Source organism: Siphonobacter sp. SORGH_AS_0500, assembly GCF_002838835.1.
GTDB lineage: Bacteria > Bacteroidota > Bacteroidia > Cytophagales > Spirosomataceae > Siphonobacter.
Genome location: NZ_NHPP01000006.1, coordinates 57,672 through 115,342, shown reverse-complemented (window position 1 = coordinate 115,342; position 57,671 = coordinate 57,672). Strand labels below are relative to the sequence as shown.

The 57,671-nt window shown below is 45.5% G+C and carries 48 protein-coding genes and 2 pseudogenes (1 of these 50 only partly in view); 28 read left to right on the top strand and 22 right to left on the bottom strand.

Annotated features, from left to right (window positions below):
- Positions 1 to 33 precede the first annotated feature (33 nt).
- The 3 genes from BWI96_RS08575 (at position 34) to BWI96_RS08565 (ending at position 4,472) form a co-directional block, all read left to right on the top strand.
- Positions 34 to 420, top strand: a complete 387-nt coding sequence (locus BWI96_RS08575; protein WP_106636242.1) for an FtsL-like putative cell division protein — start codon at positions 34 to 36, stop codon at positions 418 to 420.
- Positions 421 to 446: 26 nt separating this feature from the next.
- On the top strand, positions 447 to 2,711 hold the full coding sequence (locus tag BWI96_RS08570; RefSeq protein WP_106636241.1) for a penicillin-binding protein: 2,265 nt from the start codon (positions 447 to 449) through the stop codon (positions 2,709 to 2,711).
- A gap of 267 nt (positions 2,712 to 2,978) precedes the next feature.
- Positions 2,979 to 4,472, top strand: a complete 1,494-nt coding sequence (locus tag BWI96_RS08565; RefSeq protein ID WP_106636240.1) for a capsule assembly Wzi family protein — start codon at positions 2,979 to 2,981, stop codon at positions 4,470 to 4,472.
- Positions 4,473 to 4,530: 58 nt separating this feature from the next.
- Here BWI96_RS08565 and BWI96_RS08560 read toward each other — a convergent pair.
- From BWI96_RS08560 to BWI96_RS08550, 3 genes and pseudogenes are all read right to left on the bottom strand, one after another.
- Positions 4,531 to 6,403, bottom strand: a pseudogene (locus BWI96_RS08560) (ABC-F family ATP-binding cassette domain-containing protein).
- Positions 6,403 to 7,485, bottom strand: coding sequence for a chorismate synthase (gene aroC, locus BWI96_RS08555; protein ID WP_106636239.1), 1,083 nt, complete (start codon positions 7,483 to 7,485; stop codon positions 6,403 to 6,405). Before aroC ends, BWI96_RS08560 begins: the two are co-directional and overlap by 1 nt.
- Positions 7,486 to 7,575: 90 nt before the next feature.
- Positions 7,576 to 8,874, bottom strand: coding sequence for a BatD family protein (locus BWI96_RS08550; protein WP_232793648.1), 1,299 nt, complete (start codon positions 8,872 to 8,874; stop codon positions 7,576 to 7,578).
- Positions 8,875 to 9,054: 180 nt separating this feature from the next.
- Between BWI96_RS08550 and BWI96_RS08545 the strand changes: the two genes are divergently transcribed.
- A complete protein-coding gene (locus BWI96_RS08545) occupies positions 9,055 to 9,282 on the top strand; it encodes a hypothetical protein (protein WP_106636237.1) in 228 nt (75 codons plus the stop codon).
- A gap of 126 nt (positions 9,283 to 9,408) precedes the next feature.
- Here the strand turns inward: BWI96_RS08545 and BWI96_RS08540 are convergent, their stop codons facing one another.
- From BWI96_RS08540 to BWI96_RS08505, 8 genes are all read right to left on the bottom strand, one after another.
- Entirely contained in the window at positions 9,409 to 10,779 is a 1,371-nt protein-coding gene (locus BWI96_RS08540; RefSeq protein WP_106636236.1) for a dihydroorotase, read from the bottom strand.
- 27 nt (positions 10,780 to 10,806) lie between these two features.
- Positions 10,807 to 13,293, bottom strand: coding sequence for a DUF3857 domain-containing protein (locus BWI96_RS08535; protein WP_198555199.1), 2,487 nt, complete (start codon positions 13,291 to 13,293; stop codon positions 10,807 to 10,809).
- A gap of 305 nt (positions 13,294 to 13,598) precedes the next feature.
- A complete protein-coding gene (hemB, locus tag BWI96_RS08530) occupies positions 13,599 to 14,573 on the bottom strand; it encodes a porphobilinogen synthase (RefSeq protein WP_106636383.1) in 975 nt (324 codons plus the stop codon).
- A gap of 94 nt (positions 14,574 to 14,667) precedes the next feature.
- Positions 14,668 to 15,144, bottom strand: coding sequence for a DUF456 domain-containing protein (locus tag BWI96_RS08525; protein ID WP_106636234.1), 477 nt, complete (start codon positions 15,142 to 15,144; stop codon positions 14,668 to 14,670).
- A gap of 75 nt (positions 15,145 to 15,219) precedes the next feature.
- A complete protein-coding gene (gene rnc / locus BWI96_RS08520) occupies positions 15,220 to 15,999 on the bottom strand; it encodes a ribonuclease III (RefSeq protein WP_232793647.1) in 780 nt (259 codons plus the stop codon).
- A 53-nt stretch (positions 16,000 to 16,052) separates the two neighbouring features.
- Positions 16,053 to 17,300 carry a beta-ketoacyl-ACP synthase II gene (fabF, locus tag BWI96_RS08515; RefSeq protein WP_106636233.1) on the bottom strand — a complete coding sequence of 416 codons (1,248 nt, stop codon included), beginning with the start codon at positions 17,298 to 17,300 and terminating at the stop codon, positions 16,053 to 16,055.
- 171 nt (positions 17,301 to 17,471) lie between these two features.
- Entirely contained in the window at positions 17,472 to 17,708 is a 237-nt protein-coding gene (locus BWI96_RS08510; RefSeq protein WP_106636232.1) for an acyl carrier protein, read from the bottom strand.
- A 232-nt stretch (positions 17,709 to 17,940) separates the two neighbouring features.
- Positions 17,941 to 18,618, bottom strand: coding sequence for a head GIN domain-containing protein (locus BWI96_RS08505; RefSeq protein ID WP_106636231.1), 678 nt, complete (start codon positions 18,616 to 18,618; stop codon positions 17,941 to 17,943).
- A 214-nt stretch (positions 18,619 to 18,832) separates the two neighbouring features.
- On the opposite strand from BWI96_RS08505, the gene rplS reads away from it, so the two are divergent.
- The 8 genes and pseudogenes from rplS to BWI96_RS08465 all read left to right on the top strand — a co-directional run bounded on the left by rplS (position 18,833) and on the right by BWI96_RS08465 (position 26,806).
- Positions 18,833 to 19,189 carry a 50S ribosomal protein L19 gene (gene rplS / locus BWI96_RS08500; RefSeq protein WP_106636230.1) on the top strand — a complete coding sequence of 119 codons (357 nt, stop codon included), beginning with the start codon at positions 18,833 to 18,835 and terminating at the stop codon, positions 19,187 to 19,189.
- Between the two features lie 134 nt (positions 19,190 to 19,323).
- A complete protein-coding gene (locus tag BWI96_RS08495; protein WP_106636229.1) occupies positions 19,324 to 20,151 on the top strand; it encodes an amidohydrolase in 828 nt (275 codons plus the stop codon).
- Between the two features lie 108 nt (positions 20,152 to 20,259).
- The gene (locus tag BWI96_RS08490; RefSeq protein ID WP_106636228.1) at positions 20,260 to 21,048 is read left to right on the top strand and encodes an SDR family oxidoreductase; all 789 of its coding nucleotides are present in this window, start codon (positions 20,260 to 20,262) and stop codon (positions 21,046 to 21,048) included.
- 181 nt (positions 21,049 to 21,229) lie between these two features.
- Positions 21,230 to 22,483, top strand: a pseudogene (gene fucP / locus BWI96_RS08485) (L-fucose:H+ symporter permease); the annotation flags it as partial.
- 265 nt (positions 22,484 to 22,748) lie between these two features.
- Positions 22,749 to 24,143 carry an RIP metalloprotease RseP gene (gene rseP / locus BWI96_RS08480; RefSeq protein WP_106636226.1) on the top strand — a complete coding sequence of 465 codons (1,395 nt, stop codon included), beginning with the start codon at positions 22,749 to 22,751 and terminating at the stop codon, positions 24,141 to 24,143.
- A 3-nt stretch (positions 24,144 to 24,146) separates the two neighbouring features.
- On the top strand, positions 24,147 to 24,665 hold the full coding sequence (locus BWI96_RS08475) for a DUF6702 family protein (RefSeq protein WP_106636225.1): 519 nt from the start codon (positions 24,147 to 24,149) through the stop codon (positions 24,663 to 24,665).
- A 130-nt stretch (positions 24,666 to 24,795) separates the two neighbouring features.
- Positions 24,796 to 25,710 (top strand): SGNH/GDSL hydrolase family protein, encoded by a 915-nt coding sequence (locus BWI96_RS08470; protein ID WP_106636224.1) that lies wholly within the window; start codon positions 24,796 to 24,798, stop codon positions 25,708 to 25,710.
- Positions 25,711 to 25,714: 4 nt separating this feature from the next.
- Complete coding sequence (locus BWI96_RS08465; RefSeq protein WP_106636223.1) at positions 25,715 to 26,806, top strand: acyltransferase; 1,092 nt, start codon at positions 25,715 to 25,717, stop codon at positions 26,804 to 26,806.
- Here BWI96_RS08465 and BWI96_RS08460 read toward each other — a convergent pair.
- On the bottom strand, positions 26,787 to 28,283 hold the full coding sequence (locus tag BWI96_RS08460) for a S41 family peptidase (protein ID WP_106636222.1): 1,497 nt from the start codon (positions 28,281 to 28,283) through the stop codon (positions 26,787 to 26,789). The two genes, BWI96_RS08465 and BWI96_RS08460, sit on opposite strands and share 20 nt — an antisense overlap.
- 204 nt (positions 28,284 to 28,487) lie before the next feature.
- Here BWI96_RS08460 and BWI96_RS08455 point away from each other — a divergent pair, with 204 nt between their 5' ends.
- The gene (locus BWI96_RS08455; RefSeq protein WP_106636221.1) at positions 28,488 to 28,955 is read left to right on the top strand and encodes a hypothetical protein; all 468 of its coding nucleotides are present in this window, start codon (positions 28,488 to 28,490) and stop codon (positions 28,953 to 28,955) included.
- Positions 28,956 to 29,504: 549 nt separating this feature from the next.
- Here BWI96_RS08455 and BWI96_RS08450 read toward each other — a convergent pair.
- On the bottom strand, positions 29,505 to 30,734 hold the full coding sequence (locus tag BWI96_RS08450) for a DUF4876 domain-containing protein (protein WP_106636220.1): 1,230 nt from the start codon (positions 30,732 to 30,734) through the stop codon (positions 29,505 to 29,507).
- A 222-nt stretch (positions 30,735 to 30,956) separates the two neighbouring features.
- On the opposite strand from BWI96_RS08450, the gene BWI96_RS08445 reads away from it, so the two are divergent.
- Positions 30,957 to 31,385, top strand: a complete 429-nt coding sequence (locus BWI96_RS08445; protein ID WP_106636219.1) for a peptidylprolyl isomerase — start codon at positions 30,957 to 30,959, stop codon at positions 31,383 to 31,385.
- A 132-nt stretch (positions 31,386 to 31,517) separates the two neighbouring features.
- On the top strand, positions 31,518 to 31,904 hold the full coding sequence (locus BWI96_RS08440; RefSeq protein ID WP_106636218.1) for a response regulator: 387 nt from the start codon (positions 31,518 to 31,520) through the stop codon (positions 31,902 to 31,904).
- A 16-nt stretch (positions 31,905 to 31,920) separates the two neighbouring features.
- Here BWI96_RS08440 and BWI96_RS08435 read toward each other — a convergent pair whose 3' ends face one another.
- Together BWI96_RS08435 and BWI96_RS08430 are read right to left on the bottom strand one after the other, a co-directional pair.
- Positions 31,921 to 32,628 (bottom strand): ABC transporter ATP-binding protein, encoded by a 708-nt coding sequence (locus BWI96_RS08435; protein ID WP_106636217.1) that lies wholly within the window; start codon positions 32,626 to 32,628, stop codon positions 31,921 to 31,923.
- A gap of 48 nt (positions 32,629 to 32,676) precedes the next feature.
- On the bottom strand, positions 32,677 to 35,118 hold the full coding sequence (locus BWI96_RS08430; protein WP_106636216.1) for a lipopolysaccharide assembly protein LapB: 2,442 nt from the start codon (positions 35,116 to 35,118) through the stop codon (positions 32,677 to 32,679).
- A 129-nt stretch (positions 35,119 to 35,247) separates the two neighbouring features.
- Between BWI96_RS08430 and BWI96_RS08425 the strand changes: the two genes are divergently transcribed.
- From BWI96_RS08425 to BWI96_RS08415, 4 genes are read left to right on the top strand one after another with little or no spacing between them, the layout of a single operon-like run.
- Positions 35,248 to 35,826, top strand: coding sequence for a hypothetical protein (locus BWI96_RS08425; protein WP_106636215.1), 579 nt, complete (start codon positions 35,248 to 35,250; stop codon positions 35,824 to 35,826).
- A gap of 57 nt (positions 35,827 to 35,883) precedes the next feature.
- Positions 35,884 to 36,435 carry a DUF1599 domain-containing protein gene (locus BWI96_RS08420; protein ID WP_106636214.1) on the top strand — a complete coding sequence of 184 codons (552 nt, stop codon included), beginning with the start codon at positions 35,884 to 35,886 and terminating at the stop codon, positions 36,433 to 36,435.
- A gap of 18 nt (positions 36,436 to 36,453) precedes the next feature.
- A complete protein-coding gene (locus BWI96_RS21545) occupies positions 36,454 to 36,591 on the top strand; it encodes a hypothetical protein (RefSeq protein ID WP_157830276.1) in 138 nt (45 codons plus the stop codon).
- The gene (locus BWI96_RS08415) at positions 36,585 to 37,163 is read left to right on the top strand and encodes a phosphatase PAP2 family protein (RefSeq protein ID WP_106636213.1); all 579 of its coding nucleotides are present in this window, start codon (positions 36,585 to 36,587) and stop codon (positions 37,161 to 37,163) included. The genes BWI96_RS21545 and BWI96_RS08415 overlap by 7 nt, the downstream gene beginning before the upstream one ends.
- Positions 37,164 to 37,331: 168 nt before the next feature.
- Here the strand turns inward: BWI96_RS08415 and BWI96_RS08410 are convergent, their stop codons facing one another.
- From BWI96_RS08410 to BWI96_RS08400, 3 genes are read right to left on the bottom strand one after another with little or no spacing between them, the layout of a single operon-like run.
- Complete coding sequence (locus BWI96_RS08410) at positions 37,332 to 39,665, bottom strand: BamA/TamA family outer membrane protein (RefSeq protein ID WP_106636212.1); 2,334 nt, start codon at positions 39,663 to 39,665, stop codon at positions 37,332 to 37,334.
- A gap of 36 nt (positions 39,666 to 39,701) precedes the next feature.
- Positions 39,702 to 41,594, bottom strand: coding sequence for a translocation/assembly module TamB domain-containing protein (locus BWI96_RS08405; RefSeq protein WP_106636211.1), 1,893 nt, complete (start codon positions 41,592 to 41,594; stop codon positions 39,702 to 39,704).
- 38 nt (positions 41,595 to 41,632) lie between these two features.
- Entirely contained in the window at positions 41,633 to 44,794 is a 3,162-nt protein-coding gene (locus tag BWI96_RS08400; RefSeq protein WP_106636210.1) for an AsmA family protein, read from the bottom strand.
- Positions 44,795 to 45,146: 352 nt separating this feature from the next.
- Here BWI96_RS08400 and BWI96_RS22315 point away from each other — a divergent pair, with 352 nt between their 5' ends.
- The 5 genes from BWI96_RS22315 to BWI96_RS08380 are packed head-to-tail and all read left to right on the top strand — an operon-like array spanning position 45,147 to position 48,399.
- Positions 45,147 to 45,503 (top strand): MauE/DoxX family redox-associated membrane protein, encoded by a 357-nt coding sequence (locus BWI96_RS22315; protein WP_232793646.1) that lies wholly within the window; start codon positions 45,147 to 45,149, stop codon positions 45,501 to 45,503.
- A complete protein-coding gene (locus BWI96_RS08395) occupies positions 45,500 to 46,243 on the top strand; it encodes a hypothetical protein (protein WP_232793645.1) in 744 nt (247 codons plus the stop codon). The genes BWI96_RS22315 and BWI96_RS08395 overlap by 4 nt, the downstream gene beginning before the upstream one ends.
- Complete coding sequence (locus BWI96_RS08390; protein ID WP_106636209.1) at positions 46,240 to 47,595, top strand: hypothetical protein; 1,356 nt, start codon at positions 46,240 to 46,242, stop codon at positions 47,593 to 47,595. The genes BWI96_RS08395 and BWI96_RS08390 overlap by 4 nt, the downstream gene beginning before the upstream one ends.
- A complete protein-coding gene (locus BWI96_RS08385; protein WP_106636208.1) occupies positions 47,555 to 47,839 on the top strand; it encodes a hypothetical protein in 285 nt (94 codons plus the stop codon). Before BWI96_RS08390 ends, BWI96_RS08385 begins: the two co-directional genes overlap by 41 nt.
- A 38-nt stretch (positions 47,840 to 47,877) precedes the next feature.
- Positions 47,878 to 48,399 carry a shikimate kinase gene (locus BWI96_RS08380; RefSeq protein WP_106636207.1) on the top strand — a complete coding sequence of 174 codons (522 nt, stop codon included), beginning with the start codon at positions 47,878 to 47,880 and terminating at the stop codon, positions 48,397 to 48,399.
- 624 nt (positions 48,400 to 49,023) lie between these two features.
- On the opposite strand, the gene BWI96_RS08375 is transcribed toward BWI96_RS08380, so the two are convergent.
- The 4 genes from BWI96_RS08375 to BWI96_RS08360 form a co-directional block, all read right to left on the bottom strand.
- Entirely contained in the window at positions 49,024 to 49,932 is a 909-nt protein-coding gene (locus tag BWI96_RS08375; protein ID WP_106636206.1) for a hypothetical protein, read from the bottom strand.
- 41 nt (positions 49,933 to 49,973) lie between these two features.
- Positions 49,974 to 50,234 carry a hypothetical protein gene (locus BWI96_RS08370; protein ID WP_106636205.1) on the bottom strand — a complete coding sequence of 87 codons (261 nt, stop codon included), beginning with the start codon at positions 50,232 to 50,234 and terminating at the stop codon, positions 49,974 to 49,976.
- Positions 50,231 to 50,737, bottom strand: a complete 507-nt coding sequence (locus BWI96_RS08365; protein ID WP_106636204.1) for a hypothetical protein — start codon at positions 50,735 to 50,737, stop codon at positions 50,231 to 50,233. The genes BWI96_RS08370 and BWI96_RS08365 overlap by 4 nt, the downstream gene beginning before the upstream one ends.
- A 153-nt stretch (positions 50,738 to 50,890) precedes the next feature.
- Positions 50,891 to 51,994 (bottom strand): hypothetical protein, encoded by a 1,104-nt coding sequence (locus BWI96_RS08360; RefSeq protein WP_106636203.1) that lies wholly within the window; start codon positions 51,992 to 51,994, stop codon positions 50,891 to 50,893.
- Positions 51,995 to 52,223: 229 nt separating this feature from the next.
- On the opposite strand from BWI96_RS08360, the gene proS reads away from it, so the two are divergent.
- The 4 genes from proS to BWI96_RS23220 all read left to right on the top strand — a co-directional run.
- On the top strand, positions 52,224 to 53,696 hold the full coding sequence (gene proS, locus BWI96_RS08355; protein ID WP_106636202.1) for a proline--tRNA ligase: 1,473 nt from the start codon (positions 52,224 to 52,226) through the stop codon (positions 53,694 to 53,696).
- 108 nt (positions 53,697 to 53,804) lie between these two features.
- Complete coding sequence (locus BWI96_RS21875) at positions 53,805 to 55,310, top strand: sialate O-acetylesterase (RefSeq protein WP_198555198.1); 1,506 nt, start codon at positions 53,805 to 53,807, stop codon at positions 55,308 to 55,310.
- A 124-nt stretch (positions 55,311 to 55,434) separates the two neighbouring features.
- The gene (locus tag BWI96_RS08345; RefSeq protein ID WP_369804114.1) at positions 55,435 to 57,171 is read left to right on the top strand and encodes a glycoside hydrolase N-terminal domain-containing protein; all 1,737 of its coding nucleotides are present in this window, start codon (positions 55,435 to 55,437) and stop codon (positions 57,169 to 57,171) included.
- Between the two features lie 50 nt (positions 57,172 to 57,221).
- A protein-coding gene (locus BWI96_RS23220; protein WP_369804113.1) for a glycoside hydrolase family 95-like protein crosses the window boundary here: on the top strand, positions 57,222 to 57,671 show its 5' portion. Its footprint extends 222 nt past the window's final position; the window shows 450 of its 672 coding nt (coding positions 1–450); it begins with the start codon at positions 57,222 to 57,224; its stop codon lies beyond the right edge, outside the window.

Below are 57,671 nucleotides of genomic sequence, written 5' to 3'. Positions count from 1 at the left end.
TCTGAAAGACGACTCCAAAACAACCTTCAATAGATGTCATCCAACTCCGAAAAAAAGAAGCCCATTCAATGGCTTGAACCGCTCTTTAAGCTTCTGCGGGTCAGTCAGTGGAAAGGTCAGTCCAATCCCAATCAGAAGTTATTCAACGCCTTATTGGTGGTGGTTCTGATGATTAGTTACGTTGCCTGGGTCTTACACGGAGAATCATTGATTCGGGAGACCGATACGAACCGTCGTAAAATCAGTGAATTGAATGCGGAGTTAACCTATGAAAAATCGAAGTTAATGCAGGAGTCCCGTCAGTCCCGGATCATCCAGAAAGTGGCTCCGTTGGGTTTGCGTGATTACCGTAACGAGCAACCTCCCATTAAAGTAGTAATGCCTACCCACAAGGCTGACCAGCAAGCTGTCAACCCCTAGAACCAACCTATTTTTGATTTATTTCTATGCCTGAAGCTCTGAATCTTAAACGTCGGATTTTTCTTCGCAGCATCCTGGTATCGGCTGGTTTGCTGGTCTTTAGCATCGCCATTGCTACCCGTATTGCCTACGTGCAGCAGGTGGAAGGTCCTGAATGGAAAAGTAGAGCCGAAAACACCCGATACCGAATCATTCCGGCCACCCGAGGAAATATTTTCTCGGACGATGGAAGCCTGCTGGTGACTTCGGTACCCGAGTATCGCGTCGGGATTGATCTCAGTGTTACGGTTCGCCATTCTGCTGATTCAGCCCATTTTTTCAAAAACCTAGATTCACTAACGATTCATCTGGGTTATATGCTTAATGAATCGCCCAAGGCCATTGAAAAACGCATTTTATCCGCTCGTCGGAAACTGCTGAATGTCATGGCTTACAACGAAGCCCAGACCGATACTTCGCTCTGGAAACAGGAACCTCGTTACCTGTCGATCAGCCCTAAACCCATTACTTACGAAAAGAAAAAGTGGCTTTTTGAAAACACCAAGTGGGCGGCTATCCGCAAGGCTACGAAGCAGGAAAAACTAGAGGACCAGGCTCTGAATCGCAAAAAATTCAGATTCAAATGGATGCCGCTGGATAGCGTGAAGTTATTCTCCACCGGGCTCAATTTCGAACTGGTTCCAAACCGGGATAAACCCTTCAGAAATACAGCTTCCCGTTTGCTAGGCAAGACGGATGACATCATTATTAAAGATCCCAACGGTCAGGGAATGGAGGTAATGCGAGGGATGACAGGTATTGAAAAAAGCTTTAACAAAGAGCTATACGGACAGGAAGGGCATGGCTGGTTTGAGAACCTACGCGGCAGTTGGCGACCCCTGAACGAATCCGAAGAACACCATCCCATTCCGGGACTGGATCTGTATACTACCCTGAATATCAACATGCAGGATGTTACGGAAGCAGCCTTACTGAAAGCGGTGAAATACTATAAGGCTAAGTACGGAACGGCGATTGTGATGGACACGCAAACCGGTGAAATTAAAGCCATTGCGAACCTTCACCATACCAAAGATACTACGTATGTAGATGATCAGAACTTTGCGGTTAATTATCGCATTGCTCCGGGATCAACCTTTAAACTGGCTACGATGATGGCAGTTTTTGAGGAAACGAATGTATCTCCTAATGATTTGGTATCCACGACAGGCCAGTACCTGCACCTGCATGACTCCAATAATATGGGATATGGTGTCATTACGATTGAAGATGCCTTTGTCCGCTCTTCCAATACGGGAATGGCCCGCGTGCTGGTGCAGCATTTCTCGAATAAGCATGATAAGTTTATTGACTATCTGGAGAAGTTTCACCTTGCCGACAAGCTTGGTTTTCAGGTAGAAGTAAGCAAGGGGAATGAAATGCCGGAGTTTCACCGGATGGATCATCGGTTGTATAGTAAAAAGACGCTTCCTACCATGTCCATTGGCGAAGAAATGCGTCTGTCGGCTCTGCAAATGCTGGCTTTTTATAACGCCGTGGCCAACGATGGGTACTGGGTTCAGCCCATTGTAGTAAAAACCGCCAAACGCGGTGATCTGGTTGAAATTGATTATACCAAGACCCAACGCCGCGATTCCGAACGAATCTGTTCGGATAAGACGCTGAAAATCGTCAAAAAAATGCTGGAAGGGGTGCTGGAAAGCCCTCACGGTACGGCTCGTAGTATTCGGAGTTCTAACTATCGCATTGCGGGAAAAACGGGGACCTCTAAGAAATTTGACGGCAAGCTAAAAACCAATAAATATTACTCCTCATTCATTGGTTACTTCCCCGCTGAAAAGCCGCGTTATACCATTCTGGTAGCTTTGGATGAGCCGCATAACCCAGAAACGGGCACCTCGGCCTACGGTGGTACCGCAGCCGCTCCGGTCTTCCGTGAGATTGCGGATAAAGTACACGCCCTGGATTTAAAAATGCACCGAACCTTACGCGGGAACCCCGCCTTTGCCAGCGAATGGCAGTCCGAATTAGGGAACTCTCACCCGAATGATGTACGGATCATTTCCAGCAGTTTTCAGATTCGTACCAACGCCAGTGGCTGGGATGAAGCTCCAAGAGGAAGCACGAAGAAGGTTCCAAATTTAAAGGGAATGACCCTGCGGGATGCTTTATACGTGCTGGAGAACCGGGGTTATAAAGTTACCTATCACGGTCGGGGTCACGTCGTGAATCAATCGCTGGAACCCGGCACTGAACCCCTTGATCGCCGCATTTCTTTAGAACTGCATTAGTATTTCGTTAAGATTACTCCACGCTGCTAGCTTTTCTACTAGCAGCATTTATTGAAAGCTACTTTCTACTGCCAGCCTTTTGCTGGCAGTTTTTATTTATAACCAGTCGGTAACCTTGATACGGCCCCACTTCACAATTTGCGGCTACTTCTCTCTTTAGTCCTTCGCATTAAAAACCGTTAACTAATAAAAGCAAAATAAGCATTAATACCTATTAAATTACCAATACATTGAGTCAAGCTAATCCAACCTACTTACACTTGATTCATGCTATTTCGGATTTACCTACTGGTTTTGTCGTCAGTATTAGTGCACGCACAAGGTATTCTTACCACTGCGGAGACGTATGAAACGTCGGTCCGCTTAACCGCCGCAGGTTCCGTACCGTTCTGGATGCAAGCCCGTCAATACGGAGTAATGCCATCGAAAGGCTCTTTTTTACAGACTTCTTTTCTCATTCATTCCGATTACCAGAAGCCCAGCAAAACGCGACCTTACCTCCAAAACAAACGTCTAGATTGGGGATATGCCTTGGAAGTAACGGGTAACGTAGGAAGAAATCCTCAGCTCTTTTTACCGCAGGCTCATCTTAAGTTCAAGTACAAAAATCTGGAGTTGTACGCGGGTAAACGCAAGGAGTTAATAGGTATTGCCGATTCTACTTTAGGCATGGGGCCTTATAGCTGGTCGGGTAATGCTATGCCAGTTCCTAAAATTCAACTGGGTTTGACGCAATGGACTTCTCTTTTCACACCTCATCTTGCCATTCAGGCGTCAATGGCCCACGGCTGGCTGGATGATCGCGAAGCTTACGTTCGTCGTGCGTATCTGCATCAGAAAAATCTATATTTTCGCTTCGGTAAGCTTCAGGCAAATGTATTAGGCTTTGTGGGGATCAACCATCAGGTGCAATGGGCGGGCACTTCATCCGTAGTTCCAGCAAACACAAATTACTTTCAGTTAGACGGCAGTCTTCCCCGGGATGCTGCGGCTTTTCTGAGTGTACTAACCGGCAAACGAGGGTTCGGAAAAAACTATAACCCTTACGATCATGAGGAGCGAGTAGGAAATCATCTGGGCTCAGTTGATTTAGCCCTGCAAATCCAGTCTGATGCTCAAAGGATATGCATTTACCGCCAGCAGCCCTACGAGATGCCCTCCCTAATGTATCTGTCTAATTTGCGAGATGGACTTTGGGGGATTAGTATCCATACTCATGCAACAGGCTACCTTCAGACCGGCCTCCGAAACGTAGTTTTTGAAGTATTATCAACGCAGGATCAGGGTCGAAAAGGGCCGCTTTGGGGCACTAAACCCATCTGGACGGAGCAATATTTTAATCACCTTCAGTACAAACAGGGTTGGTCGTATCAGGGAAGAACGATTGGCGTACCGTTTATCAATCCCTCCACCAACCAGAGTTACTTCAATAATAACAATCTTCTCACCGTTTACCACTTGGCGGCAGAAGCTTGGCTCACGAGTCAATGGCAGGTTACTGGCCGACTATCGTATCTAACCTCACGGGGTAATCCCGATCATCTCTATACACATCCCAGGCAGCAACTTTGCTTTCTGATTGAAGCTCAGCGAATGATATGGTTTCTTAAAGGCTCCGCTCTTCACGCCAGCATGGCCGGAGACGCGGGCGATCTTTACCCCAGCTCTCTGGCCTTTTCCGTGAGCATTAAAAAACGCTGGGGTTTTGTTGACGAAAGTATCCCTGAACTGGAGCGGTATCGACTACGGTATCGTCGATAATACAAAAGAGCCTGATCGTTCAAGAACGATCAGGCTCTTGCCTTCAGAGGTAAAGACCTTACTCAGATAATTCCATCCAGCGGAATTCTTTATCTTCCAGTAAGGCATTGATCTCTTCTATTTCTTTGGCCCACAATGCAATCTGCTGGTAATCTGCACTACCAGAGTTCATTTGTTCCGTTAATACGGCTCGCTTGTTTTCCAGCTCGGGAATTTCCTTATCCAGACTTTCCAGTTCTTTTTGCTCCTTAAAACTCAGTTTTCGTTTGGCTGGAGCTGGCGTTACTGCCGCTGGAGCTGGCTCGGCTTTAGGAGCTTCCGACTTAGGCTTGCTAGCCTCCACCGGAGCTGCATTACTGAGCGATTCGCGATAATCGGTATAGTTACCGGGGAAATCCCGAATTTTTCCCTGACCTTCAAAAACGAACAAGTGTTCGACCAGCCGATCCATGAAGTAACGGTCGTGAGACACCAATACCAAACAGCCTGAGAACTGAAGCAAGTAATCTTCCAGCACGTTCAGGGTCTGAATGTCCAGATCGTTGGTAGGCTCATCCAGAATCAGGAAGTTCGGGTTTTTGATTAATACCTGCAGTAACTGCAAGCGGCGTTTTTCCCCCCCTGAAAGTTTCTCACGTCGGTATATTGTCGCTTGGGTTCGAATAAAAAGTGTTGCAGAAACTGGCTGGCCGTGATGGTTTCTCCCGATCCCAGCGTTACCACTTCAGCAATATCTTTCACCACATCAATGACCCGCTGGCCGGGCAAGAAGGTGGGTTCACTCTGCGTATAATAACCGAAACGAACGGTTTCACCCACGCTAATTTCGCCGGAGTCTGCCTGCTGTTCGCCCGTCAGAATGTCCAGAAACGTTGATTTACCAACGCCATTTTTCCCAACGATACCAATTCGTTCTCTCCGCCGGAAAATGTATTGGAAATCCTCGACGATTTTAGGGGCCCAAATGCTTTCTTGATATGATCCAGCTCGATGATTTTACTACCTAACCGAGCCATACCAATGTTTAATTCAACATTCGATTCCTTCCGGCCCTGATTGGCTTTGTCCTGCAAATCATAAAAAGCATCGATACGATACTGAGCCTTCGTTCCCCGGGCTTTCGGCTGACGACGCATCCATTCCAACTCCTTCCGAAGCAGGTTTTGAGCCTTATCTACACTGGAAGCTTCGGAAGCATAACGTTCCGACTGACGCTCCAGGAAATAGGAATAGTTGCCTTTGTACCGATAAATCGACCCATCGGCCAGTTCCAGAATTTCGTTACACACCCGATCCAGGAAGTATCGGTCGTGGGTCACCAGTAATAACGTGGTATTAGCAGTACCCAGGTAATTTTCCAACCACTCGATAGCTTCCAGATCCAGGTGGTTGGTAGGCTCATCGAGAATCAGTAAATCGGGTTCTTCCAGCAGGACTTTCGCCAGAGCCACGCGTTTACGCTGCCCTCCGGAAAGTTGACCGATTAATTTGGTAAAGTTTTCTTCGGCAACCCCTAAACGCCCTAATACCTGCTTTACTTTCGATTCGTAATCCCAGGCTTTCTGAGCTTCCATTTCCTCCGCTGCATCCGAAATTTCCTGATCACTTCCATCAATCAGAGCTTTCTCGTACGAGCGAATGGCCTGTAACAAAGGGCTGTCTCCCAGAAAAAGAATATCCAGAACGGTTTGATTTTCGTCCAGAGCCGGATTTTGGCTGAGATAGCCCAGCCGAACTTCCTTTCGGATACTGATTACTCCTTCTTCAGCCGTCTGTAAGCCCGCCAAAACATCCATTAATGACGTTTTTCCGGTACCATTCCGGCCAACGAGGGCTACTTTATCGCCTTTACTCAACCCGAACGTTATATTTTTAAACAGCCAGCGTTCTCCCGTTGATTTCGAGAGATTCTCGGCGGATAAGTAATTCATTAGTTAACCCTCCTAGCCTGATTCAACAAATAAAAATCTACTAATACCAAGGCCGCCATGGCTTCCACAATCGGCACTGCCCGGGGCACTACGCAGGGATCATGCCGTCCTTTGCCGGAGACGACCGCGGCGTTGCCTTGTAAATCCACCGATTCCTGGTCCTGCATAATCGTGGCTACGGGTTTGAAAGCCACGCGGAAGTAAATATCCTCCCCATTAGAAATCCCCCCCTGAATGCCCCCAGACAGGTTAGTCCGCGTACGAACTTTTCCGGCTTCATCGGTATAATAAGCATCATTATGCTCGGAGCCGAATAATTCAACTCCTGCAAAGCCCGAACCATACTCAAAGCCTTTTACCGCGTTAATTGACAGCATGGCTTTGCCTAATTCGGCGTGCAGCTTATCGAAAACCGGTTCGCCCAGTCCTACGGGTACACCCGTACAAACGCACGCCACGACTCCACCAATGCTATCCCCTTTTTTGCGGGTCTCGTCAATGTAGTCGAACATTTGCTGAGCCATCTCAGGATCGGGGCAACGAACGGCGTTTTCTTCGGCTAAAGCCAGGTTCAACTCCTGATACGATTTTTCGAGCTTTAGCTTACCCACTTGCGAAACATAGGCCTGAATACTAATACCCAGCTCTTTTAATACCAGTTTAGCCAAAGCTCCGGCGGCGACACGGGCAGCCGTTTCGCGGGCGGATGACCGACCACCACCCCGATAATCCCGAAAACCATACTTGCTGGTGTAGGTATAATCGGCGTGAGAGGGGCGGAATTGCTCGGCAATGTGGCTGTAATCTTTTGACCGTTGATCTTCATTGGGAATGACTAGAGCAATGGGCGTTCCGGTGGTTTTGCCTTCAAAAATTCCGGAAAGAACCTGAAACTCATCCGCCTCCCGACGCTGGGTAGTAATACGCGACTGGCCGGGTTTGCGGCGGTCTAACTCTTCCTGAATGAACGCTTCGTCAAACGGAATCCCAGCGGGGCATCCGTCGATTACTACGCCAATAGCCTTTCCGTGCGATTCACCGAAGGTGCTGATTTTAAATAAAGTACCGTATGTACTAGACATAAATTCCTGACATTTTATTCGTATCCGAACGGTGCAGATACGTAAGATTTTAAATCCACTTGGGGGATTTCCAACTATTAAAAGGAGGCGTTAGCCCCGTCTACTTCGTACGAAAATATAGGCCATTCCTAAAACCATGATTGCTAGCAAGCCGTTCGCCAGACTCATAATTGTCGCCTGAACATTGACAAACGGTTTTGTACTATCCACATTTTCCAGGTTACTGAAAATGGTGCCAGCCAGGCCGTCGGTATCGGTATTGGTTACCCGCTCTCCCTGCGTTTTCAGAACCAGGTCTGATTTCCACCTTTGATACGCTTTCGTACGGGGGTTGAAAAATATCCAGCGAAAATACGTGCTTAATGGGAAGTTTCCGGCCTGTTTGGGAATGATCTGAAAGGTAAATGTTTTCTCACCACTGACCCGCCCCCGCCGACGGACAACGGACTGCTGGATGGAGGGTGGATAAAAATCGAAAAAATTATCGTTTTCGGGCGTTGGAATCAGAATTGGCGTTAGGTTACCCGTTCCGCTGATGATGATTTTATATTGAACGCTTTTGCCCGTTTGTACCACCTGAGTACTGAGCTCATCCCGAACGGTATAATCCCCGGTCACAGCCTGATTTTGCTGCGGGTCTTTCGGTAAGGCAATGGGCTGAATAAAAATGGGCTTACTTGAAAAGGTTAGAAACTCCTGTTTTCCCGCTTTTTCATTCTTCACAATCATTTTCAAACTGACCGATGGGAACTGGATCCTTTCTGTATTGAGCGGAAAATAGACGGCCTGAAACAGGCGATACTCCGTGTATTTACGGCCCTTAATGGTTGTCTCAAAAATTTGAGGTTCTCCGCGAATACCAAAATTTTCTTCCCAACAGTTCGCCGGACGAATTTGCTTAAGAATAGCTCCTAATTGTAAGTTAAGAGCATAAAAATCCATTTCTAAAGGGTTATCATCCGCAACAAAAAATCCCAGACTCAAGTTAAATCCTTCGCCTGTGTATACCTGATTACGATTGGCACTCAGCAAGAGAAAGGCCGAAGCTTTGGCGTCGGGAAGCATAGGTTCAACGACCTCTTCTTCCTCTTCCAGCTCTGCCTCTTTGACAATCGCATCGGTCACAATGACAATTCCACCCATCGATTGCACGCTTTGTCCATTCACATTCATTGTAAATGGCGTGACTACATAATTTCCGGGTTGGTTTGGAATATAATTTTGAGTGATTCGTTGTACTATCTCAGAACGATTGCCAACAGTCGTTGTTGAAGTGGTTGTAGTAGTGCCCCTGCGACTCATGCCAATGATATCTGGGAAGCGATCATATTCGCGATCTTCGCTACCGGTAATGACTACAGAAATCGTGTAGGGCTTACCTAAAGGCACCGAAGAGGCCCCTAATTCAATGCGAATATTGTTTTGCTGGGCAAAAACAAAAATTCTTGAAAAAGAACAATAAAAAATTATTATAATTAAATATATTTGTTGAGGCTTCATCGTTACAAAGATAGGCCTAAAAACTTTGGCTTAATTGTCATTGATTTAACCTTAAACCACCGCATCGTCATGTCTATTACCTTATTAGAATATATTAAGATCATTCTCCAGAAAGTCAGTTTCGACGCAAAGTTATTTGAAAAAGAGCTCCGCAAAGCCTTACGTCAACTTGTTCCGGCTCAGGTGAAAGAACTCAAACTGTGGTGCTATTCACTGTTTGGAAAAATATACTACCGTATTTTACGCCGATGCTTCGCTACGGTTCGTTTCCGTCGCCTGAAGCTCGCTCAAGAATAGTTTGTGATGATTTTAGGGATGCCAAAATCCTCACCGGAATTCCGGTGAGGATTTTTGTTACCTGGATAACGTATTTATATTCAGGATATTGAATAATATCATTCTTCACTTTTCTTTTTGAAAGGATTACAGAGCCGCAAAGGTCATACGCTCCCCCTGTTTACTTTCGTAGAAGTTTCCATCCGCATAGGCCAAGTGACCGGATACAATGGTATGCGTTACAGCCGAACGCAGGGTATATCCCTCCAGCGGAGACCAGCCACACTGAAAATGCAGGCTATCTTTCGTAACCAGATTCGGACGATCCAGATCTACCAGCACTAGATCCGCCCAATACCCTTCCCGGATGTACCCCCGTTTATCAATTCGGAAACAATCAGCCACCGCGTGTGCCATTTTCTGGGCGATTTTTTCCAGGGAAATTTTTCCGTCCTTGTAGAATTCCAGCATCATCAATAAAGGGTGCTGAACGAGCGGTAAACCCGAGGGAGCCTGCCAGTAAGATTGCTGCTTTTCCTCCCAGGTATGCGGAGCGTGATCCGTCGCAATGACGTCGATGCGGTCGTCCAGCAAAGCCTGTAATAAACGTTGTTTGTGACCATCCGCTTTAACGGCGGGGTTACATTTAATCTGGTTACCCAGTCGCTCGTAATCGCGGGCATCGAACCAGAGGTGATGCACGCAAACTTCTGAAGTTATACGCTTCTGGCTCTTCCGTTCGTTACTCGTAGCATCGGTGTAGCCGTAGTAACCTTTCTCAAAAAGCTCCGTTTCCTCCCCCGTTGTCAAGTGAAGAATGTGCAGGCGAGTGTTGTATTTTTTGGCTAACTCAACCGCCATCGAGCTCGACTTATAGCAAGCCTCTTCGTTCCTGATTTCAGGATGTACCCGAGCCGGAGCGTCGTCGCCGTATTTTTCTTTGTAAGCGGCTACATTCGCTCGAATCGTAGCTTCATCTTCGCAGTGCGTAGCGATCAGGTAAGGGGCATTGGCAAATAACTTCTCCAGAACGGGACGACTATCCACGAGCATGTTACCCGTAGAAGAACCCATGAAGATCTTCAGTCCACATACCTGAGTAGGGTCCGTTTTCATGACTTCCTCGTAATTATCATTGGAAGCTCCCATGAAGAAGGAATAATTCGCCAGTGACGTAGCCTTCGCGATAGCGTATTTATCGGCTAGTAATTCCTGCGTAAGGGCATTCGGAACAGTATTGGGCATTTCCATAAAGCTCGTTACGCCACCCGAAACTGCCGCTCTGGCTTCCGAACGAATGGTAGCTTTGTGGGTTAATCCAGGTTCACGAAAGTGCACCTGATCGTCGATAACTCCCGGAAGAAGGTATTTTCCCTGGGCATCAATGACCTGATCTGCCGAGAGCCCAGACAAACCCGAGCCGATTTTTTCAATAAAACCGTCTTTGATAAAAACATCCGCTTCCCGGATTTGGCCCTCATTGACGAGTCGAGTATTAAGAAGAAGAATGGAGTTCAATGCAAAATGTATTTAAGTAGTAGAGTGCTACAAATTTACATCGCTTCCTTCCTGCTCCAGCGAGTTCTTTACATTTTCTAACGAAGGTATATACTGATAGGGAAAAACAAATGTCCGTTTGACCCGCGTTGACCGTAAGAAATAAGGGATCCATACGGCAGTGATAAGGATGGCTCTTAAAAGATCATTGTAGCTTTCTTTACCATTAGTAGTTGCTGGCATCAAAAACTCTGTGATCATCACATCAAAACAGCAAAGAAGCAGATTACTACCATAAAGAATGATAATGTAATGAGGAAGCGTATTTCTCCGTTGAAAAAATTGAATCAGACACAGAATAGTCCACTCCAAAAGGAAAACATTAGCGATTTGCTCCAGTAATATAGTCAGTTTTAAAATTCCCGAATTAGGTAAAACGTCCATCGCTGCCCAGATTTCAGGAGTAACGATACCGCATATAGTAATGATAAGTAAAAGTGGACTTATTATTAACGACAGCATTGGTAAAACCAGCCAACCCCCAATTTTTTCCGGAGAATTGATTCGGTATTCGTCAATTGGAAGTGAACGGGAACGGTGTAGGCGAATTAATCCAACAGCTAAAGCAATACCAAGAAGAATCAGTAACCCGATATAATATTTTGCCCTGCTACCAAGATCAGACTGACCTAATTCAGGATACCAGGTAAACTCGTAACCGCTTACATTAACTAAATCATTTCGATCTTTAACGTACTCGTTTAATTTTCCTGCTTCGATAAAATCTTTTTTAGCAGTATATTTAAAAGACATTGTAAATATAGACCCCAAGCTTTTATAACTTCCTTCGTAATGAAGCTGATAAGCATCTCTATTGAGTGTCAAATGAGATGGTTCAAGGCTCCATTCTTCCGGAAAATGTACTTTCACTACATAATCCATCTGATTGGGATAGTTCCAGGCAAAGGGGTTTTTACGGGGTTTATCAGGCATTTCATAAAAAACATTTCGAATCTGGTCTGCTATAACCGAAGTCGTAAATAAGCGTTCCGAAGAATCTGCCAGTTTCCAGACTTTCTCCAGAATATATTCTTCATAAACCGTAATTTTATTTTCAGTTTTATGTTCATCAAAACGCAGGGAATCTTTCATTTCTATGGATACGCCCTGATACATATTCTGATAATAATCCCTATAGTCTTTCTCTAGCTCATTCATACTTTTTTGGGCAAGATTCGCTCGCATTTGGTCGGCTGCCCGGCCCCAATAAGTAGATTTTACGAATAAACGACCTTTACTATTCCTTGAACCAAGGTAATAGTCTTCCTCGACAGTAACATTTCCCCCGGGTACAATCGGAGTGGTCTGAAGCGATTTTTCGCCTGTCTTAATAACGAGAACTTTACCGTAATCAGGGATATAGTTAGCTTTAATCGAGCCTTTCTGATGAGAAATTGTCGGGTCAATCCAGTAAACTTCCTCACCAATTTTAGCCCAGACAATAACGTGATTAAAGACCCCTGGAGAAGGTAAATACTGATTCAGGTTTTTTCCATAATAAGTATCTACATCCACAATAGCTGCTTCTATCCCAGCACTTCGCAGTAAGGTTACCAGCAATAATGATTTGTCTTTACAATCTCCTAATCTCTTCCGAAATACTTCAGACGGAACATGAGGACGGTGCGAATATTCTCCAATCTCAATACCCGTATACCGAATCTCGTTCTGAATAAAACGCGTGGCCAATTCCAGCAAATAAACTGAATTACCTGATGACTGAGCTTTCCAGCTTTCTACTTTTTTCAACAACTCAGCAGGTAACTGACCCATTGAGGGTAGAATGCTTAGCTCCCAGTTTACCACATCTTCCCAGGACTTATACTCCGTGATCTGCCAAAAGGGTAGATTGTTATACCAACTCGGCGTATTTTTTTCATTTTCCAGCACAGCAGGTTTATCCAGATTCCAGCTATACGAGACCTGACCTCCTTTTATTTCTTTATGAGCTGCCGGAGCATTATTAAATCGCTTGAACTGGAGGTCACGTTTAGAGGAATGTATCAGACTTTTAAAAATCTGCCCAAAGGGGGAATAACTGTAGAAATACATTTCATTAAAGTAACGATCTCCAAAGATCGGATTGCGTCCTTTTAGGCTATAAGAAATAATTATTTCGTCCCCTTTTCGTATATCATTTAGGGTAAGACTGGCCGTATAAGTACCTCGGTAAATAAACTGATCCCGCTGAGATTCTTCCTGAATTAATTTAAACGCTTTTAGATCCAGACGGTCTTGTAATTCACTACCTCTTTTTACTTTTATTTCATGGAAAATTAAACTTTCATAAGAGGGGTTAACTTCAATGGAAACTTCTGATCCATTTTGTACACCTTCTTCTGAAAGAATAGCTCTAATTTCCTGATAATAAGTTGTTTTTTCTTCAACCTGCGTTTGTGTTTCCCAAAGCTTGATATAATATCCATATTGAACCTGCCGAAGATTCACCTGCTGATTACTTTTGGGTAAAGGCAAAATCCAAGTAGGTTTTACAGATTTCTTTAATTGAGGAACAGTAGCAAAAACACTTTCTGAAAGAGAAATCAGACAGATAACGAGGAGAAGTAAAGAAACACGCATAGAGCCAGAACAATGAGTACTTGTTCAGAATTATTCAGAATACAATGGATACGTATGTAAAGTTAATTCTTTTCATTAAACCCCTTTATAAAATTTATGTATTCAACTTTAGTATGATTTTATACACTTTGATTATTGATAAATAAAAAAGACCGCACGTAAAGATTACGTGCGGTCTTTTTTATTTATCAATAGGTATCTTATCGACTTAGCTCAGCAAATTCTTTCGCAAAATACGTAAGAATAATTTTAGCTCCGGCTCTTTTGATGGAGGTAAGCGTTTCCAGCATTACCCGGTCGCCATCAATCCAGCCTTTCTGAGCGGCTGCTTTAATCATGGAGTATTCACCGGAAATATTATAGGCCGCAATCGGTAAAGCGAAGTTATCGTTCAGCATTTTGATGATGTCGAGGTATAACATGGCAGGCTTTACCATGAGGTAATCGGCACCTTCCGCAAAATCCAGCTCAGCCTCAATTAACGCTTCCTTAATGTTCGCCGGATTCATCTGATACGTTTTCTTATCCCCGAACTTCGGAGCGGACTCCAGAGCATCGCGGAAAGGGCTGTATAAAGCTGAAGCATACTTAGCCGTGTACGACATAATAGCTACTTTAGTAAAGCCCGCGTCATCCAGCTTTTCCCGCAGGTAACCTACCCGACCATCCATCATGTCCGAGGGGCCTAGAATATCTGCACCCGCCTGGGCCTGGGCGATACCCATTTTGCCCAGGTATTCCAGCGTTTCATCGTTGAGAATTTCTCCATTTTCAACGTAACCGTCGTGACCATCAGAGCTGTAAGGGTCCATAGCTACGTCGGTCATAACCACTACCTCAGGATATTTACTCTTGACGGCATGAATGGCTTCGAGGTACATACTGCCTTCCCGCCAGCTCTCGCTTGCCGTTTTATCTTTTTTGGACTCATCCAGTCCGGGAAACAGGTCAAAAGCTTTAATTCCCAAATCCTGGCAGCGACCAATTTCGTCCAGCAGGTTATCCAGCGAATGCCGATATACTCCCGGCATGGAGGCTACTTCTCGCTTTACGTTTGTTCCTTCTACCACGAAAACGGGTAGAATTAAATCATTTACTGAAACCGTAGTTTCTTCCACTAAAGCCCGCACGGCTGCACTGGTTCTCAACCGACGAGGGCGACGTAATATATGCATGGCTATGAAATGTAAGCGTGAAAACTTCCACAAAGGTACGGTAGCTTGCCTTTGGTCATGATAGAAAATTTGAATTCGTTGGAAGGCTAATTCTTTACTTCCAAATGCCCGCGATGGCATAACCAATCATTACCAAGCAGAGTAGTACTTTCATGAATATCCCTGCCATGAAGCCCAGAAAAGAACCAAAAGCCGCTCGCATGGCTCGGCCAGAGGCCATCCCGCCGAAGATTTCTCCCACGAAAGCTCCAACAAAGGCTCCTACGAAAATCCCGCCGGGAATGGGTAAGATTAATCCAACCAGCAAGCCGATAGTCGTGCCCCAGGCTCCCCGGGTTGTTCCGCCAAATTTCTTTACTCCCCAAATAGGTACGAGGTAATCCAGCACTGCAACGATGGCTGTAAAGACTCCTAAAACAACCAGAGTGGTCGTGGAGAACGTAACCCGACCGGACCAGTGCAATAATAATAAACCCAGATAGCTTAACGGTGGGCCGGGTAAAGGTAAGACGGCTCCGGCTAATCCGACCAGCAAAGCAATGATCCCGAGGATCACTAACAAGATTTCCATAGGTGATAGAGGTGCTGAGATTTCATATAAAAAAAGCTGCCTAACTCAGGCAGCTTTGCTAAAAATCAATACCAATTAACTCACCGGTTTGGCCAGATTGAGTTTCTCAACCGCTTTTTCAGAAGCCGATTGCTCAGCCTTTTTCTTGTTAAAGCCCGTTCCGGTGGCGAAAACTTCGTTATCTACCACTAGCTCCGCGATAAACTCTTTATGACGGGCCGAACCTTTTTCGGTAACGTCAAACCGAAGCTCGCGTCCTTCGCGTTGAGCCCATTCGATGATCTGGGACTTGTAGTTAATGTTTGTCTCAACGACTTTATCCAGATCAAAATAACTAGATAACAAACGCTTGAGGATAAATTTCTTGGTGAAAGGAAATCCCTTATCCAGATAAATAGCTCCAACAAAGGCTTCCAGTGCATCGCCATACATAGACGTGCGAGCCAGTACCGTCCGTCGATTGGGGTCGTATTCCACCAAGGTATCAAGCCCCAGTTTGCGAGCCACCAAGTTCAGTGACTCCCGGTTTACGATTCGTGAGCGAATTTCCGTCAGAAAGCCTTCGTCTTTGTAGGGATACTTTTTGAAAAGATACTCAGCCACAACCATGCCCAGCACGGCGTCACCCAAGTATTCCAGTCGCTCATTGGATAGTCTCAGATCCTTACCCGCCACGGCTTTGCTGGCCGAGGTATGCATAAAGGCGAGCCGATATAGCTCCACATTAGACGGTCGGGTTCCAATAAGCGTAGCTACCGCCTGCTTCAGCTTTTTCTCCTTGTCGGATTTAGATCTGAAAAGTTGGGTCAGTGGGTCAAAGACCGTTGAAACAAGCAGCGGTAACGGTAGCAGCACAGGATCAAAATTTATGAGAAGAGCCGTATGCCAAAAGCCTACGGCTCTCCCGACTATATTTTCTTAAATACAACGCAAGTGTTGTGTCCACCAAAGCCAAACGTATTGCTAATCGCAACGTCTACTTTACGAGCTTGTGCCTTATTGAACGTGAGGTTCAAGTTAGGATTAATTTCCGGATCATCCTCAAAATGGTTGATCGTTGGAGGCACAAGCTGGTTTTTGATGGCCAAAATAGCCGCTACGGCTTCAATCGCAGCAGCACCTCCCAATAGGTGGCCCGTCATCGACTTCGTTGAGCTGATATTCAGCTTCGATGCATGCTCGCCAAACAGACGCTCAATGGCTTTTAGTTCCTGAGGATCACCAATCGGCGTTGACGTACCATGGGTGTTGATATAATCCACCGCTTCCAGAGGCAATTCTGCATCTTCCAGAGCCAGTTTCATACACATATAAGCCCCGCGTCCTTCGGGATGAGGAGCCGTAATGTGGTAAGCGTCCGAAGACATGCCACCACCCATAATTTCGCAATAAATTTTAGCTCCACGGGCTTTAGCATGCTCGTATTCTTCCAGAATAAGAGCCGCCCCACCTTCGCCTAATACGAAACCCTCACGACCTTTATCGTAAGGACGGGAAGCTGTTTTAGGATCGTCATTCCGTTCCGAAAGTGCCTTCAGAGCGTTAAATCCACCTACACCCGCCTGCGTAACGGCGGCTTCCGAACCCCCTGATACGCAAATATCCATTTTACCCAAACGGATATAATTAAACGCGTCAATCAGGGCATTTCCTGAAGAAGCACAGGCAGAAACGGTAACGTAAGTAGGGCCACGGAACCCATGACGAATGGAAATCAGACCCGCTGAGCTATCAGCGATCATTTTAGGAATAAAGAACGGATTGAAGCGGGGAGATCCATCGCCACCGCCAAAGTTCAGCACTTCTTCTTCAAACGTTTTTAATCCACCAATACCAGCACCCCAGATCACACCAATGCGGTCCAGGTCTACCTGTTCTTTATCGAAAGCCGCATCTTTGATGGCTTCATCAGCGGTAACCACTGCATACTGGGTAAACCAGTCCATCTTACGGGCTTCCTGGCGAGGAATGTGTGCCTGTACGTCAAAGTTTTTAACCTCACAGGCAAACTTTGTACGGAAACGGGTGGCATCGAATCGAGTAATCGTATCGGCACCGCTGACCCCGTTAATCAGGCCATCCCAGTATTCCTCTACCGTATTTCCTATGGGGGTAAGAGCTCCTAGTCCAGTGACAACAACTCGCTTTAATTGCATAGTTTAAAGTTTTTGGTAATCAGGTCAGGTTGTTTTTACCTGTTTACGACGGGTACATAGAACCTACAAGTAAACAAGAAAAAACCTGAGCCACAAAATCAAAAAATGTGCTAATCCGAAAAGGGACATAAATATGCCCTTTTTCAAATTAGCACCGCAGATAGATGTTACTTACTTGGCGTGTTCTTCAAGATAGGTAACAGCCTGACCGACCGTAGTGATCGTTTCAGCCTGATCATCGGGAATAGACACATTGAATTCTTTTTCAAATTCCATGATGAGTTCCACGGTATCGAGCGAGTCAGCTCCAAGATCGTTCGTGAAGCTAGCCTCTGGAGTAACTTCAGATTCTTCTACGCCCAATTTGTCAACGATAATCTGCTTGACTTTAGCTGCGATTTCTGACATTGTGTTTGAGTGATTTGGTTCAAAAAACGTCGCAAAGAAACTGACTTGATGTCAGATTGTCAAACATAATTTTTTTGTCAAAGCTTTATTCTCCAATGTTCGATCAGGAAAAACCACACTTAAATCATTTTTAAGGGGCTTATTCACCTCATTCTTAAGGACAATCTAATTCTTTACCTCCTCAAACTTTGGTTGAATGCAACTTTTGGAATATTGTTTAAAATTTGAAAAATTATTCATTTCTCACCGAACTAGCCCCTGATGTATTGGCATTTACGCTCGGATTTCCCCGGTAACGCACCCGACTGGCCCCACTGGCTTCGGCTGATAATTTTTCTTTTACGTAAAGGCGAGCATTACTGGCTCCCGACACATCGATAGTAGCCTGGCTCACTTCGAGCCCTTCCGCTTTAAAAGACGAAGCTCCTGATATATTTCCCTGAAATTTTTGAGTGTTGCCCGTCAGGGTTACATTCGAGGCTCCAGATACATCTACATCCAACGTTTTGGCTTTCACTTCAATGCTGGCCTGAGAGGCTCCGGAAATATCGACACTCATTTGGTTTTCGGCTCCAAAACCCGTTATGGATGAACGCGACGCACCACTAAAACTTACGCCTTTCAAAGCCGGCATGGTAATGTGCACCTCCACCCGTTTCCGATTGGAGTAACGGTCAGAATCGTTATACCGAATGCGTAATTTCCCATTGCTTACTTTCGCCTCCAGATCATTAATGTCACTTTCCTGCCCTTCTACTTCTACCTTGAATTTACCGGGATGTACATCGATAATGAAGGCAGAACCTAAATCCAGTTGGTCGAAATTACTAACATTAAAGGTTTTGCTGGCCTGAGCAGAGGCTCCAAGGCTGCTAATCAGGATAAGTCCGGTTAAAAGGTTCTTTTTCATTATTGAAAAGGTTTGATAAATGTTCGTTACAAAACTCAAGGATGATACTTTGGAAAAAACTGTTGCACAGGTGATTAAATAAAGTAAAACTCTTGCAGTCCCAGAAAATTACCGTATTTTTGCGGCTCATTTCGGCAACCGCTCGACCTGTGGGATTCGATGTTGCCGATCTATCAATGAGTTAGACCATTTTAACAAAACTCTTACAGAGGTCATGAGTGATCTGATCAAACTGGTTGAAGCTGACAATTCAGCTCGCCGGAACGACATCCCCGATTTCAAATCTGGTGATACCCTTAATGTTCACGTTAAAATTCGTGAAGGTAACAAAGAGCGTATTCAGGTTTTCACCGGTACGGTGATCCAACGCAAAAACTCAGGTACAAACGGTGAAACGTTTACCGTTCGTAAAGTATCTAACGGCGTTGGTGTAGAGCGGATTTTCCCTGTTCTTTCTCCTAACATCGACAAAATCGAAGTAGTACGTCACGGTTTAGTTCGTCGTTCACGTATTTACTATCTGCGTGGCAAACAAGGTAAAGCTGCGAAGATCAAGGAAAAGAAGAAATAAGAACCTTCTTACGGGTTTTCATAAAGGCTGTCTCTTTCGGGACGGCCTTTGTTTTTTTCTAATTTATCAGTTTTTGATTGTACTTTTACCTTAAATCATATTGCTTTACCCCACTATTCAGCTAATTTCTACGGATGAAAATTGATTCGCATCAGCATTTCTGGGTGTTTGATCCTGTACGCGACGCCTGGATTACTTCCGACATGGAGCCCATTCGCCGGAATTTTTTACCGAATGATTTGCAGCCCGTTCTTCAACAAAATAACATCGATGGATGCGTGGCCGTACAAGCGAGTCAGTCTGAAATTGAGACGGATTTCTTAATTCAGTTGGCCGAGCAAAATGACTTCATTAAAGGAGTAGTCGGCTGGGTAGATCTTCGTTCTGAACTCGTGAGCGAACGCTTGGAATACTTCAGGCAATTTCCCAAATTAAAAGGATTCCGTCATATTGTTCAGGGGGAGCCGGATGATCTCTTTCTGCTTCGTACGGAATTCATGGACGGAATCAGAGCTCTGGAAACGTACGGATATACCTACGACATTCTCATCTATCCTAAGCACTTACCTACCGCCCGCGAGTTTGTTACCCGTTTACCCCATCAGCTTTTTGTGGTCGACCATTTGGCAAAACCTTACGTGAAAGCGGGTGAAATTGAAAAATGGGCGGCAGATATTCAAAGCCTGGCTAAACGCGAAAACGTCTGCTGTAAAGTATCGGGTCTGGTAACGGAAGCCGACTGGGAGCAATGGACTCCCGAACAGTTACGGCCCTATCTGGACGTAGTTTTTGAAGCATTCGGTCCCGAGCGGGTTATGTTTGGCTCCGACTGGCCCGTGTGCCTGGTGGCTTCTTCTTACGAACGCTGGGTGCAGGTATTACAGGAGTATACCGGCTCTTTATCTAGCTACGAACAGGAGAAGTTCTGGGGCGGTAATGCTAAAGATTTTTATAGTTTATAAGGTTATCTTTCTATGCTTTTGATCTTCTTTAGGAAAGAAATTGAGGTTTAATGAAATTTTGACCGGAGATTTGACGTACTCAACTAGCAAGATCAAAAGCATTCTCTAATGAATCTAAACCTTACCAATAAAGTCATTATCGTTACGGGCGGTGCCAAAGGCATTGGCGAAGGCATTAGTAAAGTATTAGCCTTTGAGGGTGCCATTCCCGTGATTGTAGGGCGTAGTGAGACTGATAATCTGAAAACCGTCGCCGAAATTGAAGCCGCAGGCGGACAGGCTTTTCAGGTGCCTGCTGAATTAACGCAACCTTCTGCCTGCGAAAAAGCCGTTCAGCAAACGCTGGATAGATTCGGAAGAATTGACGGACTGGTTAATAATGCCGGGGTTAATGATGGCGTAGGACTGGAAAATGGCTCCTACGAAGACTTCGTTGCCTCACTTCATAAAAACGTCATTCATTATTTCCTGATGGCCAAACACGCCCTCCCTGCCTTGAAAGAATCCAAGGGAGCTATTGTTAACATTGGCTCTAAAACGGCAGAAACGGGTCAGGGTGGTACTTCGGCCTATGCCGCTGCCAATGGCGGTCGGAATGCCTTAACCCGCGAATGGGCTGTGGAGTTACTAAAATACAGCATCCGGGTAAATGCCGTCATTGTGGCGGAAAGCTGGACGCCCCTTTACGAACGCTGGATTAACGGCTTGCCTAACCCCGAAGAAAAGCTGAAAGAAATTACCCGTACCATTCCTTTCGAGCAACGCATGACGACTACCGAAGAATTAGGGAATACCGTCGCGTTTCTGCTTTCGGAAAAATCCAGCCATACAACGGGACAGCTTATTCACGTCGATGGTGGTTATGTTCACCTGGACAGAGCTCTGGCTAATGCCTAATATTCAGATAAATTCGATTCATCTATTTCATTTAGCTCAACCCTATTAATCATTTTATACCTCCTCTAATCCTAATTTTCATGGCACTTGGACCTTCGTCTGAAAAAGTAACTATTAAAAATGGCTCTGCTTCCGGCAGTTATTTGATACCTCTGGCTCTCGTTACGAGCTTGTTTTTTTATGGGGTCTGGCCAATTCACTCAATGGCACACTGATCAAACAATTTCAAATTGCCCTGGACTTAAGCCGATTTCAGGCCGGTATTGTTGACTTTGCTTTTTATCTCGGTTACTTTTTCATGGCTCTGCCCGCAGGTTACGTCATGCGAAAGTTCGGTTATAAAAAGGGAATTCTTCTGGGCCTGATTTTATACGCCGCCGGAGCTTTCCTGTTTTATCCTGCGGCCAGTGCCCGCGTGTACGTTTTCTTCCTTTTCGCCCTGTTCATGATTGCGAGCGGCATTGCATTTCTGGAGACAGCGGCTAACCTCTACGTAACTGTTCTGGGAGATCCTGAAACTTCCGAATGGCGGCTTAATTTCTCGCAGTCTTTCAATGGCATTAGTCTCATTATTGGTCCCATCATTGGTGCTCTCTTTATTTTTTCCCAAACGGAATACACCCCGGAAATGCTGGCTAAGCTACCCGCAGCCGAAGCAGAGGCAATTCGGGTGCAGGAAGCTCTTTCCGTACAGGGACCTTACCTGGCCATTGGGTCCATTGTAGCTCTCGTGGCTTTGGTTTTTGCCGTAGTGAAAATGCCGGAAGTAGGAGCTGAAGAAGAAAAGTCAGCCGGAAAAATTTCCATTACGCATTTATTCCGTCACAAACATCTGGTATATGGTATCATTGCCCAATTTGCCAATGTGGGAGCTCAAACCGTTTTGTGGGGGTACTTCGTAGACTTTAAAATTGATTTTTCCCGGGAAAAACACTGGGTACTGGCGGAAGGATGGATGAAAATCGTTAGTAGCATCAGCGGACTGGATCCTTCTTCACTTTCCTATACTCAAATTGCCGGTTTTCACGCGTCCTTTGCTCTGGTTTTATTCATGCTGGGCCGTTTCGTAGGCACTTCCCTCATGGCTCGCATGCCTGCTCAACGCGTGCTGGCGATTTACTCCGCAGCTGCGGTAGCATTTGTGGCCATTGCTGCCCTCTCTGGCGGTCTGGTTGCGGTTATCTGCCTGAGTTTTACCTATTTCTGTCAGTCTATTATGTTCCCAACCATCTTTGCACTGGCAACTAAAAACCTGGGCGTAGAGGCGAAGATGGCTTCGTCACTGATCATTATGAGCATCGTAGGCGGTGCCGTTTTACCGCTGGTCGCTGGCTTACTTTTCCCTTCTGGAGCAGCAGCAGCCTTGCTGGTACCCTTTGTTTGTTTTGCTTATGTAGTATTCTTTGCCGTAAAAGGATATCGTGCCGATTATTAATCGTAATAGATACATCTCTATTCCAAGAAGCCAGACTAACCCTCTGGCTTCTTTTGCTCAATACCTTTCCTTATCTCTAAATTTTTCTTAAAGAGAATCCTTTCCCCCTATCTTTGTGTTATCTCAATAGTTTACTGTCTTCAGTTTACCGATTATTTAGAAGAATATACAGGTACGGTTCGTTGTTAACCTAGTGATTCATGAACGGATCATTGAAAACAGAAAACCGTAGACTGATAACTCAAAAAAACGCAAAACAAATCGAATGAGTGGATGGATTATGGCAGGGCAATTATTGCTTGGCCTTTCAATACTGGTAGGATTACACGAGTTTGGACACTTCTTCTTTGCCAAGCTCTTCAAAATTAGAGTTAATAAATTCTACATCTTTTTCGACTTCCTTTTCCCGCTTCCCAACGTCGGAAACTTTGCTCTCTGGAAAAAGAAAATTGGTGATACCGAATACGGTATTGGCTGGTTTCCTCTGGGCGGTTACGTACAGATTGAGGGTATGGTGGACGAAACGCAGGATGCAACCCAGCTTTCTTCGGAGCCGAAACCCTGGGAATTCCGGGCTAAACCCGCCTGGCAACGTTTATTGGTAATGCTGGGTGGTATTATTGTGAATATCATTACGGGGATCATCATTTTCTCGGCCCTTTCCTACCAGAATGGGTACAACTATATTCCCGTTTCAGAGGTAAATAAAAACGGGATTGTGGCTGGTGAATTAGCCCGCGAAATTGGCCTTCGTACGGGTGATAAAATCCTGAAAGTGAACGGCCAGCCCGTTAAAGATTTCCGGCAGGATGTAGTGGGCCAGGTATTGCTGGAATCCAATAGCACCTATACAATCGACCGCAATGGTCAGGAGTTAACCATCCCTGTTCGTAATGATCTGGCTGGTTTACTGGCTCGCGATAACAACCCCGAACGCTTCCTGAGCACCTTTGCTACGCTTGATGACGTAGCCCGTGTAGCCGAACCCGAAAAACCCGGTCTTTTTGCTCGCATTCTGGGTAAAAAAGAACAGAGCTTCCCAGCTTTCGAAGCAGGGTTTAAGGAGGGTGATAAAATTCTCTCCATTAACGGCAAACCCATCAAGTATTACCACGAATTTTCGGACGCTCTGGCGGCTAATAAAGGTAAAGTAGTGGACGTCGTGGTTAACCGAAAAGGTAAAACTCAAACGCTGAAGCCTAAAGTTACGCCCGAAGGAAAGCTGTTATTATACCTGAACCGCACTCCTTTGCAGAAACCTGCTCACGAAGACTACAACTTCGGTCAGTCCGTGGCAGCAGGTACGTATGATGCCTTTGATGTAGTAGCAAAAAATGTAAAAGGCTTTGGTAAAATCTTTAAAGGTGAAGTAGCCGCCAGCGACGCCATTAGCGGTCCGGTGGGTATTAGTAAACTTTACGGAGAAATCTGGGACTGGAATCACTTCTGGACGGTAACGGGTTTGCTTTCCATGGCTCTGGCCTTCATGAATGCTTTACCCATTCCGGCTCTTGACGGGGGCCATGTTATCTTCCTGTTGTATGAAATGATTTTCCGCCGGGCTCCTTCCGAGAAATTCCTCGAACGTGCTCAGCAAATCGGTACCATCCTGCTGTTAGGGTTAATGGTATTTGCTGTCGGAAATGACCTGTTTAAGTAATAGATGATGGTGAGTAAGCTAAACCATTGGCTGATTTATTCCCTGCTGGTCATTGGGTTTTCGGGGATTACCGCTTTTGATTCGGGCAAGCATGATTTTCATAATAGCCTGACTGAAATGCGTTATAATCCGAAAAACAAAGCTTTTGAAGTAGAGATCAAGCTCTTTACCGACGATCTGGAAACGGCTTTGAATCGGGGTAATAAAGGTCCAAAAATTCGTATTCTGGATAAAGATGCGAACGACAAGTTAGTTGAAGCCTACGTTCGGAAACATTACAAGTTTACCAACGCAGCGGGAGTTATCAAACCTTATCAGTACGTTGGCAAGCAGAATGAAATGGATGCCACCTGGGTATTCATCGAAATGCCCTTCAGCGATCCAATCAAAGGTTGTAAGCTTCAGCAATCGGCCTTAACCGACGTTTTCGATGATCAGCAGAACATCGTTAATCTGAATTTTAACGGCGATAAGAAGTATTTTCTATTCAATGAGAAAGTGCCTGTTCGGGTAATTGAGTAAAATACGGATTAAATAAAAAAACTCCCTCTAATGTTAGCTCATTGAAGGGAGTTTTTTATTTTTTAATTTAGTGTCCGCTTATTAGTTACTGTTCTATAACCTTCTGATATTCAATCAAAATTCTTACGATATGCAATCGATTTTGAAGATTATCTTTCTATACCTAAGTATCATAACTCTAGCCCTTGCATTAAGTGAATGCAAAAATAAGGAAGATGTTTTTGTTGATCAGACTATTTTAACACCAACTTTATCTCCAGGCTCAGGACTAGTGCCCTATAAAACCACTGTACATTTTCAGTCTAATCAAACGAATGCCATTCTAGAATATTCATTAGATAATGGAAAAAGCTGGCAAACGGGAGATAGTGTGCAATTGGAAAGTTCCGTGAATATTCAGGTACGTAATAGAATTGATAAAAATGTATCTACAACAGCTACCAATAGTTACACACTCAATTTTGAAAAAGTACTTATCATTGGCAATAGCATTACTCGCCATAGTCCAGCTCCAGAAATAGGCTGGAAAGGCGATTGGGGAATGGCTGCTTCTGCTGCTGATAAAGATTATGTTTCTTTAGTAAAAAAGTATCTGTCTAGCAGGAATTCAACTACCCAGTTTCTAGTGACTAATAAAGGGAGTTCTTTCGAAGTTAATTATGGTGATAATTTTGATTGGAATTTATTTAATAATGAATTAGCTTTCAAACCTGATTTAATAATTGTAAGGATTGGTGATAACGTCGAAGATAAAAAAGTAAATGAACGGCAATTTGAGGTTCATTTCGAGAAGTTAATAGCTTACCTGACCAGTTTTGATTTTCAGGGAAAGGTAATTTGCACAGGAAGTTTTTGGGAACGATGGGAAGCAAGCTCCGCCATAGAAAGGGTTTGTAAGCGGAAAGGGTACTGCTACATAGAGCTAACTTCCCTAAACACCCAGAAAAATACGGCCTATAATCAATTTATAAACCAAGCCGTCTCTTCTCATCCTTCAGATCGGGGTATGGAAGAAATTTATAAACGATTAACCCCCTACTTTTAACCCTATGAATCAAACCTATACCTTCAAAAAAACTCAAAATAATTTCGATTTTATTCGATTCATCGCGGCGGTAGGTGTACTCTTTTCTCATAGTTACGACTTACAGAATAAAGATTCTCTTGAACCTCTACGAAATCTAACTGCCAACCATCTATCCTTTAGCTTTTATGGTGTACGGATTTTCTTTATCATCAGCGGATTCCTGATCCTCAAAAGTGCTCTCAATAGTAGCTCCTTTGTCAATTATCTTACCAAAAGAGCATTAAGGATCTTTCCCGGATTGTGTATAGCTCTTCTAATTTCTGTTTTTCTTTTCGGTTTATCCGTAACGCGACTACCTATTTTAGATTATCTTACTCAGCCACAAACCTATGCGTATCTGTTAAATCTTTCATTGTATCATTCCCAACAGGGATTACCCGGAGTTTTTGATACAGTGAATAATAGTCCCATTGTCAATGGATCGCTCTGGACGTTAGTATATGAATTTACCTTTTATTTATTACTCTATTTCGCCTTACGTTTAAAATTACTTAGAACCTCTTTTGTTTTGCTTATTACTTTTTGTCTATTGATAGTACTTGATCTAAAACTTCAGAATACAGATATAATTAATAATTACTATCCTAGCCTAAATATGTCTCCCGGTCCTTTCATAGAATTTTCTATATACTTTATGGCGGGTATGCTATTTCAGTATTATCAGGACAGATTTCCTATAACCAAAAATCTCGGATCTACTGCTGTAGTTTTATTTATAGCTAGCAACCTTTTTTTAGACTTTCCTTATAGCCGAGTAATAAATTATTTGTTACTCCCTTATGTAGTTTTTTATCTATCCTTCATCAAGGGATCTCTGAATAATTTCGGCAAATATGGCGACTTCTCTTACGGTATTTATATTTATTCCTTTCCTCTACAGCAAATCTTACTACAATTATTACCAGAAATTTCAGTTGCTTTATTTGCTTTTTTATCTCTAATAGTTGTTAGTCCTTTTGCCTATTTCTCTTGGTTTATAGTTGAAAAACCCATGATTAGGTTAAAAAGTAGAAAAACTATTATATACGAGAATCCTATTTCTTTACCAGTGTAGTCTTCTGAATCAGCTCATAGACTTTCTCCAGATCTGGATCAAGGTTACCCATGAAATCCATCGAAGTGAAAGCGACCGGGTAATCGGGCATCACGCCCCGACCTTGATTAGTATCTGTTACCGCAGTTAGAGCCTTAAAAAGCGGGATTCGAATACGAACCTGACTTTCGGGTAAGGTCATGTAAGGAATGGCCCAGGCCGTACAGCCGTTACGCCCCCCGCCTGTTTCTCGTCCAATTACCACGGCCCGTTTCCAGAATTGAAGATTGGCCGTGGTTATAGAAGAAGCAGAGAATGAGCCTCCATTGGTAAGGATGTATAAGTCGCCGTGAAAACCGTGTTTTTTCTTAGGCTTTTGCACTCTCGTGGCACTGCGAATGACGAGCCGCCCATCGTCCATTTTTTTGCAAATTACCTTCATCAGGATCATTCGGGCAACCCGCTCATTGGTGTAACGATTGTACTCTTTTTTAATAGGTAAACTTTCTACGGATCGGTAAGCCTGAAACGGCTCCTGCATCAGATACCGCATCAGCAAGTTACTGGCGGCTACTTTGCCTCCTCCATTGTTGCGTAAATCGAGAACCAGATGCTGAATGTGATTCCGCTCAATTTCACGGAATAACTTCCGGTATAGTTTGCGGTAATTACCCATACTAAACGTGTTCAGGTCCAGCAAGGCCAGACTGGAATCGCGTTTGGAAATAGATAATGTGGCATTCTTGCTGCCGTATATTCGAATCATGGCAGGCTCAGGAGGCCGCACCTGCCCCGTAACGGGCGTGGTGGGTGTGAGTGGAATGTTCGCAGGTCTAACCTTTTTCTCGTTTTTCTTTAACGCTACGAAATAACTTTTCTCCTGCTTCAGCGAGTCCAGAATAGTCACCTCATATTTATCTTTTTCACCGTACCAGTAGCGGTAATACATCGGGAAATTGTTAAGAATAGTCGTATTCTTAAACGTTTGGTTATATCCATCCGAAATCACGATTTTCCGCAACGAGTGGTAGGTATCTAATGCCGGACGGCCTTCGATTTTCACGATTTCTTTGCCTTTATAAAGCTCCGGCTGATTACTCATATTCGAGGAGATAAAAATTCGGTTGTCTACCTCGAAAACACTCAGGGGAAAGTCGTTTGGCGTATGGTGCTTCCGCCAGCGTTCGAAGCCTTTAGAACCCCGAACGGTTGTATGACCGCAGTGTACCATTTCAATCAGCGGATCCAGCAGTCGACGAAAATCTGCCTCCGTCATGGGTTGCGTGATGGCTTGAGCGGTAGCGTCAAAAGCCGAATCCAGTTGGGCTTTTGGGGTATACCAATACAAACCCGGATGTCCCGACTCGAGTCCTTTCCGCATAATCTTCAGGTCTTTTTGAAGTTGACTTACTTCGAAAGTTCGTTGCGGAGTATAGGCTCTTTGGGAACAGGCTGAAATGCTGAGCAGAATAAGAAATAGCCAGAAGATATTTTTCATACACCCTAATAATACTTCAGAAAACCGTAGGTATGATTTAGTAACGTTCCCTGATTCAACTATTGTATTTTCCTGGTAGACAAGGTAACAGGAAGTCCCCAATATTGAATAAATTCCTTTTGAATTTACAAAAAGTAACCCATTTTCAGCAATATAATTCCGGGCTTTTGTTAATTTTATTAAAGTCACTTTCAGCAACGCACTATGGCCAATGCATCGCTTCGCTTACTAACGGCTCTTCGCCGGACAGCTCAGAAACTTCAGCAGGGTTCTCCTTATATGTGGGGACACATGGGTTGCTGCAATTGCGGTAACCTCGCTCAGGAATTAACTCAGTTAACCAAAGCGGATATTCACGAATTTGCATTACAGGGCCGGGGAGACTGGCGGGAACAAATAGAAGAATATTGCCCTACCAGCGGGTTACCCATGGATTTGCTAATTGCAGATTTATTAAATCATGGCTTAACCACCTCTGACCTCCAACACCTGGAACGGCTCTCTGACCCTAAAATCAAAGCCCTGATTCCTCTGGAACGGAGAAATCAGATGCGGCATAACGTTCGGGAAGATGTTGTTTTATATATGAAAACCTGGGCTTCTTTGCTCGAAGAAGAGTTGCTTAAAAACGTTCAGCTTCCTGAGTTACTTCCTGTTGCTGAGGAAGTTTGAGTGGGTTTGAATTAGTTTGATTTGAAATATCGTAGTCACTCGGCTGGAGCCGAGCGGCGGGAAACTGCCGTATGGTGGGAACGAGAGGGAATCTCGCACCAGTGGCGTTTCTTTTGTTGGTCCGGTCCCTCGCAGTCGCTCGGCTCTAGCGAGTGACGCTCTAGTCTGGTAGGCCTCTGGCCGATGGTAGCAAGTCTGTTTTGATTGGGGAAACATTGTTGGCTGATCCCCTACTGGTTCGCCCTCTACCGGCCAGAGGCCTAGAGCTAGATAGTCACTCAGCTAGAGCCGAGCGACTGCGAATGGGGTTCTCCGAACGCAGCAAGAGACCTTGGGTAGAATGCGACGGGGCTAGTTTAGTCAAGTTACCGCATGACCCAACCAACTCGAAAAAGGTCATAAGCTTCTTCGCTCGGAATGACAGACACTGATGATGAATATAAAATGGACTTACTTACTGAAACCCACGAGGCTGGGCTCTTTCGAAGTAACCAAAATCAGTTTGTGAATTTGCGGTAGTAGCCAATATTCGCCGAGTATTGATGGTTTTCACCGTTTTTCGAATAATGGATTGTGAAGAATACGCTCCGCCGGGAACGTACTTATAAGAAGCATCCAGGCGGACGGGTACCTTTCGGGGATACGTTTGGGTTGACGAAGCTGTAGCTCCACGCCATCAATCAGATAAGTAGTAGGAATCTGGAAATTGTAGAGTGTATTAACCGTAATCGTCTGAACCGTAGGCAGTGGTATTCGGGGCCACTCCAGAAGGTTTTGGGGAGCTTTGAAAATCACCACCGCATCCAGCCCCTGCGGAGCCATTTCCAAATCGCTGGCATTGGCATTGATGATAGTAACATTAGGAACGGCTGGATTATCCACGTCAGAAGGACGAATACCCCGGTAAAATTCAAAATTTGCCTGACTCAGATCTACCGTCAGGCCTGCGGTTTTGGTGGGGATCATTTTCCCGTCCCGACCCACATAACCCGTTTTATGATTTTGAGCATTTTGAGCAATAATGATACTTTCTCCGGGCTTGACGGGATACTGACTACCATTTCCCGGAATCATCACTAACGTATGAGCGTAGACATAATCGGTATTAGCCTTATCTCTCAAAGCAGCTGGGATATTCAAGGATTTACTCCAGTCATACTGCCCGGTTTCGGCTACCAGAAACTCAGACGAAATACTCCGGCTTCGCACCCCTTGCAATAAGCCTACACACAAACTGTCAGCGTATAATTCGGCGTTCGAGTTATTATAAATTTCAATGAACTGGTCCCGAATTCCAGCTCCATTTAGGGTGTCTGACCCCGCGTAATAGACTTGCTTAATAACCCAGTTCCCCATCGGATTTACTTTCAGCGTAAGCCTTGTCGGAATCGTGTTACTGGCGGTAAAATTTACGTTGATCAACGAATCTACCAGCACCACATCCTGATCAACGGGAATGCCCGTATAACTTGAATATTCCTGCATTTGAACAAGTCGCCGGGCAATGACCGAATACACCCCGCCTACTACTCCCGGAAAGGTGACTCTCCCCGAAGCATCCGTTATGGCCATCCACTGCTGTCCGGCATTCCGGTCCTGAAGTAATACCTGCGTATTTACCGGAGATAGGCCCGCATTTTTCAGACTTTCTTCCAGTTCGATCTGAATTTGCACATCCGTAGCGTCCAAAGCCGGGTCCAGGGTTAATTTACAGGAGGTTAGGAAGGCACCCAGGCCCAGAATCAACAGGCTTAATAAGGCGTATTTTCTGATTTTCATGGAAGGCGGTTCATACTTTCTACGGTCCTCAAAAGTAATCACAAAAGGCCGGAATGAAAATTTACCTCTACCTTTGCCTCGTTCCTCTAGCCTGGACAGCGTTATGGTTACCCTGGCTGGAAAAGCTTTTTTATAGAAAAGAAAACAACAACAGGCTTGAACTGGGCATGATTATGCACATCTTCGGCTGATTTTTTTATACAAACCCTAATTACTAGTCTCATGGCAGCTCAATCTGGCGACAAGGTTCGCGTTCACTACACAGGTAAACTCACCAGCGGTGTTGTTTTCGATTCTTCTGAAGGTCGCGACCCCCTTGAATTCACGCTGGGTAGCGGTATGGTTATCGCCGGTTTCGATTCAGGTATCACCGGAATGCAGGTGGGCGAAAAGAAAACCGTTCACATTCCTGTGGCTGAAGCCTATGGCCCTTCTGATGATAATCTGGTTTTTGAGTTTAACCGCAGTGACCTTCCCAAAGACATTCCTTTTGAAGTAGGTATGCAACTCAATATGCACGCAGATGGCGAAGGTCAGGTTGTTCCTGTAACCGTAACCAGCGTTGCTGATGATAAAATTTCAGTAGATGCCAACCACCCTTTGGCTGGGCAGGATCTGGTTTTTGAAATTGAATTAGTAGGGATTAACTAATTCCTATCTCAGTTCTGGAACAGAAAATAGCGGAAAATAAAAGCTTCCGCTATTTTTTTGTTTCAGGCCTTCTCTTCCTTCCGCGTTTTTCGTAAATTAGTAGGCCCTTTTTTTGCCCCCTAAGTAAAGTCTATGAAACAACGCGTTTTTTTGGCGGACGACGATGAAGATGACCGTTTCTTCGCAACCCAGGGTATAAACCCTGACGCAGACTGCGAGCTTACGCTTTTTACGAATGGCGAAGATTTGATTCATCACCTGGAAAAACTTCCCACTAGCGAGCAACCCACTCTGATTTTTCTGGATTTGAATATGCCTCGGATGAATGGCTTTGAAACCCTGGCGATTCTTAAAGAAAAATGGAAACATATTCCAGCCATTATCTTAACCACTTCTGACCATGAGCGGGATCGGGAAAAGGCGGCTCGCCTGGGGGCTGATGATTTCCTCACCAAACCTGACAATTTTAATCGGCTGAATGAAGTATTAACTTCTATTAGTTCCTGCTGGAAAGCCTGATTGGTCAAGCAGTAGGCTATAATAAATCCGGTTTACGCACGTCTTTATTGATTAAATCACTTTCAATAATTCCGTCGCGAAGTCGGATGATTCGATGCGAATACAGAGCAATGTCTTCTTCGTGAGTAACCATCACGATGGTGTTCCCCTTGGAGTATAACTGGTCGAACAGATCCATAATCTCGTAACTGGTCTTGGTATCAAGGTTTCCCGTGGGTTCATCAGCCAACAAAATCGAAGGATCATTTACCAAAGCCCGAGCCACCGCTACGCGTTGACGCTGTCCACCCGAAAGCTCATTCGGGCGGTGATGAGCCCGGTTTTCCAGCCCTACTCCTTTCAGCGTTAACATGGCTTTCTCAATACGGTCGGCTTTGGAATAACCCGCGTAAATCAGCGGTAAAGCCACGTTTTCGAGGGCCGTTTGACGGGGCAATAAGTTGAAGGTCTGGAAAACAAAGCCAATTTCCTTATTGCGAATTTCAGCCAGTTGATTCTCTCCCATCCGACTTACATCGTGACCATTCAATACGTAAGTTCCTGAAGTTGGCGTGTCCAGGCAACCTACAATGTTCATCAGCGTACTTTTCCCTGAGCCCGACGGCCCCATAAAGGCCACGTATTCCCCTTTCTGAATGGAAATGGTAATATCTTTTAACGCCTCGACCACTTCGGTCCCCATGACGTAGCGTTTCTGTATGTGTGTGGTTTCAATGATGTTCATAAACCCAAGTCCAGTTATCGGCTTACCCGATTGGATAAACTTACTGACTCATTGAAAGTCTTGCTGACGTTTTTCGATTAAAGCTCGTTTTTGCTGATAGACGGGCAGGAAACTTTCGTATTGTTCCGGAAAATCATTTTGCAGTATTTTCAGTTTTTCTTCGGCATACTGGGTCAGGCTTAATTCCAGGCTTTGCAAAATGTACAACTTCAGAATTTCGGGCGAATCCTGACGATAGTTCAAGGCGTTGTACAAAGCATTATACGCTTTCTGCGGCTCTTTTCGCTGATTGGCTTCGGCGGTGTAGCGTTCCAGCACTTTAATGTTAAGCGGATTACGCATCAATTCTTCCGAACCATCGCCCGTCCAACGGGTGGGCGGAGCCTGTTCGTTCGCTACTTCCCGATTCAAAAAGGCCGCCAGCGGCTTCCGCCAGCGGTCACCGGAAGCGGCGGTATCGGCCATCGCTCGGGCAGATAGGATGTCCAGTCCCTCCAGTTTATTGCCGTCATAATACGAAACCAGGGCATGCAGATACTGTAAATCGTCGAAATAAGCTGCATTACCTTCTTTCTCAGATAAAGTACGTAACGCTGAACCTGTCACGGGGGGCGTTTTTCCGGCTTTAATATCCGATAAAGTAGCGTTTGATACTAAAGCGAACTGAGCGAGAGTCAACACCGAATCCGCCCCGATACTAATCTTGGTTTCGGACGATTTTCCATTCAATAACTCAACGGCTTTCTGGTTTACCTGCACCGAAACGTAATCCGAAGCCTGTTCACTGGCTAATTTTTCAGCCGCTGGCAGGTCTCCTTTACGCAGATACAAAGCCATCAGATTTGTCGCAGGTACTCCTGCTTGTCTCGTTAGTTCAATGGCTTTTGCGTAATAATACTGAGCAGAATCCAGACCGTTCGCCTTAGCGTGTAAGTACGCCAGATTGGACATTAATTCACCATTGTTGGGAAACCGTTTCTGTCCATCCCGAGCGGTGAAGAAGGCATCAAACGCCAGTTCTTCATTTGTCAAACTTCGGGTTAACCCGGCATAGGCATAAGGCGATGGATTTTTAGCCACAGCCTGACGGAAGAAACCCGCAGCTGAAGCAAAATCGCCCTGAATCCAGGCCAGGGAAGCCAGTCCGTAATTAGATTTATGGTTTTGAAAATCAAAACCCGCCCCCTGTTGATAGAAGGTTTCGGCCAGGCGATAATCCTGCCTGGCTGCAGCCAGGTCGCCCTGAGCGTTATAATAACCAGCCACTCCTTGCTGAAAGACATAATAATTGTTGTAATACATCAACACCACGCACAGAATGACGGAAAGTCCGCGAGCATGGAAACTGGCAATGTAAGCGGGTTTGAACAGCACAATATGCACGGGTTTCCCTTCACGCATCTGCGGCCCGAAGTTGAGCAATACGTAAAAGAAGAACAGAACGCCGCCCGTCAAATGAGCATAGTTAATTCCCTGAGAAAGGGATTCAATCGCGGAATCATTTGCCGTGCTATTTACGTAGGCCAGAACGGAGACGGCAATGGTTACTAACCCCAGATATAAACTGGCTCCCTGCGGCTGAAAAGACCAGTAACTGGCTCGTTGGTCGTCTCTTTTCTTTTGTCCCCACAATCCCAGAATGATAGAAATCGTAAAAACCACGAAGGGATTCAGGTATAACAAATCCCAATCGATTCGGCGACTGGTATGCAAGTCCGTTAAGAGTAAGTTACCCAGGTAAAACAGACTCAGGACGGTAAAACTAGGCAGGCTGTTTCGTCCCGACTGATTGGTAGCCAGCCAGGTTAACCCAATCATGATTTCAAAAGAAACCCAGAAAGCTACCAGAATAACCAGCACCATTCCGGCAGGGTAACCGTAGGCCAGAAGATCAGCGGGCGTTGCTTTTCCAACCGTACAAAGCAAGACCACACTAACTATGATTAATGCTTTAAAAACAATAAATCGAATGAGTAAACCTGCGTCCCGTTTAAAGGCTTGAAAGTAAAAGCTAACGCCCACAAAGACGGTAACCAGGATTATAGTAGCCAGTCGGTCGGTGCGGCCCAGAATGGCATCTATTTGTAAGGAACTGGTTAGCAGAATAAAAGCCGTCATGGCTCCGAAATACCAGAGCCGGGGTAAGGCCGACGTTGCCATTAAGGTGATAGCCACACCCACTAAAGCCAGAATGAGACAAACCCAATCGGTCAAAGGATGGTTTACTGACATGGGGGAAGCCACAAACTGCTCGGTCAGGGCATAAGCCGTCGCCTGAATCTGGAATTTTGAACCATTGGCCTCAAATTGATCCAACCCAAAAGGCATTTCTCCCAGCTCACTCAGCACGTCCCAATGAATAACCGAGTCAACGCCCTGATAAGCAAAAAAGGCCCATGCTATTAAACCAACTACGAATCCGAACAATCCAATGTAAAAAAGCCTCTGGTAAGGTCGAGGCCATGCACTCCAAAAAATAGCTGCCTGCATGCAAGTAGGGGTAACCGTTTCCGGTGGTAATAAAATTATTCGTAATTAAAACGACACAAAGAACGTTTCTATTGACTATTAGCCCTTCGGTTGACGTACTTTGTTTTTATAATTTCCTCCCGTTCATTCATGTTTTTAACTAAATCCCTCCCCCGCCTGTTCAGTTCCAGTGGTTTTTTACTGGTGGTTCTCTGCTTCTTCTTCAACTTCATGACCATCAGTTGCAATCACGAACCCGTAGCCACGATTACGGGCTGGAGTTTGGTAAAGGGCGGAAAGCCACAAGCCGTCGTGCCCAAATGGGCGGAGGGATTAAGTAACGAGGATATCAAAGAATTGGGTCAAAACGGAAATGCGGCCCTTACCCAATCCCGCCGGATTCCGATGCAACCCGCCGCCGCTGTCGTGGTGTTATTGTGTGTATTAGGCATTGGCATGAGCTGGGCTCCCGAAAAAATTACTCTGTATGGTAACAGTATCGCTTCTGGCTTAAGCATTATTCTGCTGGTCATGCTGCGTTACTTTTTGTCAGATTTTGATACCATCCTAAACACGGCTACGGTAGACCTTAACCCTTTGTCGAAGGAAGATTTACAGTTTATTCGCCTCTTTTCCATTGACTGGAACTGGCCCTACTGGCTGGCTTTAGGTATCCTTCTTGTGATTTTTGGCAATACAGGTTACCAGCTTTTACGAAAACGCTCCTAGTTTTGTCGGAAATTGGTTGATTATTTTACTCCTTTTCAGCCTTATTAAATGGAATATATGTCACAGACTGAAGTAGAATACCGTCACGTTGTTGCGAGTTGTAAAGATCTTTTCCTGAAAAAAAATCGGGATTATGGCACTGCCTGGCGAATTTTACGCCTGCCCAGCCTGACGGATCAGATTTATATCAAAGCCCAGCGAATCCGTCAGTTGCAGGAAACGGGCGTTTCCCGCGTGGGAGAAGGGATTACACCGGAATTCATCGGCATTATTAATTATTGTGTGATGGCCCTGATTCAGCTTCAGTTAGCCGACGATCCAAGAATGGATATTCCAACGGATGAGCTTTCGGCTCTGTACGATCAGGAAATCAACGAAACCATTCACTTATTACTCAACAAAAATCACGATTACGGCGAGGCCTGGCGGGCGATGCGAGTAAGTTCGATGACAGATATTATCCTGATGAAACTCCTTCGTACCAAACAAATTGAAGACCTCGGCGGACAAACGCTGGTGTCGGAAGGCGTGGATGCCAATTACCGGGATATGATTAACTATTCCGTTTTCTGTCTCATTCTGATGGCTCAGCAACAGTCCGAGCAGTAACTTTTCAACCGCCGCTACATGATCCGTTTTTTACTTTCCTGCTGGCTGGTACTGTTTTTCTTCGGTACCTCGCTGGCTCAACTTGACTCCACACGTCGGAAACCCGTCTGGAAACCGTTCATTGCTCCAGTTAGTTTGATAACGGCAGGTTGGTAACTCAGGGAAGTATCAGCCGGGAAATCCGTCGGAGCGTTCGGCAGGAGTTTCCAAACTTTCAGACCAAAGCCGATAACTACCTGGAATTTGTTCCGACGCTCGTTCCACTGAGTTTGGGAGCACTCGGCGTTAAAGGGAAACACGCGTTCAAAGATCAGTTGGTATTGATGGTGTTATCGCAGGGGGTAGCTAACTCCCTTTCGTATGGCTTAAAACGGATTATTCAATATCCCCGTCCCAACGGTGATGATAACCTTTCCTTTCCCTCCGGCCATACGTCGGTAGCGTTTACGGGAGCGGCGGTATTATCGAAAGAATACGGCGAACAAAGTGTCTGGTACAGCATTGCGGGTTACGGCATCGCCACGAGTGTGGCCGGGATGCGGGTGCTAAACGACAAGCATTGGGTCGCTGATGTTTTATTCAGTGCCGGTTTAGGCATCGCTTCCACCGAAGCCGTGTATGCCGTTTACCCCTGGATTCAGCGGAAAATCTTCAAGCAAAACAAACTCGCCGTTATGCCTTTTTACTCGGGTCAGACGTATGGGCTCGCGATGGTTGCACCACTTTAGGTAGTTTTCAGTTGTCGGTTTACTGTTTTCAGTTATTCTTTTACGCCATGCTGGTGAGACACCAGCCATGGCGTAAGGGGAGAGCCAAACGCGATGAAGTCGCGTCCCTGCAATAAAAAGGCCTGAAACGCTTAAGCATTCCGGGCCTTTTTAATCCATTCTATGGTATTAGAAAGGATAACCTACGGCAATGTTCAGGACCAGGTTCTCTCTCCGCCAGTTCCGATCACGGAAGTTGATTTTGTCTAGTACCCAACGATTTTCTTCAGCAAAAGTAGGATTACGGAGAGGAGTTGCAAGATCAAAACGTAGTACAAAATAGGTAACATCGATCCGCAAACCAACCCCGGCCCCTACGGCTACTTCCTTCATGAAGTTTTTAGAGAACACAGCCGCTTCAGTATACAAAGTCGGATCTTTATACATCCAGACGTTACCCGCATCAACAAATAATGCCCCCTGCAAAAACTTATTAAATTGGGTACGTAATTCGGTGCTGGCTTCCAGTTTAATATCCCCTCCTCCATCTTGTAAAAGGACCTGAGTCCCATCAGGACGCACATAAGCTCCCGGACCAATACCACGCGGACGGAAAGCACGAATACTGGTGCTACCCCCAACGAAGTATTGTTTCACAAAAGGAAGGCTAGTAGAATTTCCGTAAGGTATACCGGCTCCCGCAAATACTTTAGAAGCCCAGGTTGAGTTTCTTGAAATTTTCAAATAATGCCGACTGTCTACGTCTGCCCGCACGTATTGCGAAAAGGCTACATTAAATAACTCTTTCTGTCCATTACCATCGCCATCCTTGAAAAGTAAGCCTGCCAAATTCCCGGCTGGCTCAAAATTAAAGATGAACTGTTGGGAGTGTCGACTTTGGCTTTGAAGAGATGAATTAAAGTGAAGAGAGTATAAACTACTTGGAATTAACTGCACGTTCTGCACAATGGCATTGTACTGAGCAGCCAGAGCATCATCCGTTAATGCTTCATAATAACGATCACCTAAACTGCTGGAGGGAACATAGACGTACGTTAAACTAAAGGGAATAATCGTATGCTCTACTTTCTGATTTCCCCGGAAAGAGTATCCAAATGTTCCCGTAAATGAATTCAGACGGTATAGTTGAGTACGAGAAATAGCCTGATAGCCTAACGTTACTTCCGTTTTAGGTAATACTTGCCGACGATCATAATCAATCCGAATGGGGCTTACCAATCGCGGGAAAGTAATGGACGCATTCAGACCATAACTGATATTGGTTAAGCCTTGCCCTCCCGCATTGAATTGGGACTCAATCCCGCCCGTTGCGTTGATGGTTAGCAGCTCAGCTCGTTTGAAAATGTTTCGGTTTCGCCAGCTAATCGTAGCCTGCGAACCCGTCAAACTATTGGATTTAGACGTTCCGGCAATTTCCAAACGTAAAGACTTTTTGGGATAGGGCGTCAGGTAATAATGTACATCCAGCACAGTAGAATCTCCCTGAACAGCCGGAGCAAACCGATTTCGGACGAATTTGAATGTCCCTAAGTTAATCAGACGAGAAAGTGTAATATCCTGAACCCGGCTATTATACCGACGGCCCGGCTTGAAACCAATGACATCCTGAAAAAGTCGATCATCGTAGGTACGGTCTGGATCCACTACCTGAAAACCGGAAATCGTTCGGAAAGCTTCACTCCTATTGGTATCCTGAGCAGCAGTATTTAACGTAAAATTAGGATAGATATAAACGTTTCGGATATGGTATTGCTGTCCAGCCGCCACGGGCATTTCTGGCTTCAAGGCCAGGTATAGTTTTGCTTTGTAATTGTTGCGGGAAGTATCGCCTAAAATGGCTACGTAATCAGGAATAAAGTAATAATACCCTTTTCGCTTCATTTCCTGGCTGATTCGCTCACGTTCGAGCTTCAGATTTTCCAGTCGGTAAGGAACGGGTGGTTTGAGTAAGGTTTGCTGCTGGGCCAGTTTGAAGTCTTTCCCAACCTGAGCGGTGTCGGTAATAAACTGAACCGAATCCAGAGTATAGCGGCGGTGTACCGTTACCTGATAAACGCCTTTGGCCTTATAGCCTTTTTTATCTTCTTCAATTTTTCCGGCTACTTCCGAGTGAAAGTATCCTTCGTTTTCCAGAAAAGACTTCCACACATTCGCATTCGTTACCACGGAGCGGGCACTGGCAAACACAGGTTCACGGCCCAGTTTCCGGCGAAGCGTCGCCCGAAAGCTGGAATCCTTCTTAGGCTCACCAATGACATAATACAGCCAGACCCGGTAAGGAAATCCAAAGATCGTGCTATTGGGCTTAGGTCGAGCCAGGCCTTCCAACTCACTTTTAAGAGCCTTCCGGTCACTACTGCTTACCCCTTCAAAAGGTAACATTTCAATCTCCGTTCCGCTATAAAGCCGTTCGTTGGCGGGCAGGTGCTTCGCCACGTTACAGCCCGATACCAGAGCAGCAAAGCTGAGTAAAATCAGATATATTTTAAGAGAGTACTTCAATGGATGAAAGGGTTAAACGAGTTAATCAAAATGCTTTTATTCCACTTTCTTCTTGCCGAAGATTTGATTGAACGTATTGTAATCCAGGTTAATCACAAAGCCCAGCCCTGTTTCAATGACGTAGCCTTCCAGAATATTTTCCAGCTCGTTTACCCGGTACGCCCGAACCATGTAACGGCCATCACGGGTGATGTTGTAGTTCACAGAGATATTGTCGAATACCTGAGCATTATTTCGCTCCACTCCTGTGTTATCTTCTAAGACGAAGTTCTTACCAACACTTACCGAAAGACGACCGTTGAAAAAGCTTTTTGACAAACCAATGTTCAAATCCGTTTTGGTAGCCGTTGAACCAGCGGTTTGAGCATTCTGGCCTGCGTTATTGTTGGCATAATCACTGGAGGAATTCAAACCTACATTTAAGTCAACTCCTTTAATCACATTAGAAGCCAGCCGATCTAATTGCTGAGAAAGAATCTTACTAACACTAGTACGGGCCAGATTTTCGGCATTGATTAAGCTACCGCCACCGCTACTGCCAGAGAAGAAGTCAAAGGAGTTTTCAGGTAAGAAACTTCCTAATACTAAGAGGGCAAAAACCTGTTTGTTAATTTCAGAAGGGTCTTTTCTGAATTGAACCAGCTTTGCCTGCACCGCTTCCTTAATCTCAGCAGAAGGAACCGTTGCTCCTTCAGGTAACATTACATCAAAACTTAATTTTGGGGCTGCTAAGTTGCCTTCCATCTTCAAGGCTACATCAAAAGGTAATTTATTGGCATAAAGGTTGCGACTGGTTCCAATATCTTGCCCATTCGTTTGACCTGCGATCAACTCTGAAACCCGAGCCTGAATGCGATAAAGTGCCGTAATATCCAGCGTAGCTTTCAAAGGATCTCCAGAGAATACGATACTGCTTCCCTTTTCGATTTCAAAGTCCCGCTTTAATACCTGATAAGTTAACGAGTAAGCTCCTTCCGTCACATCATAGCGTCCGAAGAGGCCAATATTACCGGCATCATCCATCGTTACGTTCAGACGGGCATTACCCTTGGCTCTCAGGTTATCCCCGCTTTGCTCATCTACAATGACATTGAATTCCGTAGCATCATTGATTTCTACGTCAATGGAAATGTTCGAATTTGCGAGCTGATCGAAGGTTATTTTAGTATTAAGCGTATCTGCTTTAGGCTTGCGGAGGTACTTGGCTAAAGCCGTACTGTCGTTGGGTTGAATGAAGGTAATGATGCCCGCCGACTCTTCGGCGGATGGTCCCGAGTCAGGAATTACCATTGTGATTTTGCTGCCGTCTTCTACTTTCAGATTCCCGGTAACCGAAGGCGTTGACCCAGTTCCACGAATCCGAAGATTAGTTGTTAACGAAGCATTTCCATATACCAGTTCATTATCCCGGCGAGAGGCATTCAGCACGTTAAATTGATTGGCCGTTACCTGAAGGCTATAACTAACGTCAGGTAAGTTGGCGATGTTAACCGTTCCGTCCGTCGTAAAGGCGTGGCCTTCGCGGTCTTTTAAATCGAATTTATTGAATCGAATCGTTTGGTTATCGAAGACAATAGCCTCGTCATTAATGGTGTACGATTCATTCACAAACTTGACATTGAAACCTACATCATTGAAGTTAATCTGACCGTTCAGTCGGGGTTTATCCACGGCTCCCTTCACCGTCATTTCGCCCTGCAAGGCTCCCTTCGTCTCGCGTAACTGACCGAAACTAAAGGCTTCGATGGTACGAGTATCCAATCGACGTAATTCTACATTCAAATCCAGAGCCTGGTCGGTGGAACTTGGGTTATAAAAACCACCCACATGAACATCGTTCATTTCGCCCACAAGGGTTACATCCGCCTGAATTCGGTCGTCAGTCATGTTAGCAAATTTCGCCTGAAGGTTACCCAGGTTCTTTTGCATGACATTCAGACTGTCTACTTTCAGGTCGCCCGTGAAGCTCAGCTTTTTGTTGGTGCCTTCGGTACGAGGTAATCTTTTACTACCACGTCGCCATTCAGCAAACCACCAGCCATCGTGCTATCCTGATTCGCCAGTTTCAGCAGATCACCAATAACCAGGTTTTTCAGTTCTACGTGTAAAGGAGCATTCGGGGTGGGCTCGGTACTGTTCACAATCAAGGCCTGATTGTTGGTTTCCAACCGGAATTTTTCCGCCACTACGCCTGCTTTGCTGTATCGGATATAACCCGTGGTATCAGAATTCCAGTATTGATAATTGGTTAATAAAGCCTGCCGATCCAGATGTAATTCGTAGGCATCGCCCTGAATCCCCACCCGACCCGCAATTCCGAAACGATCATTGTTTACAGAATCCTTGTTCATTACTTTGAACTGTAACTGATTCTGAGCCGCTGATGCCGTGATATTCGTTGGGTATAAATGAAGCGACTGTTTGCGGATTTCACCGACTTGTCCCTGTAATACCAGTTTTCCGTCCGTAGAAGCCAGTTTCAGATTAGCTCCCGCAACCAACATCGTATCGTACTCAATAGGCCCGGCAGTAACGGAAATATTCAGGGTAGAATCTGCTCGTTTGCTATCCAGCGTAGCCTCAATTTTAACGGGCTCCAGGCGAGTTAAGCCAGGAACGAAAGCAAGTAATAGAGGATGCTGCCGAACCCGCATTTTCAGCGTAAAATCCGTTGGAGCTTTGGGAGCTTCCACCTTCATATCAGGAATCGTCACGTATTTATTAACCTCCGTCAGAGCCGCCGCTGCCAGATCGGCATACTGGAAGTTACCGCCCAGATCAAGCTCCGCGAAAGGGGTGCGAGCGATAATGGTTTTGCTCGTTCCTTCAGCATTCGCCGTCAGGTATAACGAATCCACTGGATAATTTTCCCCCTTCAGGCTAATATTCAGATTCTCCGTCCGCAGCGTTCCAATTAATTTTTCAGGATTGGTTGAAGCAAAATCCATTTGAATATTTCCTTGTACCTGGAACGGATCGGTGTACAATTTCAGGGCGTGTAAATCCAATTGTTCAATTGCTACGGTACCCTTTACCGTCGGAAATTCTCCCTTCATGTTGGCATTTGCCACCAGATTTAAGCGGGCATTGGGATCATTAATACCTCCTTTTACATCTAGCAAACCCTGATTTAAACTTCCCTTCGCCGCAAACTGACGATAAGTATACCCTTGCAACGTGGCCTCGGGTACGTTTACATCGAAGGTAGTACTCATGGTTTTGGGGTCAATTCCCCTTCCGTTAACCGTTGCCGTTGCAGTGATTGCTCCAAACTGTTGCGGTTGCATCAACCATTTTCCTAAATCCAGTTGCTGAATGTTAGCCGTCCCGGCATAGGCCTGATTTTTCCCGGTTACGAAATTTTTAAGCTGTCCGTCAAAAGCCAGATTTCCGTAAGAAGAATTCATGGCAATGTCCAGATCAATCGCATTCAATCGACCTTTTGCCGTTCCGGCCAGTTTCAATTGAGCCGGAATACTGATGGAATCGGGCAGAGAACCTTTAGGAGCCAGTTTCTTCACATCCGCCGAACTCGTCGTTGCATTTTCCAGCACAATGTTCAGCCCCATTTTTTCGGGATCAGTCGGATACGACACCTTCCCGTGAGCCTTGACTTTTGTAGAAGACAGAATGGAGAATTCTACCAAGGGTAAATTCAAATCCGCCAGCGAGCCTTTGGCCTGAATGGAGGCATTTAAGACGGCCTTTTCATTGCCTTTGAGGGGCGTGGTTTGAGCCAGACTCGGTACCAGTGTGATAATGTCCGCAAAAGAGATCCTATTCTGCGTCATGTTTACATCCACCAGCACTCGTTTGGCCTCAGCCGCTCGGGTAAGTTGTCCAAGCGAATCGAATTTGATGATTAATTTATCCTTCAACAGCGTACCTGGCGTCTGTACTATAAAGTTCGTTAACCCAATTTGCTGCGGACTGTAGAAGACATCGGCATCAAAACGCTGGAGGTTCACCCCACTTTTTTCCCGGAATTTACCCTGACGCAATTTTCCAGAGATCAGGTTAGGTTGATACACCAGTTCTTCTCCCGCCAACGTAAATCCTTTAATATCAATGTGGCTATAATCCAGCCCTTTGGGTTGCCGGGGGTTGTTATCGTTATCGAACTTAATGTCATTATTAGCAAAGCGAACCCGACCAATTTTAGCCTTCCAACCCGCATTGGGGTCCTGGGGTTTTTCTTTATTATTCGGAGCAGGAGGGGCTTCAGGTTGCGGAGCCGTTTTATCTAACGTTGCCGTGATCTGAGAATTCATTAATTCCAGCGAACGAATAAGGGCCTGTTGTCCTTCCAGGTACAACTGATCTCCAGCCAGGTTCAGTTGTCCTACTTTTCCAGTACTACTGAACCCGGCTTCTTCGGCTCTGATATTCCAGGCGGTACGACTGAGTTGCCAGTCGCCCATGCGTAAATCCATGGTATCGCCTGGTACGGTTGCCGCATCGTTCACTTTTCCGGGGATGTCGATTCCCTTATAAATCCGGGCTTTTGCTATCAAACCACTGGACTTGATTTCATTCACATGGTAACGGGATTCAGCGGGGTTGATTTCATCAAATTTTCCGGTAAGCGTATCAACGGCAAAATGAATATCAGCCCCGGCGATGTCATCGACGTAATGAATCCGAACGTCGTTCATACCTACTCCTGACAGGCTTAGAGCCAGGGGAGCCGATGACGTATCCGCCGGATCGGCAGGAGCACCAGAAGAAAATGCGTCGATTAAGAAATTGAAGTTAAAAGCCGTATCTGGCAACGTTCGGGTTACGTTCAGACGAATCTTGTCAAGCTCAATCTGATTCAAAGCTACCCGACCCTGAATCAGACCCAGCATATCCAGATCGACCCGCAAGCGACCACCGCTGAGTAAGGTATCGCCTTTGGGCGTTTGGAAGTATACATCTTCCAACTGAATCCAGTCGGGAATCTGGTAACTAATTTTACCGATTCGAAAAGGGGTATTGAGTTTGCTGGACAGATAGCGATTGGCCTGTTTGGTAACAAAGTTCTGCCCCCAAGTGGTTAGGCCCAAAACCAGCAGAAAGGCAATTACCAGCAGTAAGAGCCCACCAATGGAAGCCAGCGAAATTTTAAGTATTTTTCTTATATTCATATGTGTCAACTCGACAGCGGGAAGCCGAGACCCTACTTTTGTCTAAAGGGGTAATCCATTCCAGAATAAACCGTAAAACTGGGGAAATAGCTAGATATAATATGAACCATTACCTCAAGTTGTGGATTTTTTTACACTATTTTTTACAATCTAGTTCAAGTTGATTTTTGAAAAGAATTTCTTTAAAAAGGTGCTTTGGTCACCTTGCTTAACCAGAAATGTGCATTCAGGCCCGCTTTTCCTTTCTTTCTAAATGCTTCGAGTTTACCTTTGTCTACTTCCGTTCGAGGAGTATGATTTCCGTTGATGAATTAGAAAGCAGCTTCGCCTCCAAAGTTGCGTTTGAACACCTATGAAAATCTTTGCCCATTTTTGCCGACTGCTGGTTGGTGTCATTTTCATCTTTTCGGGATTAATCAAGTTGAATGATCCCGTTGGCACCCAGATTAAACTGGAAGAATACTTCGAAGTTTTTGCTCAGGATTTCTCCGGTATGGCGGCATTCTGGGAAGCTCTCGTTCCCTATGCTCTCTACTTTTCAATAGTACTGTGTTCGCTGGAAATTCTGGCCGGAGTAGCCCTATTAGTGCAGTGGAAACTACGCCGAACGGCCTGGTTTCTGGTATTACTCTGCACCTTTTTTGCCTTTCTGACTTTCTATTCTGCGTACTTCAATAAGGTTACCGACTGCGGCTGTTTCGGAGAATGATCAAACTTCAGCCCTGGACTTCTTTCTGGAAAGACATTGTTCTGCTGGTATTATTACTAGTTGTCCTCTGGCAAAGAAACCTCTTCCGGGATACGCACACTACAGCAGTAATGGTTCTGGCCGTATTATTCTGCCTCGGTTTGGCTATTTATGCCGTTCGTTACCTGCCGCCTTACGACGGGCTAGCTTACGCCATTGGTGAGAATATTCCTGCCAACATGAAAAATCGGGAACCCTTCCGTTTTAAATACCTGGTTACTAAAGACGGCAAAGAAACCGAATTCGATCAGTATCCAACGGACACTACGTACCAGTTCAAGGAAATGATTGGACCGCTCAACCCAGAGGCTGGCCCCCGCATTACTGACTACCGTTTATGGAATGGAGACACCGATTTTACTCAGGCTTCTTTTCAGGGAAATCATTTGTTTTTGATTATTCAGGACGTTAATAAGGCCAATCTCAGTACGATTGATAACCTTCGGGCTTTGCTGAAAAGTCTGGAAGGATCATCCGTGCAACCCGCCATTCTTACTTCCTCCCCCGAAGACGATTTCAATGCTTTCCGTCACGAGTATCAATTAGCCGTTCCTTATTATTTCGCTGATTTCAAGGTTCTTAAAACCATTGTCCGTAGTAATCCCGGTTTGTGGCTGTTATCCAATGGTACGGTTCGGGGCAAATGGAGCTTCGCCAGCGTTCCTTCCAAAGAAACCATCCTTGAAAAAGTGAATCCATGAGGCCTTCCGTTCGTTACCTTTGGCCTGCCTACCTTTTGTTTCTGATCCCCGTATTTACTTATGGCTGGTTTCTGAATGCATTTGCGATTAATCTTCCCTGGGCGGATGATTCGGCTTTTATGCTGTATATCCATCATCGTTCATTACCGAGCGATACCTGGGCTACGTTCTGGGCGGATACCTTCCGCCAGCACATTGACCACCGCATTGCCACGCCTCGATTATTGATCTGGCTGACCACTCTGCTTCAGGGCGAACTGAATTTTCGCACAACAATTATTCTTGGAAACCTAAGTGTGCTGGCTTCGGTGGGTTTATTATACCGTTCCTTTCGTCGCAGCGGTCATCGGTTTTGGTTATTTGTGCCCGTTTGTTTCCTTATTTTTCAGCCTGTTCACTACGTAGATTCCCTCTGGACGATCTGCGTGTATCAACATAATTTTCTTATTTTCTGGGTATTACTAGCTCTGGAGTGCTTACAGTCCTCACGAACCTGGGCTTTTGTTCTGGCCATTCTTGCTGCTCTGGCGGCTACTTATTCGGGCGGAAACGGCATGTTCCTCTGGTTACCCGGATTGCTCGTATTACTCATTCAGAAAAAGTACCGCTGGGCTGGCCTTTGGGCAGTGATCGTCGGGGTCGGTGGCATTATGTACTTTATTGGCCTACAAACCAGTCAGGAAACGCACATTAAAGAGAGTCTTTCCCAGCCCCTGGAAGTCATTAAATGTGCAGCCGTTTTTCTGGGCGGCATGACCTCAGCCTTTAGCCTGGCCAATGCTCCAGCAATCGGATTAGGGTTAGTCATCAGTTTGATTCTTGTGCTGTCTCTCTTATTGGTTACCCGTAAAACGCTATCCTTATCAACGCTGGGGTTATTACTTTTTCTGGCGATGTCCGCTGGAGCCGTAGCCCTTTCCCGTTCCTGGAGCGGCATTGCTATTACGGATCGTTATCAGATTTACGCCGCATTTGCTCTGACGGCGGCCTACCTGCTTGTTATTGACTTGCTGCGTCCTTCGCTTCGGAACAGCATGGGGGTAGCCGCTATTTTTGCTTCCATTCTTTTCTGGATTTCAGCCTGGTACGAAAAGTATCCGCTCCTGATTAAATACCGGGATTCTCTCCTCTGTGAAAGCTCCAACTGGCAGCAAAATGGCAGATTTCTGGATGTATTACTTTTCCATAATCAGGCTTTTCAATATGCCTACGTTCCCCTCATTACCAAACAGATTTACCAGTTCCCCGCAGCTATTCCCATTCCTGATTCGGCGGCATCAACGGTCTTGAAAGACCCCCTTGCCCTTCAGTATGATCCTTCTTTTCCTGAAACTTATTACTGTCAAATCTGAGCAGATTGATTTAAATTCAGGCCCGGTTTATCTAATTCTGAAATCCGCGAACAGTCAATGGCTGGTTCCCTTTCTGGCTAAACCGAATGGCAAGGTTCAGTTTCTGAAAACGGGTAAGCCTTTGTTTCAGGGTGGTACGGCTCAGTTCATGACGGAATCCTTACCTCGGGGCATGTATCAGTTAGGGCTTATTCAACAGCATAAGTTATACTGGTTACCACAGTACTTTACAAAAACAGATTAGGATCTCTAAACCAGCCTAACAGAATTAAAAGGTATTACATGAAGAATATTTTTTTACTAGGTATGCCCTCTTCCGGCAAGAGCACGCTGGGACGAAGCCTAGCCCGTGAAATTGGCTACGAGTTTGTGGACATGGATAAGCGAATTGAGATTCGTGAGTTACTGACCATTGCTGAAATTTTCAATTTAAAAGGGGAACCCTATTTCCGAACCGTAGAAAGTGAAATGCTTCGGAGCTTTCCGGCTGATGCGGGTCTGGTTGTTTCGACGGGTGGTGGCGTTCCGTGTTTTCATGATAACATGGCCTTTATCAAGGAAAATGGCGTTAGCCTTTTTCTGGATGTTCCCCCGAAAATTCTGGCGGACCGGATCCTTCACACCAAAAAAAATGATCGGCCTCTGCTGGTTACTGAAGACCCGGCGGAGTTACTAGCGGCCCTGGAAACTAAAATTGCTAACCGTCGAAACTACTACGAACAGGCAGACGTAACCATCGCCGGAGAAACCGATGTGCAAACGATGCTGGAAATTTTGAGGCACCTTCAGGTAATAAGTAGTTGATAGTTTTTAGTTTATTAACTTATAGTCAACATTTTACAACAGGACCGTAGCGTAGTAACTAATTACAAAATTTAGAGGCTGTCTAAAATAAGATTTAACTAAATTAAGAAAGCCTCTCCCTGCTTTGGGGGACCATTGGATGGAAGAGTTTATGAAGAATGTCCCCGAATTTCATCCGGGGACAACGCGGCGATACGGTTGATAATCATAATTATCTCATACCTATAAGGATACGTCATTACGTGATCATCAGCGTCTGTCATTCCGAACGAAGCGAAGGATCTTATGACCTTTTTCGAGTTGGTTGGGTCATGCAAAAACTTGACTAAGCCAGCCCCGCCTCATTCTACCCAAGGTCTCTTGTTGCGTTCGGAGAACCCCATCCGCAGTCGCTCGGCTCTAGCCGAGTGACTACCTAGCTCTAGGCCTCTGGCCGGTAGACTGCGAACCAATAGGGGGTCAGCCAACAATTTTTTCCCCAATCAAAACAGACTTGCTACCATCGGCCAGAGGCCTATCAAGCTATATCGTCACTCGGCTAAAGCCGAGCGACTGCGAGGGAATCATAAAAAAAGACGCTGTGAAATAATCACAGCGTCTTTTTACTTGTATTGTAACTCTGAATTAGAAATACGTTCCAATGGTCAGAATTGCGTTAGTCGTCTGATTTTTGATGCGTGCTGAGGCATAGGCACTTGCATCCGACAACACATAAGGAGAATAAGCTGTTGTTTGCTGGCCATGAAGAACCGTTCCATCAATATAAAAACCATTCGTTTTATAGCCTAATCCGCCAGAGAAAATATAGCGGCTACGATCTAAGTTATTGAATTGGGTAGTTTGTTGATAAGGGTCCTGATAATAGCTTACACCAGCCCGCAAACTCAAACGATTCAGTCTATACTCTCCACCTAATTTCAGATTTACAACATTCCGATATGTATCCTTTATACTACGGGTATAAGTCCCATTTTCAAAACTTTCATCAGACTCTGAGGCATTTCCAGATAACTTCATACCCGTATAATTTACAAATTCGGCATCGGCAGAAATGAATCCATTTTTTCCAAAAAAGATACCAAGTCCTCCACTAACTTTCAGAGGAGTACGTAGTCGATATCTGGAATCTAATGGATACGTACTTAAGGTAGGAACACTGGTGATGTAACTGACCCCATTAAAATTCGACATTCCATATCCGGCGTTTTGTAACATTTGAGGTAAACTCCGATTGTAAAGATTATTATCAATATCCCGTGAATTATCAAATTCGGGGAACGTTCCATTGCTTCCCCCACTGACTTCAAACGGAATTTGCAAGTCGGTTCGTTGCGTTCGGGAGAGGGTTTCACTTACTCTGTACCATGTAGGTGTAGTCAAAGAAAGTCCTAACCGTACTACATCCGAAGGTCGATAGATCAACCCTGCCGATAAATTAAATCCATTGCCAGAAGTTGTTAAATCCGTAGTATTTGTAAATCCATGAATGGCTCCCAGGGGGGCGTTAGGTAAGGCAACAAAGGCCTCAGTCATGGTATTGCTATTCGTGTAATTGAATCGGCTTAACCCTAAACCTACCCCAACGTATAGTTGTTCATATAATTTGCTCCATATGAAAAACTCCATTGGTTGGTGTACCCGGTACTTACAGAAGAGAAACTTTGATCTGTTGGATTGATACGCTCTCCTGTAATCTGGTCACGTCCTGTTCCGTAATAAGGACTGCCATCTGCCGAACTGGGGTCAATCAGCAAACCATAATAGTACATGGAAGTAGGGTAATTAAATTCTGGTCCGTAAAGATTCAGATCTGTTTTAAATGCGTTGGAAGTCACTCCCCCCTTAGCTTCATTATTAGCTGTTTCGGCAAACGCATCTGCCATTGAGCTAACATTATTTCTACCTCCAAACCGAGTATTATTTTTAAAAATATTCTGGCGTGAATAACTAGCTCCAAAGGCTCCTCCCTGCCACCCTCCTGATTGCACAGGATTCCGGTTTTTGCGGCAAAAACTACTCCAAAATTTCCCAGAGCAAATTGGTTGGCATTAGCATTTTGAGTACTGTTAATATACTGTGACGAATTATTACGCTGGCTAAACATAGGGGATATACTCAGTTCCGAGCGGGTATAAAACCCCAGACCCGCCGGGTTGCCACTAATGTTACTAACATCCGCACCAATAGCCGTATGAGTACCTCCCATCGCCTGCATGCGAGCCGAGCCCTGTGGGTTAGTCTGAGAAAAAAGACGGGACAATGATTCATAACTATTGTCCTGTGCCATTGCTGCCTGTGATACTACTAACAAAGCAGCGACATAGAGAAGACGTTTCATGGTCAATATATAGGCTCGATCAAAATATAAAATAGCTTACGGAAAAAGCAGTGCCAGATATACTCCAGGCCAACTACACGGTTAAATAACGAAAACCCCGTCAATTCTGTTGAATTAACGGGGTTTAATGTGCGTTAAAGTTTGTTAAGCGAATTATCTCGGACCACGGGAACGAGCTCCTCCGCCACCACCACTGTTCATGGAAGGAGCTGGAGCTGAGTAACTCCGGGAAGGAGCTGAGTTATTCCAAGAATTGGAGTTATTGTTATTCCAGCTATTCGAACGGCTATTATTGTCGTTATTCCAGCTACGTGAGTAGGTGTTGTTCTGACGATCTACCGTTCCGTTTCCACTTCGGTAAGTGTTGCTATTTGGATTATAAGAATCAGAATAGGACGACGTCTCGCGTCGAGGACGGGAATAGTAGCTGTTGTTACTAGCAGAAGAATTATTATAAGAGCTTCTACCTCCACGATCAGTTGACGTACCACCTACAGTAGAATTTCTAAAATCTCCATTATAGGCCGATTGAGAGCGATTATAACCCGCTGCTCTTGGACGACTGTAAGAGCTATTACCATTATCAATAGGTTGCGTTATGACTGTTCCGCCGCCATAATAACCTCCTCCATAATAAGGATAACCCAGGCCACCATAGCCCCAGCCACCGTAGTAAGGGCTACCCCATCCACCATAGCCAAAGCCATAGGGATTGTAAGCCCAGCTACTGCCATACCAGGGATCATACAGGCTGCCCCAGTAACCTCCACCCATGCCCCACATACTCCAGGGACGGTAGAAGCTGCTGCCAATGCCTAGACCAATCGAAAGGCCGGGGCCGAAACCACCAAAGCCATTGTACAGCCCACCGTAATAAGGCGAGCCAAACATGCTGTAGCTATTCCAGGAATTCCATCCATATGGATTCCAGTTCCCAAAGCCTGAGTTATAGGCGTAGTTGTTATTGTAATTATTATAGCCGTACAGATTGTCGTATACGCCGTTTCCTGCGTAATGACGATTGTTATATTTATCGGCCAGTGTCTGGTTGTAATATTCGTTCCCCGCGAGGTTCTCCCCTTTGGTCTGATCTTCTACAACGTCATTTTGTTTATTACTATAGGCCATGGCCCGGACATCCGAAGAAGAAGAATAAAGGTCGTCATACACGAAGGAACGTTGGGTAGATGGACTACATCCCCAAACACCCGCCAGAAGGGCTACCGCCAGGTATTTTGAAACATTCCTCATTTTCATGATCTTATGGGTTTTGAAGTTAATTTTTACCTTCAATGTGACAGTATTCGTTGCGACTGTTACAAACTTAATGCTAAAACGTATCTTTGCAATCCTCTAAAAAGACTTTAACTTTTATTAACGACAATTTTAACATTTGACTTCGTTAGCATTGATTTCACTTAGTTACCGATTGACAATCAATCTACTAAGTTTAATTAACTAACAGTCAATTTCTCAGAAAAATTCCATGAGCAAAGGCATTACATCCCGCAATGAAGATTACTCCGAGTGGTACCTTGACTTGGTCAAACGGGCCGATCTCGCTGAAAACTCTGCGGTACGGGGCTGCATGGTCATTAAACCCTATGGTTATTCCATTTGGGAAAAAATGCAGCGGGCTCTCGACGACAAGTTCAAAGAAACTGGACACGTTAATGCGTACTTCCCGCTGTTTATTCCTAAATCTTACTTATCAAAAGAAGCGAGCCACGTCGAAGGCTTCGCCAAGGAATGTGCGGTTGTTACCCATTACCGTCTGAAGAATGCCCCGGATGGTTCGGGAGTAATCGTTGATCCAGAGGCTAAACTGGAAGAAGAACTCATTGTTCGTCCTACTTCTGAAACAGTGATCTGGAGTACTTATAAAAACTGGGTGCAGTCGTACCGTGACCTGCCATTGCTGATTAACCAGTGGGCCAACGTTGTTCGCTGGGAAATGCGTACGCGTCTGTTCCTTCGCACGGCAGAGTTTCTCTGGCAGGAAGGCCACACCGCTCACGCTACTTCAGAGGAAGCCGTAGCAGAAGCGGAACAAATGCTGGAAGTGTATGCCAAATTTGCGGAAGAATGGCTGGCTCTGCCCGTGATTCGCGGGGTCAAAACGCCGAACGAGCGTTTTGCCGGAGCCGTGGAGACGTACTGTATCGAGGCCATGATGCAGGATGGAAAAGCTCTTCAGGCGGGAACTTCGCACTTCCTGGGTCAGAATTTTGCGAAAGCGTTTGACGTGCAGTTCCTCGGGAAAGATAATAAACTCGAATACGTATGGGGAACAAGCTGGGGCGTTTCTACGCGTCTGATGGGTGCGTTGATTATGGCTCACTCGGATGATCAGGGTTTGGTATTACCTCCCAAACTGGCTCCAATTCAGGTGGTTATTGTTCCTATTTTCCGGAATGATGAGCAATTGAATGCTATCTATGATCGTCTGGAACCCATCATCAAAGAACTGAAAGCCAAAGGCATTTCGGTGAAATTTGATGATTCCTCTGCGGAAAAACCAGGCTGGAAATTTGCTGAATATGAGCTTCGCGGCGTACCCGTTCGGATGGCCATTGGGGCTCGTGATCTCGAAAATGGAACGACGGAATTAGCTCGTCGCGACACCAAGGAGAAACAGGTGGTTGCCATTGACGGCATCGTTGAAACCATCCAGAACTTACTGGAGGACATTCAGCAAAACATCTATAACAAAGCTCTGAAATTCAGAGAAGAAAACACGTTCAAAGTCGATACCTGGGAAGAATTCCAGGAGAAAATCGAACAGGGCGGATTCCTGCTGGCTCACTGGGACGAAACCTCAGAAACCGAAGATCAGATCAAGGATGCAACGAAAGCAACCATCCGTTGTATCCCTCTGGATTCCCCCGAAGAAGAAGGCGTTTGTATCTTCTCGGGTAAACCTTCCAAGCGTCGCGTCATCTTCGCCAGAGCGTACTAGTTTACCGTTTTCTATGGTTAGTTTTCAGTTGTTATGAAAACTAATATTTCAATAGCCTCTGTACATGGCAGAGGCTATTTTTGTTTTAGAACTCTAAACACTTGTTCTATGAAATGGGCTTTTTTGTCTTTAGTCCTGTTGCCCTCATTTTCGCTACACGCCACCGTAACACCGAATAGTTTGTTCAGCGATCATTTGGTATTACAACGCGGCGTTGAGGTGCCCATTTGGGGAACCGCTACTTCCGATGAATCGGTCACGGTAAGAGTTGCCGGACAAAGCATTCGGACACAGGCGAAAGACGGCAAATGGATGGTAAAACTCAAACCCTTACCCGTCGGTGGGCCTTATACCATGACCATTCAGGGCTCTAACCTGATCACTATTTCAGACTTACTCGTAGGCGACGTCTGGATTGCCAGCGGGCAGTCCAACATGGAGCGGCAACTAGGCCCGCGTGAAGGGCAGAAGCTGATTGATAACTGGGAAAAAGAACGCGACGCGGCTCATTACCCGCAAATTCGGCAATATGCCCTAACCAAAAATTACGCCCCGGCTCCGGTTTATGACACCTACCACGAGTGGGTCGTTTGCTCGCCCAAAACCGTGAGCGATTTTACTGCCGTGGGCTACTTCTTTGCCCGTGACTTATACAAGACCTATCAGGTACCCATCGGTATTATTCTGACGGCTTACGGCGGTTCTCCGGCTCAAAACTGGATGAGCCGGGAAGCCCTGGAAGCTACGCCCGAACTGAAAAAGCTGGTAGAAGCCTACGATAAATCGTTGCAATACGAGCCTAATACCGTTAGTTCATTGAATAAAAAAATGGAACTCCTCTGGGCTAAATACCGGACTGATTCTTTACAGGCGGTTCAGGAGCAAAAGTCCTTACCCAAACGCCCCGTACAGCCTTACCATACGCAGCAGGGATCTTACGTCAGCGGTTTATATAACGGAATGCTCAAGCCGCTGATTCCTTATGCAATCAAAGGGGTAATCTGGTATCAGGGTGAAAATAATGCTCATCAGTCGAAGTTATATCAGACCATGTTCCCGACCCTGATTGCCCAATGGCGATCGGAATGGCAGCAGGGGGATTTTCCTTTTTTATTCGTCCAAATTGCTCCATTTAAGATGATGCCACCCGAGATTCGGGAAGCCCAGTTGATTAGTTTAAAAAAGACGAAAAATACGGCGATGGTCGTGACTACCGACTGTGGTGACGCAAACGATATTCATCCTACGAATAAAAAGCCCGTAGGTGAGCGATTGAGCCGGGCAGCCAAGGTGTTGGCTTATGGTGAAAAAATGGAATACTCCGGCCCGATTTATGAGTCCATGCGAGTAAAAGGGAATCTGGTTATCCTTAAATTCAGTCACACAGGCAGGGGACTAATAACCCCTGATACCGCGTTGAAAGGATTTACCATCGCTGGAGCCGATCAGAAGTTCGTGCCGGCTCAGGCCCGAATCAAGGGAAAGACAGTACTTGTTTTCAGTGAAAGAGTACCCAATCCTGTTGCCGTTCGCTACGGCTGGACGCAAGTGCCTGATGTGAATCTCTACAACAAAGAAGGGTTACCTGCTTCACCCTTTCGGACGGATGGATGAAACGAATGAAATCGTTTTCACCAAAAGGGTATCTATCCGTTTATTTTCTCTGTGTTACTTAACTATTGCTTAGCATCTCTGAAACTATCAATCGTAAAACTAAATCTTTACCTATCACAGCCTTATGTTTCAAAAGTTACTCACCTTTTCCCTGCTGGTCACTAGTTCGCTGATTAGTTATGGACAATCCGAAAAACTCTGGTACAAAGCCCCCGCCGAAATATGGACAGAAGCCTTGCCCGTGGGTAATGGACGAATCGGCGGTATGATTTTCGGTCGCCCCGAGCAGGAACTTATTCAATTAAATGAGTCTACGCTTTGGTCAGGCGGGCCTGTTCAGCCGGGTGTCAATCCGCAGGCAGCCTCATACTTACCGCAGGTTCGGGAAGCACTGGCGGCGGAAGATTACCCCAAAGCAGTGGCTTTGCTCAAGAAAATGCAGGGTCATTATACCCAGAGCTATATGCCCATAGGTGATCTGAAGATTATTCAATCGGTATCTTCCCCCCAGAATTATTACCGCGATCTGGATATTAATCAGGCCTTGGCCACTACCCGTTTTACGAGTAACGGGGTTACGTATACCCGTGAGATCTTTACTTCTGCTCCCGATCAGGTCATGGTTATTCGGCTAAAAGCCAGCAAGCCGGGGGCTCTTTCTTTTGATGTTCAGAGCAGTAGCCCATTGCGGTTTAGTAAAAGTTCCAGAGGCACGAACGAACTGGTTATCCATGGAAAAGCTCCTGCTCAGGTAGACCCTAACTACTATAACTCGCCTTCACGCAAACCCATCATTTACGAAGACGCTTCGGGTTGTAAGGGCATGCGATTTCAGTTTCAGGTTCGAGCCCTTACGAAAACAGGTCAGGTTCAGGCGGATACGGCTGGAATTCATGTCAAAAACGCCAGTGAAGTGGTGTTGTTAGTATCCACCGCGACGAGTTTCAACGGGTTTGACAAATGCCCCGACAGCGAAGGTAAAGACGAAAAAAAGTTAGCTGATACTTACCTGAATCAGGCCGCTTCTAAAGCTTATGAAACGTTACTCGCCCGCCATATTGCTGATTATCAGAAGTACTACAAACGGGTTACCTTTCAGCTAAACGATTCGAATACACCTTCTACTTTAGCTTCCAACGAGCGACTGGATGCCTATTCTCAGGGAGCGAAAGATCCTTCCCTGGAAACGCTTTACTTTAATTACGGTCGGTATTTGCTCATTTCCAGCTCTCGTCCGGGCGGTGCAGCGGCTAACTTGCAGGGCATCTGGAATCATCACATGCGGGCTCCCTGGAGTTCAAATTATACAATCAACATTAATACCCAGATGAACTACTGGCCGGCAGAGGTTACTAACCTTTCCGAGCTGCATCAGCCTTTATTTGAACTGACGAAAAACATTTCGAAGACGGGTGTTCAGACGGCCAAAGAATATTATAACCTGCCCGGCTGGGTGGCTCACCACAACTCCGATATCTGGGCAGCCTCTAACGCCGTGGGTGATGTGGGCGATGGCGATCCCATGTGGGCCAACTGGAACGAAGCCGCCGGCTGGCTTTCGCAGCATTTGTGGGAACATTACGCCTTTACCCGCGATAAAAAGTTCCTGAAAGAAACGGCATATCCGGTCATGAAAGGGGCCGCTACGTTTTTGTTAGGTTACCTGATCGAAGACAAAGACGGTTACCTCATCACATCGCCCTCCACTTCTCCCGAAAACTCATTCATTAATTCCGATGGGAAACGGGCTTATGTAACCGTCGGTTCGACGATGGATATGTCTATTATCTGGGATTTATTTACGAATCTCATTGAGCTTCGGAAACGCTGGGCACTGATGCAGAATTCCGAAAGGTATTAATTGAGAAAAAGAAGAAATTACTACCCCTGCACATTGGGCACAAAGGTAACTTGCAGGAATGGTACAAAGACTGGGAAGACGAAGATCCGCATCACCGTCACGTGTCGCACTTATTTGGCTTACACCCCGGTCGGCAGATTTCGCCCCTGGCTACCCCCGATTTTGCCAAGGCTGCCCGCACCTCGCTCGAGCTTCGCGGCGACGAAGGAACCGGCTGGAGTAAAGCCTGGAAAATTAACTTCTGGGCCCGACTGCTCGACGGTGACCATGCCTATTCGCTGATTCGTCAATTATTGCATTATACCCGCGAAAACGGCACCGCCTACCAACGCGGTGGCGGCACGTATCCTAACTTCTTTGATGCTCACCCCCCCTTCCAGATTGACGGTAACTTTGGTGGTACCGCTGGTATGACCGAAATGTTACTGCAAAGTCACCTGCACGAGCTGCATTTATTAGCCGCGTTACCCAAAGCCTGGTCTGAAGGCCGGGTAACGGGG

Coding starts and splice junctions, on each gene's coding strand:
- BWI96_RS08395 (WP_232793645.1), top strand. CDS start 45,500: ATGATCAAACTTCAGCCCTGGACTTCTTTCTGGAAAGACATTGTTCTG.
- BWI96_RS08475 (WP_106636225.1), top strand. CDS start 24,147: ATGATGGTGAGTAAGCTAAACCATTGGCTGATTTATTCCCTGCTGGTC.
- BWI96_RS08465 (WP_106636223.1), top strand. CDS start 25,715: ATGAATCAAACCTATACCTTCAAAAAAACTCAAAATAATTTCGATTTT.
- aroC (WP_106636239.1), bottom strand. CDS start 7,485: ATGTCTAGTACATACGGTACTTTATTTAAAATCAGCACCTTCGGTGAA.
- BWI96_RS08450 (WP_106636220.1), bottom strand. CDS start 30,734: ATGAAAATCAGAAAATACGCCTTATTAAGCCTGTTGATTCTGGGCCTG.
- rplS (WP_106636230.1), top strand. CDS start 18,833: ATGAGTGATCTGATCAAACTGGTTGAAGCTGACAATTCAGCTCGCCGG.
- BWI96_RS08525 (WP_106636234.1), bottom strand. CDS start 15,144: ATGGAAATCTTGTTAGTGATCCTCGGGATCATTGCTTTGCTGGTCGGA.
- BWI96_RS08440 (WP_106636218.1), top strand. CDS start 31,518: ATGAAACAACGCGTTTTTTTGGCGGACGACGATGAAGATGACCGTTTC.
- BWI96_RS08380 (WP_106636207.1), top strand. CDS start 47,878: ATGAAGAATATTTTTTTACTAGGTATGCCCTCTTCCGGCAAGAGCACG.
- BWI96_RS08470 (WP_106636224.1), top strand. CDS start 24,796: ATGCAATCGATTTTGAAGATTATCTTTCTATACCTAAGTATCATAACT.
- BWI96_RS08375 (WP_106636206.1), bottom strand. CDS start 49,932: ATGACTGAGGCCTTTGTTGCCTTACCTAACGCCCCCCTGGGAGCCATT.
- BWI96_RS08455 (WP_106636221.1), top strand. CDS start 28,488: ATGGCCAATGCATCGCTTCGCTTACTAACGGCTCTTCGCCGGACAGCT.
- BWI96_RS08345 (WP_369804114.1), top strand. CDS start 55,435: ATGTTTCAAAAGTTACTCACCTTTTCCCTGCTGGTCACTAGTTCGCTG.
- hemB (WP_106636383.1), bottom strand. CDS start 14,573: ATGCATATATTACGTCGCCCTCGTCGGTTGAGAACCAGTGCAGCCGTG.
- BWI96_RS08510 (WP_106636232.1), bottom strand. CDS start 17,708: ATGTCAGAAATCGCAGCTAAAGTCAAGCAGATTATCGTTGACAAATTG.
- BWI96_RS08545 (WP_106636237.1), top strand. CDS start 9,055: ATGTCTATTACCTTATTAGAATATATTAAGATCATTCTCCAGAAAGTC.
- proS (WP_106636202.1), top strand. CDS start 52,224: ATGAGCAAAGGCATTACATCCCGCAATGAAGATTACTCCGAGTGGTAC.
- BWI96_RS21875 (WP_198555198.1), top strand. CDS start 53,805: ATGAAATGGGCTTTTTTGTCTTTAGTCCTGTTGCCCTCATTTTCGCTA.
- BWI96_RS08570 (WP_106636241.1), top strand. CDS start 447: ATGCCTGAAGCTCTGAATCTTAAACGTCGGATTTTTCTTCGCAGCATC.
- BWI96_RS08425 (WP_106636215.1), top strand. CDS start 35,248: ATGTTTTTAACTAAATCCCTCCCCCGCCTGTTCAGTTCCAGTGGTTTT.
- BWI96_RS08445 (WP_106636219.1), top strand. CDS start 30,957: ATGGCAGCTCAATCTGGCGACAAGGTTCGCGTTCACTACACAGGTAAA.
- BWI96_RS08460 (WP_106636222.1), bottom strand. CDS start 28,283: ATGAAAAATATCTTCTGGCTATTTCTTATTCTGCTCAGCATTTCAGCC.
- BWI96_RS21545 (WP_157830276.1), top strand. CDS start 36,454: ATGATCCGTTTTTTACTTTCCTGCTGGCTGGTACTGTTTTTCTTCGGT.
- BWI96_RS08430 (WP_106636216.1), bottom strand. CDS start 35,118: ATGCAGGCAGCTATTTTTTGGAGTGCATGGCCTCGACCTTACCAGAGG.
- BWI96_RS08360 (WP_106636203.1), bottom strand. CDS start 51,994: ATGAAAATGAGGAATGTTTCAAAATACCTGGCGGTAGCCCTTCTGGCG.
- BWI96_RS08565 (WP_106636240.1), top strand. CDS start 2,979: ATGCTATTTCGGATTTACCTACTGGTTTTGTCGTCAGTATTAGTGCAC.
- BWI96_RS08490 (WP_106636228.1), top strand. CDS start 20,260: ATGAATCTAAACCTTACCAATAAAGTCATTATCGTTACGGGCGGTGCC.
- BWI96_RS08495 (WP_106636229.1), top strand. CDS start 19,324: ATGAAAATTGATTCGCATCAGCATTTCTGGGTGTTTGATCCTGTACGC.
- BWI96_RS08435 (WP_106636217.1), bottom strand. CDS start 32,628: ATGAACATCATTGAAACCACACACATACAGAAACGCTACGTCATGGGG.
- BWI96_RS08505 (WP_106636231.1), bottom strand. CDS start 18,618: ATGAAAAAGAACCTTTTAACCGGACTTATCCTGATTAGCAGCCTTGGA.
- BWI96_RS22315 (WP_232793646.1), top strand. CDS start 45,147: ATGAAAATCTTTGCCCATTTTTGCCGACTGCTGGTTGGTGTCATTTTC.
- BWI96_RS08420 (WP_106636214.1), top strand. CDS start 35,884: ATGTCACAGACTGAAGTAGAATACCGTCACGTTGTTGCGAGTTGTAAA.
- BWI96_RS08365 (WP_106636204.1), bottom strand. CDS start 50,737: ATGAAACGTCTTCTCTATGTCGCTGCTTTGTTAGTAGTATCACAGGCA.
- BWI96_RS08385 (WP_106636208.1), top strand. CDS start 47,555: ATGATCCTTCTTTTCCTGAAACTTATTACTGTCAAATCTGAGCAGATT.
- BWI96_RS08405 (WP_106636211.1), bottom strand. CDS start 41,594: ATGCAAAAGAACCTGGGTAACCTTCAGGCGAAATTTGCTAACATGACT.
- BWI96_RS08390 (WP_106636209.1), top strand. CDS start 46,240: ATGAGGCCTTCCGTTCGTTACCTTTGGCCTGCCTACCTTTTGTTTCTG.
- fabF (WP_106636233.1), bottom strand. CDS start 17,300: ATGCAATTAAAGCGAGTTGTTGTCACTGGACTAGGAGCTCTTACCCCC.
- BWI96_RS08575 (WP_106636242.1), top strand. CDS start 34: ATGTCATCCAACTCCGAAAAAAAGAAGCCCATTCAATGGCTTGAACCG.
- rseP (WP_106636226.1), top strand. CDS start 22,749: ATGAGTGGATGGATTATGGCAGGGCAATTATTGCTTGGCCTTTCAATA.
- BWI96_RS08400 (WP_106636210.1), bottom strand. CDS start 44,794: ATGAATATAAGAAAAATACTTAAAATTTCGCTGGCTTCCATTGGTGGG.